Genomic DNA, 57,671 nt, shown 5'->3' with positions numbered 1-57,671 from the left:
TGAAGGGCTTGCTCGCCTTGCTCGAAGATTCAAGGACTGCTGTTCCCAGGGGTTGAATGTCGATGCTGGGAGCAGCGCTCGCGTACCCCCATCGTCGGATACAACTGTTCAGCGAGCGCTCAGCGACGCGGCGCGATCGAGGGCAGCACCAAGGCCTTTCAATGAGACGGGAAAGCTCAGTTTGGTGTCCGCCGCGGTCGTGACGTTGAGCTTCAATGCCGTGCCCGCCTTCAGTTTCTGCATCAGGGCCCGATCGATCGGAAACAACGCAACGCATCCATTCGGCAGACAGGTCCGGAACGGCAGTCGAGCCACTGGCGGCGCGTCGTCTATCTGCGCTGACACGCCGGGTTCGAACAGGATGCCGAAGGGCAGCAACAGGGTTCCGCTCAGGCCACCACTGGCACGCGTGCGCAACTCGACGGCCAGAAGCCTTTGGCCGTTTTGCTGCGCCTGATCCTGTGAGACCGCGCAGACCCGGGCGTTCTCTTCAATGGTGCAGGCCAGCCGCCAGTCCTGATAGGTCTCCTGGAGCGACGATGCGCCGTTCGGAAGCGTGGCCGCCTGCTGCTGCGCCGCGGCAGCCGACACCCACCAAACCATGACAGCCGCGCAAACGGCCTCCGAAGAAATGCGTCTAAGGTCGAGCAATGATTGCGGCTTTCTCGGGTTTGGCGCGTCGTCGAACGGGCACTGTGAACTGCCTGGTGACGAAGGCTGTTATGTGCACACCCACTCGCGGATCTTGCATTTGCCCCCTGCCGTCTCGCAGGCCTGCAAAGCGAGGTCTTCCGCTTCCCGGCGGGTCTCGGCAGACTTTGCACCCCAGGGTGTCAGCCGGTCGGTGGCCTTCTCGGCCACGGCCAGGGCACCACAGTGCTTGTAGGGAAAGCCGGTGCCGTCATCGTCGTCCCAATGGCGATGATTGCGGAACACCGCCACGACCGTGCAGTCTTGTCCGCCCGCGTTCTCGCAATGCTTGAGGGCGATATCCGACGCCTCTTGCCGCTTGTCGGCGCCCCAGAAGAAGCCGTACTTGGTATCGGCACCGGAATAGGCGATCGCCGCCCAGATGCCTTTTTCCTCCTGGGGCGGCGGAGCGGGCGGCTCCGGCGGTCCTTCCGGCAGGTCGGCCGAGATGACTTGCCCGGCCCAGAGCAAGGCTATGCCAAGAACAGCAGCCAAAGGTCCCGATCTCATAGTCAGCAATCCTCTGCAGGAGTCGTCGCCATCAGTTCCGCGCCCTCACTTCGCCGCCGATGCGACGGAGATCACCACACAGCTGTTGCCGGTCGGCAGGAGAAGGGCCTCACCCGCGTTCCCGCCGAGCTCGTATACCTCGACCTGCCCAAGATGGTCGGTGATCTTGCTGCCCTGCGGAAGAACGGACGGGATGTCGGCACACGGGCTGGCGAATGGCGCCACCCGCACCATCGCCCCCTCGCAACCCGAAGCGGTGGGCGATGCGAAAACGACGCCGGCGGCCGGCCCGCTATAGCGCTCCGTCGCATAGTCCATGCCGACAAAGGCCTGGACGGCATGTTTGTCGGCGGCCTGGTCGTTCCACAACGATTTGACGCTGTATTTGGTGCCGGTCGTCAAGATCTGTCCGAGCACCGGAAAGACAGTCGAACAGGCCTGCACACCGGCTTGCTTGACGTGCTGGAGGAAAGGGGTGTCCGGAAGCGCGGGAGCGGCTGTCTCGGCCTGCGCAGCCGTCACGCTACCGACCAGATTGGCGATCGCGGCATAGTTCCCGGCGGCGAAGCCAAGGCCTGCCACCACTAGCCCCAACAGCGAAAATCCGATGACGCGCGGCCACCGCCGCCGCACGGGTTCGACGAGCCTGTGCCGATCCGCCTCGACGGTCGGGCCGCTGCGTTTTGAGGAGATGAACTGGTCCTGCTGGCTCATGGTGCTGCCCCGGTTATTTGACTGGCGAAAGGGCCTCTGACAGCCCCTTGAGCGTTGCGGTCACGGTGACCGTCTGACCGTCGACGGTCGAGTAGGAGATCGCCGGCGTCGCATTCTGCGAAATCTGCTGGCGCATGACGGGCCCCACCGGCAGCATGCCGACGCAGACCATTTCGTTGCAGCCGTTCAGGCGAACGTCGACCGACTGGTTGCGCCCATCGAACTTCAGCGACACCAGGCCGTCGCTCCTGGCGTTTGGCGCGGTGCGCAGGATCATGTACGGCTTGCCGTCCTGAGTGGCGGCAAGCGACCAGCTGAAGGCCATCTTGCCGGACGCGTCCTCGATCACCTGCGAGACATTGCACACCTTCTTGCGGGCCTTGAGGTTCTCGTCACAGATCAGTGTCCAGTTTTCGAAGGGACGGATGGTGCGCTGGTACTCTCCCAGTTTCACCTCGGGAGGTACCGCCACATCCGACGGCTTGATCCTGTACGGCGAGGCAACCTGCCCGACAGCCGGCACGAGACCGCCGCAGAGCGCCAGGCAAGTCAGTGCGGCAAGGCCGGCATATCTGGTTTGCCTGCTCATTCCCGCCTCAGTTCAACGTGAAGCTGAGGCCGGCGCCGACACCGATGTTTCCACCCGCCGCCGTGCCCGACACATTGCCGCGGATACGACCGTCTTCGCTGGTGTAGCCCGCACCGAAGGCGAACGCACTCGCGTCCCGCCAGAAGCCGCCACCCGCCGCGACGCTCAACTTTCCGGGACGGTCATCGTAGCGGAGCGAGGCTGCGGCGAGCCCGATTGCCGCAGCCTGCCGTGCTTCGTCGCGTATGCCGCTGATGTCCGTATTGAGCTGGCTGAGCTTCTGGTCTGTGTAATCGTTGGCTTGTTGCAAGGTCGTGACGGCCACTTTGTCGGTATAGGTGTTGGCCGTATCGATGGCGTAAGCTACACGGTTGTCCGTATAGCTCTTGGTCTCGGTTATGCCCTGGTTCAACTGGTTGACGTTGACCGCATCGGTGCCGGCAACGCCGGGTCCGACATTCGAGATGACCACCGGCGCGTTGACGTCTCCGCCCTGCAGCGTGATGCTGTTCTTCTTGCTGCCATCTGGATTGGTGTCATACACCACCGCATTCTGGGTGAGGTTTCCGACGCCGGCTTTCAGATCCTCGATCGCCGTGTTCGTGGCGAAGAGCTGGGAACCATTTATCGCGTCGGTGCTGTCGGCGGAAACGCGTCCGGCAGCGACATTGGTGATCGTCCTCTCGGCACCGGCATCGCCGACGCTGACGGTTCCGACCGGGGTGGTCCCGGCATAGGCGTAGGTCTTGCCGTTGATGACGGTGCTCGACGTGCCGACGGCGGTCTGCGTCACCGAGCCGGAACCGAGCGCCACATCATTGGCATTGCTGGCCTTGGCCCCCTGGCCGAGCGCCACGGCACCTTGTGCACTTGCCGTGGCGCCATTGCCGGCGGCGAGACTGTCCGTGCCGCTCGCCACGCTCGCTGGTCCGATCGCGACGCTGTCGGTGCCGCTGGCGGTGGAATCGGCCAGTGTCGAATTGGCGTGGAAATACTTGATGCCGCCGCCATTGGTGATGCTGGTCAGCGCATTGTCGACGGCCGTGAAGCCGTCATAGACGGTCGAATAATTGTTGCCCTGGATGGTGTATGTCGGCCCGGTGACCGACCCGTCGGGATTGACCGTGGTGCTGCCGCCGAACAGGTTGGCAACGTTTTGCGACACGCCGCGAAGCTGGGAGACGTTGACGGCGTCGGTATCGGCCGAGCCCGCCGCGACATTGGTGAGCTTGCGTTCGGCCCCCGCGGAGCCGATCGACACTTCGCCGACCGAGGTCTGCGGGGCGGTCAGGGCAAAGGCCGTGTAGCCGGTCTGAGCGCCGACCGTGGTGATGGACTGCGCGCCCAGCGCGACGCTGTTGATGAAGGTGCTTTGGGCGCCGGCGCCCAGCGCCACCGACTGGATGCCGGAGGCGAGCGAATTGGTGCCGAGCGCCAGGCCGTCGGCCAGCATGACATGGGCGTTCTGGCCTATGGCCGTGCCGCCAGGCGCGGTCTGGTCGACGATGGCGCCATTGCCGATGCCCACGCCATTGTCGCCGTTGACGACAGTCGTCGGGCCGATCGCGACCGATTCCGCCCCCACCGCGAGCGAGTCGCCCGCCGCCGAATTGGCATGGAAATACTTGGTCGACGTCACCGAGACGGAGGCGATCGCCCCCTGCAGCTGGCGGAGCGTGACCGCATCCTGGGCTTGCGTGCCGTCGGCGACATTGGTGATCTGCCGGTAGGACGTATCCGTGCCCACCGAAACCGCGCCGAGCAGCGTCTTGTCGGTCGTGTTGTACTGGATGAAGTTGGACGGACCGGCCGCGATCTGACCGGTGGCCGGAGCCAGGGCGCGGTCGGAAACCGACCCCGAACCGAGCGCCACGCCGCCATCGATGCTGGCCGCGCTGTCGCGTCCGAGCGCCAGCGCGCTGTCGCCGGTCGCGGTCGCCTGGTAGCCGACGGCGGTGGAGCCTACCCCTTGAGCGAAGGAATCGGTCTGCGCCAGTCCCGTCTCATTGGTGCGGGCATAGCGGATGCCCACGCCATTGGCATCGGTATAGGCGGTCGAGGTATCGCCGGCGATGTTGTTGATGGTGTCGCCGAGACCGGTCACATTGCCGCCGATGGCGGCTATGTCGGTGGTATTCTGCGTCACCTGCTGGTTGGTGGCGAAGAGCTGCGAACCGTTGACCGCGTCGGTCGAGCCTCCGTTCAGCTGCCCGGCCGCGACATTCTGGATCTGACGCTCGGCGCCTGCCGACCCGACAGAGAAGGCACCGGCCGGCGTGGCGCCGGCGAAGGTGTAGTTCACGCCGCCGATCGTCGCCCCGCCAACCGCGGTGGTTGCGCCCGACGTAGAATTCAGGCCGATCGCCACGTCACCTGCGTTGTTGGCCACGGCATTCGGCCCAACCGCGACGGAATCCGTTCCGAGAGCCTGGGAGTCCGGCAGAGTCGAATTGGCGTGGAAATACTTGATGCCGCCGCCATCAGTGATGTTGGTCAATGAAGCGCCTATGGCGTCGACCGCCTGGTTGGTGGCGAAGAGCTGCGAACCGTTGACCGCATCCGTCGACGTCAAGCTGATCCGCCCCGCCGCCAGATTGGTGAGCGTGCGTTCCGCACCGGGCGCACCGATGCTGACCGTCGAGGTAGGCGAGGTGCCCTGGAAAGCATACGTGGTGCCGTTGATCACGGCACTGGCCGTGCCGACCGCCGCCGTGGTCACCGAGCCGGAGCCCAGCGCCACGTCGCCGGAACTCGCCGCCGCCGTCGCGCCGTCGCCCAGCGCGACATTGCCCGCAAGACCGGAAGCGCCCGCTGTGGAGCCGTTGCCCAGCGCCACGGAACCTTGCCCGATGGCCTTGTTGTTGTTGCCGATGGCGACAGCGCCCGCGGCCTGGTTGGCGGCGGTGGCGGTTGCCGTACCGTCGCTGTTGGCGATGTTGTTGGCGCCGCCGGTGAAGGCGCCAGTGCCGCTGGCATAGCTGGGATCGCCAATGGAGACCGCCCCGTCGCCATAGGCGGTGTTGCCGGAGCCGATCGAAACCGCCTTTCCGCCGGTCGCCACCGCATTCGTGCCTATCGCGACCGCCTCGGCGGAATCAGCCTTGGCGCTCGTGCCGAAGGCAATGGCGTCCTGCGCGCTCGCGTTGGCCGACTTGCCGATCGCGCTGGCGTTTACACCGCTCGCCGTAGCGCCCAGTCCCAGCGCGGTTGCGCTCGCGGCGGTCGCGGTGGCGTTGTTGCCCAGCGCGGTGGCGGAGACGTCCGTGGCCTGGGCTCCCGAGCCCGCCGCGACCGAGCCTACCCCGCTCGACACCGCCGAATTGCCCAAGGCCAGGGCGAAATTACCCGAGGCGGTGGCGACGTTGCCGAACGCTGCCGAATTTGACGCCGATGCATTTGCCTGGGGACCAACAGCGACGGCATTTGTGCCGGCGGCTTGGGCCTGGAAGCCGACTGCAGCCGAACTGGCGCCGCCAGCCGAGGTGCCGATGCCGAGTGCGGTACTGCCGACTCCGCCGGCGCTGGCGCTAACGCCGGCAGCAAGAGAATTGTCTCCTACCGCACTCGAACCAGTCCCGAAGGAGGAGGCGTTTATGCCGCTGGCGGTGGCCTGACGTCCTACGGCAGTGGAATTGGCGCCGCTGGCTAGGGAGGCCCAGCCTGCGGCTGTCGCATAATTGTTGCTGGCCAAGGAGCTGGTGCCAAGGGCGGTGGAGTTCCCTCCCGAAGCAACGGAGAAAGTGCCCAAAGCGTTGGCGCCGGCTCCTGTGGCACTGGCTTGGACGCCGAGCGCAACCGAATTGACACCACTCGAGATTGTGCCTTGACCCAGCGCCATCGCGCCGCCAGTGCCTGTAGCTTTCGCGTTCAGGCCGAGAGCCACCGAGTATTGTGCTGACGCAACGGATGCACGTCCTATCCCGATGGCGTCGGCCTGGGATGCCGTGACATCCGTGCCGATGCCGATGGCGCTCTGGGCCGTTGCACCTGTCCCGGCGGCGGTGCGCGAGCCAAGATAGATGGAGTTGATCTGGGATGCGATCGACTGGAAACCGATTGCGACGGCATTCTGGTTGCCCGCATTGGCATTGGTGCCCTGGGCGATGGAATCGGCTCCGTTTTGCACCGCTCCAGATCCAATCGCGATACCACGCACACCGTTTGCCGTGCCGCCGCCGGCAGCATATTGCGCCAGTGCCGGCGTGGCGGTGCACCCGAGTGCGATCGCACCGAGCGCCGCTGCCAGAACCCTGCCGATGCCGAGCATGCCGAGCCCAGATTCCTTGCGGCGCATGCCGAGCACCCGATGTGCCATGCGCAGGACCGCCATCAGGCGTCGGCGCAACGAGCGGGAGCCGTGATCGCCCCCCGCGATCCAGTGTCCGGCGAAATGCACTGCCCGACGCTGAACAAACGAGCCGCTCGAAATGCGATTGTCGGTCATGGTCCCTCTCCGCTGGCCGGCACGAAAATGTCTGACAATTCCAACTCACGGCAAAAAGACATGATTCCGGCTTGCGGTATTTCAGGAAATTGCTGTCTCGTGAGAAAAGATTGGCACAGACCAGTGGAGGTTAATGGACCGTTACTTTAGTCGGACCTTCAATAATATTCCGTCCACGCTTAGTTAAGCAATCGCGCAATTTAGCTTCAGTTTAATCTTCGCGCTTAAACTTGCTAGACCGAACTTGTAATGGCGTTAAATGCCGGTATCTTTTCATTACCGTGGTAAAGTGACTCTGGCTCGAAAACCCGCTTAAATGAGCGATGTCCGCGATCGTCAGACGCTTGTCGAGAAGCAGTCTTTCGGCAAAGTCCAGCCGCAGATCGAGAACATATTGATGTGGCGGCGCCCCGAACGTCTTGGAGAAAGCCCGTACAAAATGGTAGGGTGAAAGCTCGCAAACCGCTGCCATCTCGGCAAGCGCCAGCTTGCGCGAAAAGTTCTCGTTCAGGAACGCCAGTACTCTGCGTGCACTGCGCACTGAAAGCCCACCTTTTACGTTCAGCGCCGGCTGTCGCGCCACATCGGTTCCGGAAATCCGTTCCCGGGAATCATCATCGCGCCGCATTTCTCGGCCTCCCGATACTTCCCAGATGCCGCACCCTCCGTTCCCTCAAAAAACAATCTGTGATTGGTCGAACTGAACTTAGCCCGGCCCTCGCTCCCCGTATGCCGAAGAGGTCAGCGCAAGCGCAAAGCGGGCATCGATGATCGGCCTCCGCACCGATGATCCGGCTGGGGCGCGGTAGCCCGGCAGAAGCCGTTTCAGCCTTCGGAGCGACAAAGGATTGCTCGAAAGCTTCTCTGCGCTTTGAACTATTTCTCACTGCGAGCATGGGCATGTTCGTGACGGACGTATTTTGGGAAATTCCGGAATCTTTGTAGGAAATTCCGGCCCGCGATCGCTCAGCGACAAGTGCAGCCGCTTTGCCACAGGCCGGAGCTTTCAGTTCTTTGCGGAAGCACGTCCGGTCTTGGTCGGCGTTCTTCCCCTGTACTTCTTCATGGTGGCAGCCAAGTGACTTTGGTCCGAAAATCCGGCGAGGTAGGCGACTTCGGCGATCGCGAGCTCGCCATCGACAAGCAGCTTTTCAGCGAAGTCCAGGCGCAGATTGATCAGGTAGCGATGCGGCGGCATCCCGAACGTCGTGGCGAACCTTGTTATGAAATGATTCGGTGAAACCCCTGCGACCGACGCGAGTTCGGCGACCAGTATTTTCCGCACAAAATTCTCATTGAGGTATTCGCGCACGCGTCGAGCGCCAACGGAAGAGAGCCCGCCCCTGGGAGACACAGCCTGCTTGCTGCGGTTGGTGTAGGTGCGCAGCAGATGAATGCCGAACACAGTTAGCAATGAGTCCAGATAAAGCTCATTCGCAGGCGCATTCCCAATCAGCTCGGCGGTGATCCTCTGGGCTATGCTGAGAGCCCAGAGGTCGACCGTTCCGAACGCAGGCGGCTTAAGCTCTGGATCGGCGAGGTCGAACTCATGAGCAGCCAATTCCGACAGCGCTTCGGGAGTTATGGAGACGACGGCATTTTCCCTGGTCGCCGACCAGGCGAGGCTACTGTCCACGCCAGCGGGATTGATGACGAGACACCCGACCGGCGCATCGAACTCTGTGATCCTGTCGCTGCCGAGCGAAGCTCTCAACTTGCGCATGGGCGCCAGCACAATCCCCACGGAATGCTCCTTGGCGAGGAACTTCTGCGATCCAGGGGCGCGGACAGAGTATATGGCGCTCCCCCGCGGGGTGGCCCTTCTCGGGCCCGCATTTTCAGGAATTATGTCAAACACATCTCGGGCTATCACCGCCCGATCGGCGCCCCGGGAATCGCCGCTTTCCCGAGCCTCGCCCACATTGCTCATCCGCCTCGCCTCAGCTGCTCTGCTTGAAATCCCCATTAACCCGACCCGAACCCAGCGTAACGCACACACTGTGGATATGGAAGAAATTCCGTGCGCAAAGAAAAAATTTTGTTCGGGATAAAAGATCAACTGTGATCAGCCAAGCAAGTTACCGGGCAACTTTTTTCCGCTTGGACCTCAAAGGCCTTCTCCATCTACGCATTTTGTCACCGACTCTGTCATGAATCGGTCACACGCTCTCCAATTATTACAAAACTCTAATATAAAAGCTCGTCTGGCCGCCACCGGTCTGCAATTTGGCTTTTATCCGTCGAGATCGGTGGCCTGGCGCAGCATGGAGCTATCTGGTTCACGGCTAGCTGTTACAGATCATCGCGACGTTTCTCGTACAGATCCCAGGCGAGTTCCACAAAAGCTAGAAGAACATCGTCCCGGCTCCATCCGGCCGCAACCGCCGCCTGGACGATTTCACGGACGAGAGGCAGCAGCTGGCTCTGGCATTCGGCCGACATGTCGATTGCGGCGTCGTCCGCAGGCGGCGCATTGAAGTTGATCTCCATAATTCGGCGCTCCCCTCGCCATCAGTCAAAGTGTTTACATCGCTAATTTTATTCTTGCTGATATACAATAGATCCAGGACCAAGCATAGGAAGCCTTGAAGGACTGACGGTGGCGCGGAACAATGCCAGATCACATTACCTCTATGCTTCTCCGAGGATCAGGGTGGGCTACGACGTACCATTTCTGTCGGTGCTTGGTCGGCTCGACCTCTGCCCCCAAAAAATAGAATTCTTCAGCTAAAGCCGCGTACCATCAATTGTTGCGGGCGCTCATCGCCCAGCGGGAGGCGCCTGCCAGAAACATGCGAACTGCCGTGCGGACCTGCTGCGCCCGTCCCACCAGAAGATGTCCGCCAGTGTCGTAGACGACCAGCTTGGCACCAGGGATCTTGCCTGCTGCGAACTCAGCCGCCGGCAGCGTGTTGAACAGGTCGTCACGCGCGGAGATGATCATTGTCGGCGCGGTAATTTGACCCAACGGCATTTCATGGAGTTCGGGGGCGCTGTCGATATTGATTCCAGGGAAGCGCAGCGACAAGGGCTCAACGCTCCGGACGAAGCTCATGACGCGGTCCCGCTCGGCCTGAGGCGCAGCCGCTACCAGCGCCGGTGGAACGCCGAGGAAGCGAATGAGTACTGACGGCGCGACACTCTCGGCGGCCCACCAGGCGAAATCGCCGCCAGCGTTGACGGCCCAGAATGCGAACCTGTTGCCGCGGCCCACTTCGATCGAGATCGGACTGGTGGGCGAATAAAGGGCTGGGACGATCAGGATGAGAGCGGCGACCTTGTCCGGGTGCCGGAGTGTCAGCTCAACAGCGGAACGCGCGCCTGCCGAAATGCCGACGACCACCGCTTTGGGGACGTTCAGTTTGGAAAGCAACGCCGCGTGCGCATCGGCCTGCGCGGCTGGAGAGGAGTCCGGCGGAACGGGAGTGCGCAGATAGCCGAAGCGCGATGGCGCGATGACCCGAAAGCCCTCACCCACAAGATCGGCTGCAATGGCAAGGCCTTGGTCAAAGCCGCCGCCGGCGCCGTGGATCGACAGAAGCGGAATGCCCGCACCGCTGTCGGCGTATTCGATCGGGCCTGTGTCGAGGTTGGCGACCAGACTGCCTCGGCTGGCGGTGTCGCGCATGCGACCAAGCTCGTTCTTGTAAAACAGGAAGGCCACACCGGCCGCAGCCGCTATGGCGACGAACATGGCCAGCAGGAAACGTCTAGTCTGGCTCATTGCCAAACTCCACCAAATGAGCCGCCATTCTGCCGCCAAGCGCCTGAACCAAGGCAAGCCGCGCAGGGTACCGGCCAGTCATTTGCCCGACTGATCCCCCGTTCAGTGCGAGACGAACACCGGCAGCGAGAATTGCTCAAGCAGGGACTTGGTCATTCCGCCGAACAAGGCCTCACGGATTCGCGAATGGCTATAGGCGCCGGCCACGATCAAGTCGGCGTCCTCCACGGCGCGCGAAGCGAACAGCGCCTCGATTGCCGACAGGTCGCCGGTGTCCGTCCAGCGGTCGGTCTCGGCCTTGACGCCATGGGCAAGCAGATGGTCGCGCAGCAATCCGATATCCGTATCCTTTACGTCGGCCGGCGGATCGAACGCGAACACCGTTACTTTCCGCGCCCGGGTTAGAAAGGGCATCGCATCATGCACGGCACGGGCGGCTTGTCCGCTCGGTGACCAGGCAATCGCGATCTCTTCTCCAACGGGTCTCGGTCGCCAGTCCCGCGGCAGCAGGATCATCGGAACGCCTGCCGACGTCAACAAATCCCCCGGCACCTCGGGCAGGATCTTGTCGGAAACCTCACGGTAGGGCTGTGTGGCGACGACCAGATCCGCATAGGGCGTATAGTAGTGCTTCCATCCCGCCGAGTTACGATCCGCGACCTTGAAGCGAACGTCGACGCCAAAACGGTTGGCACTGGCGAAAAATGTGTCTTCAAGCGATTTCGCGCGTTCAGCCCACTCGCCGGCAAAAGCGGCTGGGGAATCGACGTCGACGCCTGTCAGCCTCGCGCCGTGTGTTTTTGCCAGCGAAAGGGCGAAATCCACCCGCGCTGCGTTTTCGACGGAACCGTCGAGGAACACCAAGATATCCCTGTAGCTCATGTGACGCTCCTTCTCCCGTTTGCCGGCATTTTTTCGAGCCAATTCTTATTTAAGCGCGATGAACGCAGCCGCGCTTTGCGGCGGATCAAACCGGCCGAGCGGCACCGATTTCGATCCAGCCTGTTCGATGCACGGCCGGACTGTCCTTCCCGGACCGAATGAGCAGGCAAGACCGACAGCCCATGGACCATGGCGGTCCGTGAGCACCATGCACGGCCGGCAACACGCAGGCCGCTGCTTGCGGACTGTTGGAGAACCGGCCCCCAAATCATTTGATAAACTTCGTCGTCGAGGTCGAGATTTCGGGCGATCAGCCCGAACCTCGACAAGTCCTCGCTCTACGACAGGTTGATTGCGACGTTGCGCAGCAGCGCAACGGATTTTCGCATGCCTTCCATTGGGGAGAGCATCATGTCCTCGTGCTCGATCGACAAGACATCGTCGTAGCCAACCTGCTTGAGGGCGGTACAGAATTGCCGCCACCAGGTCTCACCGTGACCGTATCCGAGCGTGATGTAATTCCAGGCGCGTTCGGCATAGAGGTTCGGCGGGCGAGCATCGAGCGTGCCGTCGATGGCCGCGGGAATTGGCTCGATCCGGGTATCCTTGGCGTGGACATAGTAGATCGCCGAGCCGAGCTTGCGGATGGCGGCAATCGGGTCCGCCCCCATCCACAGGGGATGACTGGGGTCATAGTTGGCGCCGACCGTTTCGCCGACGGCGTCACGCAGCTTGAACAGCGTCTGGACGTTGTACACAGCCTGATGACCGTGCAGTTCCAGGCACAGTTTGTGGATGCCGAGATTGTTCGAAAACGCGACGAGGTCGCGCCAGTAGGGAATGATCCGCTCTTCCCACTGGTAACGCTGGATCTCCAGGCATTCCGGCGGCCAATCGGTGATGATCCAGTTCGGATTGGCGTCACCCGGTCCGCCCGGCAGGCCCGACATCATGACCACGCGATCGATCTCCATCAGGCTGGCCAGCCTTATGGTGTCCTCCGTGACGTTGTGGTGGATTTTGCCCTGTGGCCCGGGATGCAGCGGATTGCCCGAGCAATTGAGCGCTGCGATCGTCAGTCCGTGGTCCCTGATCTTGGCAACGAATTCCTTGCGCGTGGCCGGGCTCGCCAGCATCGCCTGCAGATCGATATGCGGCGCCGACGACCAGTTGCCGCAGGCAAACTCCAACGTCTCGAGTCCAAGCTCTGCCGAGGCGCGCAACATCTCGTCGAAGGCGAGGTTGCCGAGGCTGTCGGTAATCATGCCGATCTTCATTTGGAAACTCCTCGTTCAATCGCGCTAGAACCGGACGGTCTCGAACCTGCCGGACTTGGCGGAGGCAAGCGCTGCCTCGCACAGGATCATCGCCTTGCGGCCGTCGCTTGCCGTGACGTCGGGCCGTTGGCCTGTTTCGACACAGGTAATGAAATGATCGATCTCGGCGGCGTAGGACTCGGCATAGCGCTCGACGAAGAAGTAATAGGGCTTGTCGCGCGATATCGCCTTCGCGCCTGAAACTTCGACCGATGTCGGCACCCTGTTGCCGGCCCGCAGCATCCCATCCGCGCCATGCACCTCGATGCGCTGGTCGTAGCCGTAGGCGGCCCTGACGCTGTTGTTGATATGACATTGCCGGCCGGACGCCGTGCGCAGCACGAACATCGCGGTGTCGTAGTCGCCCAGCTTGGCATATTGCGGCGCGACGAGGGACGACCCGGTCGCGAAGAGTTCCACCGGCTCTTCGCCCAACAGGTTTCGTGCCATGTCGAAGTCGTGGATGGTCATCTCCCTGAAGACGCCCCCTCCTCCGGCCAGCGCTTCCTCGGTTTCCGGTTCCGGATCCCGGCTCGTGATGATGACCTGTTCGACGGCGCCGATCTCGCCTTGCCCAAGGCGCGCCTTGAGCGCCCGAAAACTCGGGTCGAACCGACGGTTGAACCCGATCTGAAAGGGCACGCCTGCCTTCTCGACAGCCGCCAGACATTGGTCCGTGCGCTTGAGATCAAGATCGATCGGCTTTTCACAGAAGATCGCCTTGCCTTTGGCGGCGGCGGCCATGGCCAGGTCCGCGTGGGTTCTTGTCGCCGAAGCGACGAACACCATGCGGATCGACGGGTCATCCATCACGGTCTGGGTGTCGGCGATCTCGGCTCCGGTAAGGGCCGAGACCTTCGAGGCGGCCTCGATGTTCGGATCGACGATGTAGCGCAGGCGCACGCGGGGATGGCGCGCCAAATTGCCTGCATGCACCTGGCCGATGAGGCCCGCTCCAAATAGACACACATCGATCATGCGTTTGATTTCCCTGAAAGGCCGCGTGGCGTCGGCCGGCCTTGTGCGTGGCCGGGGCGGCGACTTGATTGAGGTGGGTGGCTGCAGAGCCGGGTCGTCATTTCACGGCTCCCATGGTCAGCCCGCGAACCAGATGGCGCTGCACCAGGAGCGCGAAGAAGACGATCGGCAACGCGCCGATGACGCCGGCCGCCGACATCGAGGCCCAGTCGGTGTCGATGCGGCCGATCAGCGTGGCGGTGCCACGCGGCATCGTCATCGCCCGCGGCGTGGCCGTCAGCGCCAGCGCGAACAGGAATTCGTTGAAGGTGACAAGCACGGCAAAGATGGCGGTCGCCGCGAGGCCGGGGGCTGCCAGCGGCAGGGTGATGCGCCGGAACGCACCGAAGCGGGAATCGCCGTCGACCATGGCGGCTTCCTCGAGATCCACGGGGATTTCGCGAAAGAAGCTCTCCATCATCCAGACGCAGAAGGTGATGTTGAACGCGGTGTAGGTGGCGATCAAACCCAGCCAGCTGTCGAGCAGGCCGAGCTTGAGCATCAGCAGGTAGACCGGGATGAGGATGACGACCGGCGGAACGATGCGCAACGTCAGCAGGAACAAGCCGACCTTGCGCTCCATCGCGAAAGGCAGGCGAAAGCGGGCGATCGCATAGGCGCCCATGGCGCCGGCGACCAGGGCGATCGCCACGGAGAAGAACGTCACCACCAGCGAGTTGGTCAGATAGGCGCCGAACTGCTTCTCCGTGAACAGCCTTATGTAATTGTCCAGTGTCGGAAGATGCGGATAGAGCGTGCCTTCCTGGGTGATCTCGCGATTGGACTTCAGCGAGGTCGAGACGAGCCAGTAGATGGGCAACAGCACGATGGCCAGCACCGCGCTCATCACCCCGATGCGGGCCAGACGACTGTTCATGATGCGTCCACCCTGCGCAAAAGCCGCACGGCGCTAAAGGCCAGCGCAAGCACGACCAGTCCGATCGTGACGAAAAGTGCTGCCGCATAGCCCGTCTGCTGGAACTTGAAGGCGGTGTCGTAGCCATAGATCGAGACCAGCCGCGTCGCCTCGCCCGGTCCGCCCCGGGTGAGCACGAACACCTGGTCGAACGTGCCGAAGGCGTCGATCGTTCGAAGCACGATGGCGATCGCCAGCACCGGCCGCATCATCGGAAAGGTGAGATCGGCAAACACCCGCCAGTTGCCGGCGCCGTCGACGCGGGCGGCCTCGAAGGGTTCGTGCGGCAGCGACTGCAAGCCGGCCAGCAGGATCAGGAACATCAGCGGCGTCCATTCCCAGACATCGAGAACGACAAGGCCGATGAAGGCCTTGACGGGGCTGCCGAGGATCTGCACCTGGCCGCCGCCCATCCACTCGGAGATCGCCGTCAGCATGCCGGCGTCGCTGGCATAGATCAGCCGGAAGACGATGGCGACGACGACCGGCGTGATCACCATCGGGATGATCAGGATCGTCCTCAGCAAGCGGATGCCGCGAAATTCCCGCAGGCAGAACAATGCCAGGGCAAAGCCCAGGATTGCCTCGAAGGTGACCGACAGGGCGACGAATTCGACCGTCACCCAGAGCGAGTTCAAAAACTGCGGGTCGCTCCACAGCTTGATGTAGTTCTGCATGCCGACATCGGCGACGACCGAGCCGTAGCGATAGACCTTGGTGCTGGCGCGCAGGCCATCCCAGAGCGGATAGACAAGCACGCCAAGCACGATCAGTAGGCCCGGCGCCAGCATGAGATAAGGGAGGGCGAGGTCGAGCCCCGCCCCCTGCAGACGGTATTTGCGGCTCTGCGTCCCGCTGTTTGCCATCAGTAATAGCCGACCGAAGACAGGTAGTCCTTGACCTGCTTGGCGGCATTGTCCAACGCGGCGCCACCGCCCGAGCCGGCCTGCAGCGCCTTGTTGAGTTCGATGCCGAGCAGTTCCTCGACCTTGGCCCAGTCGGGCGTGCGCGGCCGCGGCAGCGCGCCGGCATCGAGCTGCTGCAAGGCGACCGGGATCAGCCGGTTGCCGGGCTTGGCGACGCCGAAGGCGCTGCGCTTGACCGGAATGGAGCCTGCTTCCGACAGCTTGGCCTGGATGTCGGCGCTGACATACCATTTCAGGAATTCGACCGAGTTGGCCTTGTTAGGCGCCGATTTCGGAATGCCGGCGATGAAGATGCCCATCTGGGCGATCGCCGATGTCTGCTTCGGAACGACGCCGAAATCCAGCTTGCCCGCCACCTTGGTCTGTGCCGGATCGTCGGCCTTCAGCGCATTGCCGGAATACTGGATGATCGCGCCAGCTTCGCCGCCCAGGATCGCCGCACCCTCCTGATCCGAGTCGAACTCGACGACGCCGCTCGGCGCGTTCTGCTTCATGGCGCCGACGAAGAATTCGGCCGAAGCCTTGCCTTCGGCGGAATTGAAGATCGGGTTCCATTTGTCGTCGAAGAAGGAACCGCCAAACGACAGGAAGACCGGATACCAGCTGGTCACGATCGGATTTCCGGAAACACCGCGGAACACGACCGGATATTTGATCTTGCCGGCCGCCACGCCTTCCTTGCCCTTGGCGATGACCTCGTCCCAGGTCTTCGGCGCTCCGCTCGTGTAGACATCGTTGCGGTAGGTCAGAGTCTGCAGATCGCCGACGAACGGCACACAGATCAGCGTCGGCGTCGCGGTTTCGAAGCCTTTCACGCGTGCGCCCTTCTGCGGCGGCCAGTAGCCCATGTCGATCATGGAGCCGATCCAGTCCTTGTCGCCGCCATCGATACCGGCCGCGCCGAGATCCTCGAGCACATTGGCCGCGCCGAACTGCGGCACCCATGGATCGTCGAGAAGGTAGAGGTCGTACTGGCCGGCGCTGTTCTTGGCGTCGGCGAACCACTTCTCCAGCGTCACGCCGTATTCGTCCTCGAGGAATTCGATGTCGAAGCCGGCATCCTTGGCGAGCGGGATGATCTTCTGCTTGAACGGCGTCAGGCCGCCATCGGCGAAAGCGCCGATGATCACCTTCTTGCCGGCCGCCCTGGCCGGGACAGGCAGGCCGAGTGCGGTAAGGGCGGTGGTGGCAAGCGCCAGGCCAAGTCCTCCCTTGAGTACGGAGCGGCGAGTAAGTCTGCTTCTGCTGGACTGCGTCATTTCACTCTCCATCACTGTTGACCCTATGGACGGCCGTCAGGCCGGCCGAATTGAAGAAGCATGCGTTCGACACATCAAAAGTGACCGCGATGTTGGCGCCGACCGCGCCCCTGAAGTCGCGGCCCGCGCGGACCGAAACATTGCCGCCGCCAAGGCGCACGTTGACGAGCGTCTCATTGCCCATCGGTTCGACGACATAGATCTCGCCAGGCAGCGCGTTGGGCGCGCCCGGCACTGACACGCTCATGTCTTCCGGCCGCAGGCCGATCTCGACCACTTGCGCCGCGCGGCACGCCGCCAGCCGTGCGGCGGGAATCGCAACCGGCGTTCCACCGATCGCGATGCCTTGTTCGGCCAGTGTGACCGGAAGGATGTTCATCGGTGGGTTGCCGACGAAGGTGGCGACGAAACGGTTGGCCGGGCGGTCGTAGATGTCGGCCGGCGGCGCCATCTGCTGCAGCTCGCCGCCGTGCATCACCGCGACGAAGTCCGCCATGGTCAAGGCCTCGACCTGGTCGTGGGTGACATAGAGGGTGGTTGCGCCGAGCCGCTGGCAAAGCCGCTTGATCTCGCCGCGCATGGTCAGGCGCAGCCTTGCGTCCAGGTTCGACAGCGGCTCGTCCATGAGGAAGGCCGCCGGATCGCGAACGATGGCGCGCGCAAGCGCCACGCGCTGCCTCTGGCCGCCGGACAGCTGGCGCGGCCGGCGATCGAGCAGGTGGCCGATCTCGAGAACCGCGGCGACCTCGTCGATCTTGGCGCGACGCTCGGCATCCGGCATGCCGCGAATCCACAAGGGATAGCCGATGTTCTCGCCAACCGTCATCTGCGGATAGAGCGCGTAACTCTGGAAGACCATGGCGATGTCGCGGTCGCGCGGCTGCAGCCGGGTGACGTCGCGCTCGCCGATGAAGAGCTTGCCGGCGCTCGGCATGTCGAGGCCCGCCAGGATGCGCAGCGCCGTCGTCTTGCCGCAGCCCGAAGGACCGAGCAGGGCCAGGAACATGTGGTCGGGAACGGCAAGGTCAAGCGACCGCAAGACGTTCAGCGCGCCGTAGTTCTTGACCACACTTTGGTACAGGACAGAACTCATTGCCGCTCCCCAGCGCCCCCCGAAGGTATCAGCTCTTCCGTTCCTTGACCTCGAAACCGGCCTTGAGGGCCAGGTCACGCAGGTTGCGATAGCCCATCGTCGCATAGGTGAGCGGGTGGGCCTTGGCCGGATCCTGTTCGGCCTCGACCACCAGCCAGCCGGCATAGCCATTGTCGGCCAGCACCCGCAAAAGCGTCAAATAGTCGATGGACCCATCTCCGGGCACAGTGAAGATGCCTTCCATCACGGCCCCCATGAAGCTCATATCCAGGGCGCGAGCGCGCTTCAGCACATCCGGTCGCACATCCTTGCAGTGCACGTGGACGACGCGGCCGACATGCCGCCGCAGCAGCGCCTCGGGATCGCCGCCGGAAAACAGGCAATGGCCAGTGTCATAGAGGAGGCCCACGGCTTCGCCCGAACCGGCCATCAGCCTGCCGATCTCGTCATCCGTCTCGACGATGGTTCCCATGTGATGGTGAAAGGCCATGCCGACGCCGAAATCCGCGAACCGTTCGGCCAGTCGCGTTATCTTGTTGCCGTAGGATTTCCACTCGCCGTCGGCAAGTCTGGGACGCTGCGAGATCGGATCGTGAATGGCGCCATGGCGGCCGCGCGACGTATCGGCGTAAACGACGTGCTTGGCGCCGAGGTCGCGCAGAAGTGTCAGATGCGGCAGGATGGCGTCGAATTCCTCCTCGACCTCCTTTTCGCAGATCCGGCCATCGTACCAGCCGGAGACCAGTTCAAGGCCGTGGGTCGCGAGAACCGCGGCCAGATCCTTGCTGGCGCGCGGGAACTTGCCGCCGAGTTCGGTGCCCGCGTAGCCGGCCTCGGCCGTTTCGGAAAGACAGACCTCGAGTGGCGTATCTCCGCCGAGTTCCGGCACGTCGTCATTGGTCCACGTGATCGGATTTATGCCTATCCGGACTGCCATCATCGCTCCTCACCGAACCAGACCATTGGTCGCGACGCTTCATCCCAACCATTCCGGTCGGTGAAGGCGTTTCGCTTGCGCTCTGTTCTGGCCCGTCGTTCCCTTTTCTTTTTATCTAAGCGCCAATCTGTCTCCATCGCGAGAGCCAGTTTGCATGGAAGTGAAGGTGCCAGTTTCAATCGACGCGGTGCTCGTCTAAGCTCTGCTTGTTCTCACGCGGCCGAGGATTTTCGATGCGGATGTCAAGGCGAAGGCGCCAGGCCTTTCCGATGGAAGCGCTGGTCATCGACCGGGCCATCGACGAACCGATCCATCGCCAGCTCTATCGGCAGATTGCCGCGATGATCCGTGACCGCCGCCTGGCGCCGGGGTCGGAACTGCCGTCGACGCGGGCGCTCGCGGAAGATCTGAACCTCGCGCGCAACACGATCGTCGGTGCGTATGACCAGCTGGCGACGGAAGGGTATCTTGCAAGCCGGCAGGGCGCGCGCCCGGTGGTCGTTGACCTGCCCGTGAACTCGACCGATCGAGGCAACAAACCCGCGGCCACGGCACTTCGACGCCCGCTTTCCAGGCGCGGGGAGAGCCTGATGCAGCAGCCCTTCCATCATGGGTCTCCCGGTCGCTTTGCCTTTCATCCGGGCATGCCGGACTCCCAGAATTTCCCCTTTGGGGTCTGGGGCAGGCTTCTCGCGCGCCGGGCGACCTTTGGCGCCGACATGTTGTTCGGCACCTATCATGTAACCGGTCTGCCGGCGCTCAAGGAGGCGATAGCCGGCTACCTGATCTCGGCCAGGGGCGTGCGATGTTCTCCCGAACAGATCGTCGTGACGACGGGAGCGCAGGCGGCGTTCGACCTGCTTGCGCGCCTGCTGCTCGATCCGGGCGACACGGTCTGGCTGGAGGAACCGGGCTACTACGCGGCCAAGGCGACCTTCACGGTCGCGGGCGCCAACATCCTGCCGCTTGTCGTCGACCGCGACGGCTGGCAGATGAACCAGCCGGAGGTCTCGCCGCGCCTGATCTATGTGACGCCCGCCTGCCAGCATCCCTTGGGGATCACGATGCGCATGGACCAGCGGCTGCGCCTGTTTGAAATCGCCGAACGCAACAATTCGTGGGTCATCGAGGATGATTTCGACGGCGAATACAGGTTTCAGGGAAGGCCGGTCCCCGCCATACAGAGCATGGATTACTCCGACCGGGTCATCTATGTCGGCACCTTCGCGAAATTGCTTTTTCCGGCGCTCAGGCTGGGGTTCATGGTCTTGCCCGCCGCTCTGTGCGAGGGCATCCCGCATGCGCTGAGCACCACCGGGCAGTTCGCACCCCTGGTGCTTCAGGCAGCACTGGCCGATTTCATCGACGAAGGCCACATGAGCCGCCACCTCAAGCGCATGCGCCGCATCTACGCCGAGCGACGCAAGTTTTTCTACGAATTGTGCGAGACCGAACTGGCCGACCACATGACCCTCTCGCCGGCGGAAGCCGGAATCCAGGTCGTTGCCGCGCTTCACGAAAGCTGCGACGACCGGGCGGTCGTGCATTGCGCCGACAAACTCGGTGTCAACGCGTCGCCGCTGTCGAAATATTACTGGTCATCCTCCGGCAATGGCCTGGTGCTTGGCTATGCCGCCTGCAACAAGGCCGAGAGCGAAGCGGGAATCCGACGTCTGCGCCAGGCCATCGAGCAGGTACGGACACCGCCATGAGCCTCGCCTGCTGGCGATGGACTGGTTGGTGGGCCCGGAGGGAGATGGTCTCTCCAACAAAACAGTAGGTGGTTCGCCAGGCCATATCCCTCGTATTCGGTGGCGAACCAGGGAAGAGCTTCAAATGAGCACCTCCCATCCAGCGGGGCGCCGAGCCTGAGGCTGGACATGGAACTTCCGACCGCGGCCACGGTTTAGCACCTAGATGTTCGAAGGTTTCAACTTCGGGCAATCCAGCGCCCGAGGCGACGCTTCGGGCAAAGGCAAGGAGTATCCCAGCGGTGGCCTACACGGTGATTTGGTACGGGAAAGAGGGCATCGTTGAAAAGACGCCCTTCGATGCCGAGAAAGCAGCACGCGATCATGCGCTGGCGACATTTCTTGTTCGAAAGCAGAACGACGGGATCGTCGCGGTGGAAGTCCGCAAGGACGACGGCACGGTCGTATTCAGTCAGGCGGGAGGTAGCTAGGTCGTCTGGATCGCTCGTCGCAATGCTTGGTGGGCAGCCTGGCTACAGGTCGAAAGACGGTCCTTCATCCGGCCGGACTTCGACTGACGCGCGTCCAGGCAAACGAGCAAAAGAGACCCTTGCGGGACCTAGTACCAGCGGCCGCGACCGTAAAAACCGCCGCCGCCCAGCAGAATAACAATAATACGATGATCAGAATTGTGGTGATATCCATATGCGCCTCCTGAGCGCACCCGCCGGTTCGCCGTTCGCCGCTCTTGCCCCATGGGGCATCAATTGTTCCTGTCCACTTTGACATCCACCAACGTTCCGCACGGCATTCTTGTTCCAATGGACCTATCGGGCATGAACAGCCCAAGAGCCGCTGGCCTCACCTCGGCTGGAAAGGTTTCAGAAACCATGTCCAGGTTTCCCAGGGAACCATCTGGCCTGACGCTTTCTTTAGCGGCATGAAAAAACCTGACACGCTCGCCACGGAAGATCGCCACCACACAGGTTCGGTCGGTACGCCGCCCGAATTGCCATCCCAACATCAGGATGCTGAAGGAGATTTCGGCGGCCGGTTTGGATATGGGCATCCCGCTCACAAGCCGGATCCCTTTGCCACATACACATTTTCGGCCGGCGCTGTTCGCCCTCTGCCGATCGATAACAAGAAAAGATGGCGCTAACCGGCTGTGCGAAAACCCTACGAAACGGCCTATTTCGCCAGGAAGCATGGGATCACACAGGCCCAGGCACGACGGATCACCAAGGACTTCGGCCCTTCACGTGTCAGATGCGACACAGCCGCCCAGGATCTGAACTTGGCCCTGGCGGGCTCATCGCGCTTGCATGAGCGTCGGCCGGCATCAGTGTCTTCGATACCAAAGCGATAGCTGATTTCTGGCCCGGGCGGCCAAAGCCGATCTCCTTGGCGCAATCAGCGAAGCCACTTCTTGAACCTAGCGGCTTTGTTCCGCACGAATGCCGCGGCTGCCGCATCGCACGCCTTTCGCGATGGTCCATTCGCGGCGATGATGAACTTGGCGTCTCTCAGCGTGAGATCGTGCTTCTTTGCAAAGTGGATTGCTCCATAAGGCTCGTCTTGGGGTATGCCTCCGATCGTATGGGCCATTTGTGCCTCGCATGACGGATAACGGCTCGGTTTCGTACATCAACCTTCGACGACAGGCGATGGTTCCGATCAGATATGAACCTCCAGCTACCAAGGGTAGCACCTTGATGTTCGAAGATTTTTGACTTGAGACAATCCAGCTGCCCGAGGCGACGCTTCGGGCAAAGGCAAGGGAGCGTCCCAGCGGTGGCCTACACGGTGATTTGGTACGGGAAAACGGGCATCGTTGAAAAGACGCCGTTCGATGCCGAGAAAGCAGCACGAGATCACGCATTGGCGACATTTCTTGTTCGAAAGCAGAACGACGTCCGCAAGGACGACGGCACGGTCGTATTCAGTCAAGCAGGAGGCAGCTAGGTTCCGGCGCGGCTCCTGAGCTGACATTCGGGCGTCCACTACCAGAGCCTCTGGCCCACAATGCATGGATGCAAGAGTTCGCCGACAGTCGGTGGCTCCTGGCTGGCTTCAATCGATTGTGCTCATTGGGTATCGGAGGCATACCGGCCGTTGTTCCCACCCTCTCAGGTACCAGTTGGATTTATGGGCTTAACACGATCGTATTGGACAACGATGATCCTTTCCCGGAAGGTTTCACCGTAGTTGACATCTGGGCCTGAACTTCGGGACTCGCCGCTCGTTTCACCGCGAAGGCATTGCAATCGACAAGGAACAACAATGCGTACGAAAGCCTCCATTCGTGTCGTCGGCTGCCATGCCGAAGGTGAAATCGGCGACGTCATCGTCGGTGGCGTCCTGCCGCCGGCGGGCCGCACGATGATGGACAAGATGATCACGATGGAACGTGATCACGACCATATAAGGCGGATGCTGATCTGCGAACCACGCGGCAGCGTTGCTCGCCACGTCAATCTGCTTGTTCCATCGACCCGCGAGGATTGCGTCGCCGGTGCCATCATCATGGAGCCGACGGAATATCCTCCGATGTCCGGTTCGAACACGATCTGCGTTGCCACCGTGCTGCTCGAGACCGGCATGGTGCCGATGCAGGAGCCCGAGACACGTTTCAAGCTCGATATGCCGGGTGGCGTCATCGAGGTGCGCGCCAAATGCCGCGACGGCAAATGCCTGTCGATCACCTTCCGTAACGCGCCCGCCTTTGTCGATCGCCTGGACGCCAACATCGAGGTCGAAGGGCTCGGCACGCTTACGGTCGATATCGCCTATGGCGGCATGTTCTATGCGATCGTCGATGCCAAGGCACTCGGCTTTTCGATCGCCCCCGACGAGGCTCGCGAACTGGCGGTGGCCGGCGAGAAGGTCCGCCGGGCCGCGCGCGAACAGCTCGATGTCGTCCATCCCGAATTCGACCATGTGCGCGGCGTGTCGATCGTGCAGTTCGCCATGCCGTTCCAGGGCCCGGGCAATGTCACCCGCAACACCTGCATCGTCTCGCCGGGCCGCTCCGACCGTAGCCCTACCGGAACCGGCACGTCGGCCCGCATGGCCGTGCTGCAGGCACGAGGCTTGATGGGCGTTGGCGACGTCTTGATCCACGAATCGATCATCGGCTCCCGCTTCACCGGCAGGATCGTGGAGCTGACGCAGATCGGCGACCGCAAGGCGATCGTTCCGGAGATCACCGGCCGGGCCTGGATCACAGGCGAGCACAGCTACTATCTCGATCCGACGGATCCATACCCGCAGGGCTACGTGCTGTCCGATACCTGGGGCACCTCCACCTCGGTGAAGCAGTAGGGCATCGACGGCAGGGCTGTGCGACGATGGCAAAGGGTGAGGTGTTTGTGGATTGCCGGCGGACGACGATCGATTGTATCGGCGAACTGATGCAGCAGATCGCCGCGGGTGCGATCACTCGTTCCATATTGCTTACGGGCACCGCGACATCGTCAGGTGCTGTCGGTAAGATAAGCACAGAGGCAGGCGGCGATGAAATCAGCCAATGACGTTCCGGAGATCGATCGATTGAAGATCGGCTTTATCCTCGCTCGTTCCTTCACCCTTTCCGCATTCGCCCTGTTCGTCGACACGCTCAGATTGGCGAGCGACGAGACCGACAAATCCGGCAGGGTTTTCGCTGACTGGCAGCTCCTGGCAAGCACCCGGAACCTGATCACCTCCAGTTGCGGGGTCCAGGTTGCGCCGACATCCGATTTCGTGGACCCGGGCGAGTTCAACTATATCGTCGTCGTGGGTGGGCTGCTGAACAGTGAATTCCCGGTCGACGGCGAGACCGTCAGCTATCTCAAACGGGCGGCCGCTGCGAAGGTCCCCTTGATTGGGGTCTGTACGGGAACGTTCATCCTGGCCGAAGCTGGCCTGATGAAGCACCATCAGACTTGCGTCAGCTGGCTCCACTTTCAGGCTTTCCGCGAGCGCTTCCCGGATCACGCGGTCAGGGCGGACCGTCTGTTCAATCTTGATCGTTTCAGGGGATCATGTGCCGGCGGCAGCAGCGCGGCGGACATGGCGGCGTCGATCGTCAGACGCCATATCAGCAGGGAGGCCGAGACAAACGCACTCGAAGTGCTGCAGATCGAGAAGGCGCGCTCGGCGTCGGACATCCAGCCGCGCAGGCCGCTTTCCATCGAGAGCCACGATCCCAGGCTCAAGGCGGCGCTCATCATCATGGAGAACCACATTGAGCATACAATCTCCATTCCCAGGCTGGCGGCGCTGGTTGGAATATCCCGAAGGCAACTCGAGCGCCTCTTCATGGAGAAAACAAACAGTTCTCCGGCACTTGTCTACACGAGGGTGCGTCTGGAGCGGGCAAAGCACCTGCTGATGCAGACCCGGGCTCCGATGATCGAGATCGCCATCGAGGTCGGGTTTGAAAACGCCTCGCATTTTTCGAGGCTCTTCCGCCAGACCTATGGCCAACCGCCCAGCAAGTTCAGATCGGCGGTTTCGAACTGACTTGCCTGCATTTTCCAGAATCAGATGCTTCTTTGATCATTGCCTTATGAACGCACCCGTGTAGGTCTGGCCGGCAAGCGAATAGGTTCCGGCCAGGGTTCCGTCGGGCATCATCATGAAACTGACGTCCGCGCCGTTCGGGAGGCGCCCAAGCTTCAACACAGTCCCCACAATTCTCCCAGCACCGGCGGCTTCCCCAGGATTGTTGTCGCCCAGATTTCCCCACGCATAGGTGACCGTCACATTCCCGCGCGAAGAAACTGATTGAACAGCCAGCTCGGCCTCATAGGTACCTTCCAATCGTCCGGCCCACAGGCCCGAAAAAGCAGCGTACTTTTTTGGAACATCCTTCGCGGGAGGAGTGATTGTCGCGGATTGATCCAAGATTGCCGAGCCGGGGGATACAGCGGCAGCATCCAACCCAGTTTGGGAAGGAATGGTGGCAGGGTTCATCGCGGGTTCGAGAGCGGGATGCGGCGCTTCCGGGGCCGATTGACATGCGGCGAGCGTGAGTGTCGCGAGAACAAGCATCGTGTTGCGCATCAAATACCCACTTCGTTCCCCCAAGGCAGGAACGAACATTTGAGGCCCCAGCGTCCGCCCTCAGCTTCGAACCCGCATTGCCGACCGCTTCATCAGGGTCGGCAACAGTCTATCTCCAATCATGACCTGTCGAAAGCCCGCCATTCCGCAGGGAGGACGCCTTTGGCCAATACATCGTAGCTGGAACAGCTCCGTGCGTCGCGCTCATCCGAGGCCGAAAAAGCTCAATATCGCTATCACGATGACCATCGCTCCAACGAGGCAGCGGTTGCGCTTGCCTGCCCCGGTGCGCCGTCCCAGGCTGACGACGAGCGGTCATGCAAAATAGTGGCGGTGGCAGCGCAGCTCTCCGGGAAGGACCGACTGCGAGAAGGCGATATCGCCATAAGGCCCGGCGCCGCCAAGCCGCAGGAAGGCGCTGGAAGAGAAGTGGAATTTCGAAGGCAGTTGCGCAGCTAGTGGATGCGTTCGTCTCTGCCTGTTCCAGACCGCATGTATTACGCGACTTGGGACGTCGGCTAGCCGACGAATGAAATGGCCGTCGGGGCTTGCGCTGACGGTAGGTAGTGCGGCTAGTATGCGCAGCCCGATCACCGGATTTCGAAAGGCCAGAAATGTCGCCGAACGAAACGACACTCCGCGCGCCGAGTCAGCAAATAGTTCTCTCGGTTCAAAATCTGACCGTCTGCCTGCCAAAGAACATGGAGCGTGAGAACGCGGTCGAAAACATATCCTTCGACATGCGGAAGGGTGAGATGCTCTGCATCGTCGGCGAATCCGGCTCCGGCAAGTCGGTCACCGCGAATGCGATCATGGGCCTGCTTCCGTCTTCGGTGCGGATTGCGCAGGGAAGCATCCGGTTCAAGGGCCACGATCTCGCCAGCGCCGGGGAAGACGTGATGCGCAGCCTGCGTGGCCGTTCGGTCTCGATCATCTTCCAGGATCCGCTGTCGGCGCTCAATCCGCTGATGACTGTCGGCCAGCAGGTGGCGGAGGTCATGGAAGCACACCGGTCCGGCACCTCGGCGACCCGCGCCAAGGCGGTTGTCGACCTGCTCGGCGAAGTCGGCCTGCCGGAGCCGGAGGTTCTGCGCCACCAGTATCCGTTCCAGCTCTCCGGCGGGCAACGCCAGCGCGTCATGATCGCCATGGCGCTCGCGCTCGAGCCCGATCTTTTGATCGCCGACGAGCCGACGACAGCTCTCGATGTCACCACCCAGGCGCAGATCCTTGCCCTGATCCGGCGGCTGCAACGCGAAAAGAACATGAGCGTCATGTTCATCACGCACGATTTTGGCGTCGTCGCGGAAATCGCCGATCGCGTCATCGTCATGGAGAAAGGCGCGATGGTCGAACAAGGCGCCGTCGCCGACGTGCTGGGCAATCCAAGCCACCCCTACACCAAGCGGCTGATCGCCGCCGTCCCGCATATGATCGAGAGCGAAACGAAGGCGCGTGAGGATACTCCGATCGTGCTGGAGGTGCAGAAACTCGACAAGACATATCGGCCGGGCATCGGCTTCTTCTCGCGGTCCCGCATCGTGCATGCCGTCAAGCAGGTCAGCTTCGAGGTTCGCCAGGGCAGAACACTCGGCATCGTCGGCGAGTCCGGCTCGGGGAAATCGTCGCTGGGCCGCGTCCTGCTGAAACTCCTGGACAGCGACGGAGGCAGCATCCTGTTCGACGGCAAGGATATCGCCGCGCTTTCTGACTCCGAGTTCCGGCCGATGCGGCCGCACATCCAGATGATCTTCCAGGATCCGTTCGCTTCGCTCAATCCGCGCCAGACGATCGCCAAGATCCTCACCGTCGGCCCGATGGCGCATGGTCTGTCCGCCTCCGCCAAGGAAGCGCGCGCGAAGGCGCTGCAACTGCTGCGTCTGGTCGGCCTCGACGAGGGTGCCTACGACCGCTTTCCGCACGAATTCTCTGGCGGCCAGCGTCAGCGGATCGGCATTGCACGGGCTCTGATGATGGATCCCAAGGTCCTGGTCGCCGACGAAGCGGTCTCAGCCCTCGATGTCTCCATCCAGGCGCAGATCCTCGATCTGCTGGCCAGCATCCAGAAGGAAATGAAGATCGCCATGATCTTCATCACGCACGACCTGAGGGTGGCAAGCCGCATCTGCGACGAGATCCTGGTGATGAACCGCGGCGAAGTCGTGGAGTGCGGGTCGCCTTCGCAGATATTCCGGTCGCCACGTCACCCCTATACGAGGCAACTGATCTCCGCCATTCCCGGCAAGGCATGGGTGCCGGCCGCTTGAGCCGCCGGCGACGCTGAAGACCCCTTCCCTGAACGATGAATGATCGTGCCCAAGGGCGCGGCCGCACGCCTGTTCCTAGATCAGGACGCCGATGCGCGCCGCGCCGGGCTTGCCGCCGAGCAGAATAGTTGCGTTTGTCCACTAAAAGTAGTTGCATTTATCCACTATCCGCTCAATCATGCCCTGGAAAGACCCTCGACAACCCCAGATGGGGTTGCGGCGATCTCGATGAAGGCCGTCCACGACAGCCTCTGGAGAGTGTTCGATGCCGGTGAAGAAAAAAGGTCCGCCTTATCCCGTCGAGACAGTCGGGCTGGATGTTCTTGAAGACACGTTGAGCTTCTACATCCGCAGCATCAACATAGCGCTTTCGCGCGATCTCGATGACCGCCTGGAAGGTCTCGATGTTGCCCGGGGGACGGGCAAGATCACCACCCTGCTCCTTGTCGACAGCCATCCAGGAATACGGCCCTCGGTCATCGCGCAGCTCATCATGCGCGATCGCTCCGCCATGGGCAGGCTGGTCGACCAGATGATCGATCACGAACTGATCACGCGTCAGGCCGCGCCGGATGACGGACGCGCACAGGAACTCCACATCACCCCGAAGGGCGCAGACCTCGCCCGCAAGGTGCGCAAGATCGCCACCAAGCAATCCAGTGATTTCTTCGCTGATGTGCCCGAGAAAGACCAGAAGCGTCTGCTGGACATATTGCGGCGCGTCTACCGCCGCACCGCGGGACTCGACCAATGACGAAACCCACGGGACGCCCGGCCGGCCGGCGTGTGGCACTCGTGTCTGGTGCCAGCCGCGGCATCGGTGCGGCTTGCGCCCGGCACCTGTTCGAAACGGGCTGGACATTGTCGCTGGGCATGCGCGACCCGGTGCGGCCCGACTGGGCCGATAGCGAGCGCGTCCGCGTGTTCCCCTACGATGCCACGGAGGCCGGCAGCGAACAGACGTGGGTCGACGGCACCATCGAGGCCTTCAAGCGTATCGACGCTGTTATCGCCAGCGCCGGCATCATGATTCCAAAGTCGGTCATCGACATCGACGACACTGATCTCGATCGCATGTTCGAGATCAACGTCAAGGCTCCGCGCCGTCTGGTCCGTGCCTCGTGGGCATCCCTTGCGGCCAGCCGCGCCGGCCGGGTGATCATTCTCGCCTCGTTGTCGGGCAAGCGGGTCAAGTCCGTGACAGCAGGTTCCTACTCGATCTCCAAGTTTGCCGCCGTCGCGCTCTCCCACGGCATCCGGCAAGCGGGGTGGGACCTCGGAATTCGGGCGACGGCAGTCTGTCCCGGTTTCGTCGCCACCGACATGGCCCGCGGCATCACCGATCGCGCCGATGCGCTGATGACCGATCCGGACGACCTCGCGCGCATCATCGGCTTGCTTCTCGATCTGCCCAACCATGCGAGCGTCGCGGAATTTTCCATCAATTGCCAGCTTGAGGAGTCGTACTGAGCATGCCCGGACCGTTCGTCGTCCCCGTTCATGGAGATACCGAGCTGCCAAAGGAGGTGGACTGCGTCGTCATCGGCGGCGGCATCATCGGCACCTCGACGGCATTGGAACTGGCCGAGCGAGGCTTGCGGGTCGCCCTGTGCGAAAAGGGTGGGATCGGACAGGAACAGTCCAGCCGCAACTGGGGCTGGGTTCGCATTTCCCGGCGGGATCCACGCGAGGTTCCGTTGATGGCGGAAGCCTTGCGGATATGGGCGAGGCTCTCCGAACGGACGGGACGAGACACCGGATATGCCCGGGCCGGAATCGTGTTCACCTGCGCGGACGACAAGGAATACGAACAGCACGAGCGCTGGGGACGCCATCTCGAAGGCTATCAGCTCGAGTCGCGAATGATCAGCCCGGGCGAATTGCGTGACCTCCTCCCCGGCTCCAATCTCGATGTCAAAGGAGCGCTCTACACGCCCGCCGACGGTCGCGCCGAGCCGCAGAAGGCGGCGCCCGCGATTGCCGAAGCCGCACGCGACCGCGGCGCCGCCATACTCACGGAATGTGCCGTGCGCGGCGTGGAGACGACCAACGGCGCCGTCTCGGGCGTGGTGACCGAACGTGGCTTCATTGCCTGCAAGGCGGTCGTCCTCGCCGGAGGGGCCTGGTCGAACCTGTTTTGCGGTACGCTTGGCCTCGACCTGCCGCAGTTGAAGGTCATGAACACGGTTCTTCGCACGACCCCTGTCGAGAACGGGCCGGACCAAGCCGTGTGGGCAAACAACTTCGCCATCCGCAAGCGCCAGGACGGTGGCTACACCGTCGCCTCCAGCATGAGCAATCTCGTCGACATCGTACCCAACTCCTTTCGCTATGCGCGCGATTTTCTTCCGGCCTGGAAGACAGAGTGGCGATCGCTTCAATTCCGCCTGGGGGGTCGTTTTCTTGACGAGGCAAAGATGCCGACCCGCTGGGCGATGGATGAGGCGAGCCCCTTCGAATACTGCCGCGTGCTCGATCCCAAGCCTTCCAGGAAAAGCTTGGAACGCGTCCTTGCAAATGCCCGCAAGGCATTTCCGGTTCTGGAAAAGGCACAGGTGGCGCAGCGTTGGGCCGGCTACATCGATGTCACGCCCGACGCCGTTCCCGTCATTTCCGCCGTCGACGGCGTGCCCGGCTTTCATGTGGCGACGGGTTTCTCCGGCCATGGTTTCGGTATCGGCCCCGCGGCAGGCAGGCTGATGGCGGATATCGTCACCGGGCGGCCGCCGATCGTCGATCCCATGGATTTTCGATGGTCGCGGTTTTCGGACGGATCGAAGGTCGCGCCGATCACTGGATTATAAGCGCTCCGACAAGAGAGCGTGACGCAGCGAAAGTGGAACACTATCAAGAGGAGCCTCCAATGTCAGACAAAAGCAGCAGCACTATCTTTCGACCGACGCGTCGTCAGGCGCTTGGAATGGCAATCGCCGGTGCCGCCGGCCTCACCATGCCCAACCTGGCGGGAGCAGGCAGGGCCCACGCGGCAACCCCGCCGAGCGAACCCAAGGGACAGGTGATCGTTGGCTTTTCCCAGGAACCCACCGTCTTCAACCCGCATTTGCCCCACATCGAGGTCGACGAAGGCATTCATTTCAGCGTCTTCGATCCTCTGTTTGGTGTCGATCCCAAGGGCAATTTCTTCCCCGGGCTGGCCAAGGAAGTGCCGACCGTCGAAAACGGCGGCATCTCGGCCGACGGGCTCGAGTGGCACGTCAAGCTGCGCGACGACGTGAAGTGGCATGACGGACAGCCGTTCACCGCCGAGGACGTCAAGTTCACGCTCGAACTGCTGGTCGACCCGAAGTTTCGCAGCTGGCGGCGCGCCGGCCACGAACTTGTCCAAGACCTGACTGTCGTCTCGCCAACCGAGATCAAGTGGAAGATGAAGGAGCCTTACGCGCCCTACCCGTCGATCCTGGCCGCGACCTTCATCGTTCCCAAGCATGTGCTCGGCGCCGCCGAGGACAAGAACACCGCGCCGTTCAACAACGCCCCGATCGGGACCGGCCCGTTCAAATGGGTGGAACGCATGGCGGGCGATCATATCGAACTGGCCGCCAATACCGACTACTTCGGCGACGGTCCCTACCTGAAGAGCCTGATCTATAAATACATTCCGGATCTGACGGTACTCTACACCCAGTTCAAGACCGGTGACATCGACGTCATCGGACTGCAGTGGATCACTGCCGACCACTATGAGGAAGCCAAGGCATTGAGCGGAACGTCGGTCGCCGTCATACCCGCCGCCACGGTCGAATCGCTCAGCTTCAACATGGAGCGCCCCCAGTTCAAGGAACTCGCCGTCCGCCAGGCGCTGTACCATGCGCTGGACAAGAAGACGATCATCGACGCCCTCTACTATGGGCTGCCGGCCCCGACTGAAACCTACATGCCGCAGCAGTCCTTCTACTACAATCCCGATTTGCCGAAGCAGGAATACGACCTGGACAAGGCAAAGAAACTGCTCGACGACGCGGGGTGGCTCCCCGGCGCGGACGGCATCCGCGTCAAGGACGGTGTCCGCCTCTCCTTCAAGAACTCGACCACTGCGGGCAATCACATCCGCGAACAGGCGCAGCAGTTCATCCAGCAATCGTATCGCGACATCGGCGTCGAGGTGGTGATCTCCAACCTGCCGCCGGCCGTGATGTGGGGCGACTACTGGATGAAGTCGGAATTCGATTCCGTCGTCGTCGGCATCAACTTCCTGACGGGCTCCGATCCCGACACTTCGGACTACCTCAGCTCGAAGTCGGTTCCCGCCAAGGGTGGCGCCGGCCAGAATACCTGGCAGTATGCCAGCCCCGAGGTGGACAAGCTGCTCGAGGCCGGCGGTGTCGAATTCGTGCCGGAGAAACGCAAGCAGGCCTACCTGAAAATCCAGGAGACCGTCCGCAACGACCTGCCGTTCCTGCCGATGTTCCAATACGCGACGGTCCGCGGACACAAGTCCGGTGTCGAAGGCGTCGAGCCTAACATCAATGTGCGCATCGACTCCTGGGACGTGGCCGCCTGGTACTGGGCGTAGCCGCGCAAACGAGGCCGGGCCGGCAATGACCGGCTCGGCCCGCATGGCCGACAAGGCGCCTTTGGCGCGACTGTATCCGACGGACATCCAAAACGGAGACAACCGGCATGCTTCGCTATCTGCTGGGACGCTTCTGGCAAAGTCTTGTCCTGCTCCTGCTGGTTTCGGTGATTGGCTTTGCCGTCCTGAACCTGGCACCGGGCGGACCGCTCTCGCAGTTCAGCTTGACGCCCGGGATGACGCAGGCCGATCTCGACCGCATCGCCTCGCAAATGGGGCTCGATCGACCTCTTCCCGTCCAGTACCTCGACTGGCTGGCACATCTGCTTCGCGGCGACTGGGGGCGCTCCTACCGGGACGGCAGGCCCGTGCTCGACATAATCTGGGAGCACCTTGTCGCGACATTGCTGCTGATGGGTGTATCGACCGCGATCGCCATCCTTGTCGGCACCTGGATCGGTGTCCTGGGCGCGCTCAGGCGATACTCGATCTTCGACTACGCGGCGACGGTCGGCGCGATGATTGCGCTGTCGATCCCAACCTTCTGGTTCGGGTTGATCGCGATCTACATCTTCTCGCTGCGGCTCAGGTGGCTGCCGGCCGGCAACATGTACACCATCGGCAATGGCTCGTTCGGCGACTACGCGATCCATCTCATCATGCCGAGCATCGTTCTTGCGCTGGTCAATGTCGCCGTGTGGAGCCGCTACATGCGCACCGCGACGCTCGACGTCATCAGTCAGGATTTCGTGCGAACGGCCCGGGCCAAGGGGCTGAGTTCCCGACGCGTGTTGATCCGCCACATCCTCGGAAACGCCCTGCTGCCGATGATCACCCTGCTGGGGCTGCAACTGCCGACAATACTGGGTGGCGCGCTGGTGACGGAAACGGTCTTTACCTGGCCCGGCATGGGACGGCTGTTCCTCGATAGTCTCGGCTACAGCGACTACCCCGTTGTTATGGGTCTGCTGATGATGTCAGCGGTCCTCGTCCTGGCCGGCAATCTGGCCGCCGACCTCACTGTGGCATTCGTCGATCCGCGCATTCGATTGAGCTGAGGAACGAAGCAATGACCCAGTCGGATTTCCTTATCTCCACCCACGCCAGGCAACGCTGGTGGCATAGCCGCGCCGTACGCCGATTTGCCCGTCATCGACTGGCGATGTTCGGCCTGGTGATGATCATCGTGCTGGTGCTGACCTGCGTCTTCGGGCCCTTGCTGCTGCCCTTTGACGATCTCTACATCGACCTGCGTGGCCGGTTCTCGCCACCGTTCACGGGTTATCATTTCTTCGGCACCGATCCGCTTGGCCGTGACATCGCGGCGCGCCTCTTCATGGCCGGCCGCATTTCGCTCCTGGTCGGCTTCGCCGCGATGGTTATCAGCACGGTCTTCGGCACCGTACTCGGGATCGCCGCCGGCTTCTTCGGCGGCCGCATCGGCACGGTGCTGATGCGTTTCGTCGACGCGACGCTGTCCTTCCCCAACATCTTCCTGCTGCTGGCGATGGCGGCCTTCATCAAACCCAGCCCGATCATGATCACGCTGATCATCGCGGCAACGAGCTGGATGGAAATCGCTCGCATCGTCGAGGCGGAAGTGCGTTCGCTGCGCGAACGCGACTTCATCGTCGCCGCCCGCATGCTCGGGCTCAGCAACAGCCACATCATGTTTCGCGAGCTGTTGCCCAATGCGATCGGCCCGATCATCGTCGCGGCCACGCTTACCGTTGCCCGCGCCATCCTTCTGGAAGCCTATGTCAGCTTCCTCGGCTACGGCATCCAGCCTCCGCTGCCGAGCTGGGGCAACATGCTGAACGGTGCCCAGCAATATCTCGACAGCGCGCCGTGGCTGGCAATCGTTCCTGGTGCCGCCATCACCCTGGCGGTCACCAGTTTCAACTTTATCGGCGACGGGTTGCGCGATGCGCTCGACGCACGAAGCGACATGCTGTGAGGCCGCCCGGAATGGCAAGGTTTTCACCGTTTGAAGTCTCGCTCTGGTATGCGACCGCGCCGCCGCCGCCAGAGACCAGCCCGCTGCAAGGACGCAGGCGGGCGGACGTCTGCATCGTCGGCGGCGGCTACACCGGGTTGACCACCGCGCTCGATCTCGCCCGTGACGGCATAGATGTGGTTCTGCTCGAAGCCCAGGAGATCGGCTTCGGCGGCTCGGGCCGCAATGCAGGCCACTGCACGCCAACCTTCACCCACTATAGCCTGCCCGAACTGCGTGCCATGCTGGGCGAACCGTGGGCCGAAAGGCTGATCGCCCGGCAGACAGGGGCAAACAGACAAGTCGCGGGGATGATAGAGCGCTACGGCATCGATTGCGAATGGCAACAGAACGGCTACGTCATGGGCGCGCTGACGCCAGGCGCGGTCGCCAAGCTGGAGGCAAAGGCGCAGCAGTACAATGCGGTCGGCGCCAAGACGCGGGTGCTCGACAAACAGGCGACCGAGGAAATGACCGGCAGCCCGCGATACCATGGCGGCTGGTTTCATTCCGAGGCCGGTCACCTCAATCCACTGGGATACGCAAGAGGCCTGGCCCGCGCCGTTATGCAGGAAGGTGGCACAATCCACACGGGGTCTCCGGTCCGCGACGTCGTGCGGCAGGATGGTGCCTGGGCAGTGCACGCCGGCGAAGGAACCGTTGTCGCCGACAAGGTCATCTTTGCGACCGGCGCCTACACCGTCGACGGATGGCCCGGCCTCGACCGGACCTACAAGATCCAGAAGGTGTTCGTTGCCGCCACTCAGCCGCTGACCGCCAGCGAGCGCCAAACCATCCTGCCACGCAACACCACGATGCATGACGGCCGCGGCGACATCTTCGTCTACAAGTACAATGCAGAGGGACGCATCGTCGCCTCGATGTTCCCGATGGGCCGCCGCGGACGGGACATGGCCTTCACACACCGCCTCATGTCCGATCGCCTGCGCTGGCTTCATCCGCAGCTCGGCAGCGACTTGAAATGGGAGTATTTCTGGTTCGGCGAGTTGGACATGCAGAAGCGTACCATCCCGCGATTCTATCAACTCGCGCCGGGCGTCGTCGCGCTGACGGGGTTATCCGGTCGCGGCGTGCCGACCGGAAGCATGCTCGGCGGCATAATCGGCGAATGGGCGAAGGGGGTCCCGGAAAAAGACCTGTCGCTGAAGCTCGAGCCACTTCGGCGGGCACCCTTCTTCATGTCCTTCGCTCCCGCCGCCATGTTGCGATACTATCGCGTCTCGGACTGGTTGCGGGCAAAGGCTAGCGGGTCTCAACTTCCACCTCACGCCTAGCCATGATCGAATGGAGGATTTCGCAACACCTTCAGACCTGAGTCTCGCGCTGCACCAATGGTGAGCGGCAGAGCAACCCAGAATGTTGCAAGAGCGGCGGGGTTTGGCAGGCCGCCGTTTCCATGATGATCGGCTGTGGTGGTCATGACGTTGCCCAAACACCGCTGCCCTGTTCGGAAGTGGCGTGCTAGACCGCGCTTGCCTGCACCGACCTGCCTATCCATTCGTAACCAGGGGTTGATATCCACGCGACATTTTGACGGTCATCGCCTGTCTCTTCCAAATGATTGATTGCCGCAAGGGTAGACCCTTGCCGTCCTATTCAAATTGCCGCCTCAAGCAATTTGGAAGGCTGCGACACTCCAGTTTGGCCTGCTGCGTTTGATCCGGGATAGCTGCAGAAAACCGCCCTACCCAATGTCGGTTCTCCCAGTCAGCGCCCCAGGGTGCCTGCGAAGGCGTGGACAGTTGCGGCCTGCCTCGTCCTGGACTGAACTAGCCGAGAGTTTGACTGGCGAGGGCATAGGTCATCGGTCCAGTTGCACCGCCGACGGCAAAATCGGAGAGGCGTTTGCCCATCGACATGGTGAGCACCGTGTCGAAAATAGGCATTCCGCTGTGCGACAGAAAGGTGGCGAACTCGCCATGGTCCATGTGGGTGTCGATCCGCAGGAAAGACCCCGAATGGTCGGCCACGTGCCGACGGACGACCGCTACAGCGTCGGCGTCGCTTTCCGCCACGACCGGCCCCACGACGTGGCCCCGCCCGAACGGCCGGCAGAGCGCGAATGCGTTCAGCCTGCCATCCTTGAAAAGACCGTAGCCGACCGAGTGTTCGAAAAGCCTTTCGATGAGTGCCGCCCGCCTCACGCCAAATCCTGCAGCGTCGAGCGCGATCACTGCGGGAATATCCCTTGGATCCAAGGTCCTGACATCGCGCATGTCCGCCTGGCTACCCGTCGCCTCCAGGCGGGCGATGCCCTGGCATTGATAAACGGTCTTCTCCGGCTGGAAGTCGAGCGAGAGATAGAGCCGCCTTGCCGCCCTGGTCGCATTGAGGCGCAAGTCGCGGCCGGCAACCCTGTCGAAGACCCGCTTCATCAGCCATTGCCCCGCGCCCAGCGTCTGGAGTCGCGGCGAGGTGATGACCATGCCCACGGTCGCGAAGCTGGCGCCATGAGCGAACCACATGGCCGAACCGAGAACCCGGCCGATCTCATCGAGCGCCACGAACCCCTGTCCCGATTGGCGCAGGAACTGCCAATCCTCGGCGCGATGCGGCCATCCCACGGAGAGCGAGAGTGCGTGCAACCGATCCAGATCGACGCCTTCTATGTCACCGATGCGCATCGAGAAGGTATCGATTTTCAAGCTTTCGGAAGGCTTCAAGTCCATGCCCCTGAAAGATTACCACGAGGGAGGGCGACCTACCGGCGACCGCCCACTGTCCCACCAACGCTAAACAAGCAGCCCGGTACGATTTGCTCGAAAGCCGCGCACCAACGCAAGATTCAACTGAAACACTTCCGCTTTCGGCACGCAATCGCGAAAGAACGCGCACACTCTCTCTGGAAATCTAGCAGCATATGGTCGACGGCACCGATCCCGGCGAACCCGAAATGTTTTGAGGGCTGGAATGGACGTCTTCGACATCCTCGACCGTCTCGTCGCCTTTCCATCGGTCGCCGGCAGGCCGAACGCTGATATCGCCGGCTGGATCGCAGCCTATCTCGCGGAACACGGAACTCAGGTCACCGTGCTTCCAGGGCCAGAAGGCGACCGTTCCAATCTTTTCGCGACGATCGGCCCCGCCGACATTCCGGGCTACATCCTGTCCGGTCACATGGACGTCGTCCCCGCAGGCGAACTGCAATGGAGTTCGGCCCCATTCGCGCTGCGCCGGGAGGACGAACGGCTCTACGGACGTGGCACCACGGACATGAAGGGGTTTCTTGCCGCGGTGCTCGCGGCCGTGCCCACGTTGGCGGGACTGCCCCTCGCCAGACCGATCCATCTCGCCTTCTCCTATGATGAGGAGGTGGGATGCCGCGGCGTGCCGCACTTGATCGCCCGCCTTCCCGAACTTTGCGCGAAGCCGCTCGGCGTCATCGTCGGCGAGCCGACCGGTATGCGCGCCGTGCGCGGCCACAAGGGCAAGGCGGCCGCCCGCGTGACCATCAAAGGGCGCTCCGGCCATTCCTCGCGGCCCGATCTCGGCCTCAACGCCATCCATGCGATGTCCGAAGCGCTGAGCGCGGCCGTGGCCGAAGCCGAGCGGCTGACGCACGGTCCGTTCAACTCCGCCTTCGAGCCGCCCTACTCCTCGCTGCAGGCGGGCGTGGTCGCGGGCGGACAATCAGTCAACATCATTCCCGACACCTGCACGCTGGACCTGGAGGCACGAGCCATACCTGGCGTCGACCCGGTGAGCCTGCTCGCACCTGTCAAGGCGCGGGCAGAGGCGCTTGCGGCCGATGGCTTTCTGGTCGAGTGGACACCGATAAGCGCCTATCCTGCGATGTCGCTGCCGCCAGACGCGGCGCTGGCGGCACTGCTGAGCGCACTGACCGGCGAAGCGCCGCTAGCCGCCGTCAGCTACGGCACCGAAGCCGGGCTCTACCAGGCCGCCGGCTTCGATTCGATCATCTGCGGCCCAGGCGACATCGGTCGTGCTCACAAGCCGGACGAATATATTCTTGCCAGCGAACTCACTGCTTGCCAGCGGATGATCGAAGCGCTGGGCGCCCGTTGCGCGGCTTGAAGGAGAACCGGGATGACATTCCTGTTCAATTCCGATGCGCGCCGCGGCGCGGTCTTCGCCGATGCCTTTGCCAAAGAACTGCCGGACCTCCCCTTCGCCATGGACGCCGCGACGGTCGATCCCAACGCGGTGCGCTATCTCATCACCTGGACCGTGCCGGATAACCTCGCCCGCTACAGGAACCTGGAGATCCTGTTTTCCATCGGCGCAGGCGTTGACCAATTTCGCTTCGATGCGGTGCCGGCTAAGGTGAAGATCGTGCGCATGATCGAGGAAGGCATCGTGCGCATGATGCAGGAGTACGTGACGCTGGCCGTGCTCGCCCTGCACCGCAACCTGCCGGCCTATCTGGCGCAGCAGCGCGCCGGCGAATGGGCGGATATCGCGCAGCTCCAGGCTGGGTCGCGCCGGATCGGCGTGCTCGGCCTTGGGCAACTTGGCGAGGCCGTTCTCGACCGGCTGAAGCCGTTCGGTTTCCCGCTTGCTGGCTGGAGCCGCTCGCCGCGGCGGATGGAAGGCGTGACCTGCCATCATGGCAAGCTCGGGCTGGAGGAGATGATCGCGGCCAGCGACATATTGATTTGCCTGCTGCCGCTGACCGAGGAGACGCGCGGCTTCCTGAATGCCAACCTGTTCGCGAAACTGCCTGAGGGGACAGCCATCGTCCACACGGGCCGGGGGCCGCAGCTCGATCATGAAGCGCTTGTCGCCGCGCTCGACAGCGGTCACCTTTCAGCGGCGATGATCGACGTGACCGATCCTGAACCACTGCCCCCGGACCATCCGTTCTGGTCGCATCCGAAGATCATTCTGACGCCGCATGTCGCCAGCGTCACCCAGCCGGCGAGCGCTGCACGCGCCGTCATCGACAACATCAGGCGCCACCGCGCGGGTCTCGATCCCATCGGGCTCGTCGATCGGTCGCGCGGTTATTGAAATCCAACCCGAAAGGCCATCCTTTGTCCCTGCTCAAAAGCGTCGATACCAATCCAGCCTTCCCGCCGCGCGAATCCAAGGCACTGCCCGAACGGCTGATTGCCGGCGACCCCGCCTTCAAGACCTGGGCGCAGGACGCCGCCAAGGGCGAGCTTGTCCATACCGGCGTCTGGGAGGCGACGCCGGGGGAGACGCGCTCGATCAAGGGCGATACGTTCGAGTTCTGCCACATTCTCTCGGGCGTGATCGAGATCACGCCCGACGCTGGCGAGACCGTGACCTACCGCGCCGGCGACAGCTTCGTGATGAAACCCGGCTTCACCGGGATTTGGAAGACCATCGAGACGGTGCGCAAGATCTACGTGACGGTCGGCTGAAAGCGTCCGCGCGAGGTGCCGGCCTGCGCGGAAGATTTTGCCGTCTCTCACGCCTGGTACGCAACATTCGTCGGTGGCGGATCGCCGAACAGCGCATGCTGCGTGCGGGCGCGCGCTAGGCTCCAGCCCACGCCGCAGAGTGGTTGTCGATGAGCCTGAGCTTCGATCCCGATACAATCCCCTTCCCTGTCGGCCACTTCATCGGCGGGGAACTAATCTCGGCCGAGGGCGAGATTGAGATGCGCCGCCCGTCGGACGGCAAGTCATATACGGCCTGCCCAGTGGCCGGAATAGACATCGTCGGCCGTGCGGTGGAAAGTGCCCAGGTGGCGCTGAAGACCAGCAACTGGGGCGGCGTCCGGCCACGCGAGCGCACCAGGGCGCTCCAGGCCTGGGCCGGCCTGATCGAGGCGGAAGCCGAAACGCTGGCCAAGATCGAGGCGCTGTGCTCGACGCGGCCCGTAGGCCAGCTCGTCGCCGGCGACATCGCTATCACCGCCGAGCAGATACGCTTCTTTGCCGAGTTCGCCGACAAGGAAGGCAGCGAGCTTGTGCCGACCGACGACGTCAGTCTCGGGATGATCATCAGCGAGCCCTATGGCGTGGTCGGCGCGATCACGCCCTGGAACTTCCCTGTCTCGATGGCCGGATGGAAGTTCGGCCCGGCACTTGCGGCAGGCAACGCGGTTGTCCTGAAACCTTCCGAGATGACACCGTTCTCGACCGTCTACATCGCACAACTCGCCATTAGGGCTGGCCTGCCGGCCGGGCTCGTCAACGTAGTGCTCGGTGACGGTCCGACGACCGGCACGGCGCTGACAGGCCATCCCGAGATCGCCAAGATCAGCTTCACGGGCTCGACCCGCGCCGGCTCGGCCATCATGGAGAACATCGCCCGCACCGGCGTCAAGCCGATGACGCTGGAACTCGGCGGCAAGAGTCCTCAGATCGTCTTTGCCGATGCCGATCTGGACAGGGCCGCAACGGCAATCGCCGGCAGCGTCACCTTCAATGCCGGCCAGGCCTGCGTGGCTGGCACACGGCTGATCGTCGAGAAGAGCGTGGCCGACAGGCTGACGACCGCTATCCTGGAGCGAATGAAGGCGGTACGGCCCGGCCCGACCTGGGACGAGACAACGCAGTATTCGCCTGTCATCTCGGAACGGCAGCGGGCGCGTATCGACAGCATCGTGCGAGCCGCGGTCGAGGCCGGCGGCGAATGCCTGACCGGCGGCGGCGCCATGGACAGCCCCGGCTATTTCTACCAGCCGACGCTGATTGCCAATGTCGACCAGGCCAATCCGGCAATCGTCGAGGAAATCTTCGGCCCGGTCCTGACCGTCCAGACCTTCGAGACCGAGGAAGAGGCTCTAGCGCTGTCCACCCATCCGACCTATGGACTGGCTTCCGGCCTGTTCACCCCCGACCTGTCCCGCACGATCCGCTTCGCGCGCAAGCTCGAAGCGGGCACCGTCTGGGTCAACCGCTACGGCCGCTCGCGCGACCATATCCTGCCGACCGGCGGCTACAAGCGCTCCGGCATCGGCAAGGATCTCGGCCGCGAGGCCTATCTCGCCAACCGCAGGACCAAGAGCGTCCTGATCAGCCTTTGAAGGGATGCCGATGAAGTCCTACTCGATCGCCCTGATCCCCGGTGACGGCATCGGACGCGATGTGACCGCCGCCGCCTGGACGGTGCTGGAAAAGGCGGCCGGAAACTTCGGCTTTGCGCTGGTGGGAACCGAGTTCCCCTGGTCCTGCAGCTTCTTCAAGGACACTGGCCGTATGATGCCCGAGGACGGCATCGAGACCTTGCGCGGCTTCGACGCTATCCTTCTCGGCGCCGTCGGCTGGCCGGCGGCGGTGCCGGATTCCGTTTCGCTCCACGGTCTCCTGCTGCCGATCCGCAAGGCATTCGTGCAATATGCCAACATCCGGCCGCACCGCCTGCTGCCGGGTGTGACGGGTCCGCTGCGGGCCGAGCGCTTCGACATCCTGTGCATCCGCGAGAATACCGAAGGCGAGTATTCGGGCGCCGGCGGGCGCGTGCATCAGGGCACATTGGACGAGGTCGCCGTCGAGACCTCGATCTTCACCCGCGCCGGCGTCGAGCGTATCCTGCGTTTCGGCTTCGAGCAGGCGCGGTCGCGTCGGGGCAAGCTGGCCTCCGTCACGAAGTCCAATGCGCAGAAATACTCGATGGTCTTCTGGGACGAGATGACGCGAAAGCTGGCGGCGGACTATCCTGATGTCACAGTGACCAGCTATCATGTCGACGCGCTCGCCGCGCGTATGATCATGGCGCCCGAGAGCCTCGACGTGGTCGTCGCCTCCAACCTCTTCGGCGACATCCTGACCGACATCGGCGCGGCGATCCAGGGCGGGCTCGGCTACGCCGCCTCCGCCAACATCAACCCCGACCGTTCAGCGCCGTCCATGTTCGAGCCGGTGCACGGCTCCGCCCCCGACATCGCCCATCTCGGCATCGCCAATCCGATTGCCGCCATCTGGTCCGGCGCCATGATGCTCGATCATCTCCGTGAAAAGGTTGCGGCCGAGCGGGTCATGAAGGCGGTCGAGGCCACAACCGCCAAAGGCATAGGCACCATTCCCGGCAAGGACAGTACCGAAGCCATCACGGCCGCCATCGTCGCGGCCCTCACCTGATTGCAAGGTCGTTTTCGATGAAAAATCTGAAAGACAACAGTCTCTTCCGCGAAGCCGGCTTGATTGGCGGCAGATGGGTCGCTTCCGGTTCCGGCAGGACGGTCGATGTCGTCGATCCGGCCACCCAGGCAGCGATCGGCACAGTGCCTGATATGGCCGGCCCGGAGACCCGCGCGGCCATAGAGGCCGCGGCTTCCGCCTATCGGGATTGGCGGAAGAGAACCAATGCCGAACGCGCTTCGCTCCTGGAAGCATGGTATGGCCTGATGCTGACGCATCTGGACGATCTGGCGCTGATCCTGACCACCGAACAGGGCAAGCCGCTGGACGAGGCCAAAGGCGAGATCCGCTACGGCGCGTCCTTCGTCAAATGGTTCGCGGAGGAAGCCCGCCGGATCAACGGCCACACCATCCCCTCGCCGACGCCCGACCGCCGCATCATCGTCCTGAAGGAGCCGGTCGGCGTCTGCGGCATCATCACGCCGTGGAACTTTCCCAATGCGATGATCACCCGCAAGGTCGCGCCGGCGCTGGCGGCGGGCTGCACCGTCGTCATCAAGCCATCCGAATTCACGCCCTATTCGGCGCTGGCGCTTGGTGTGCTCGCCGAACGGGCGGGCATTCCCGCCGGCGTCATCAACATCGTCACCGGCATGCCCGCCGGGATCGGCAACGAGATCATGGCGAACGAGACCGTTCGCAAGATCTCCTTCACCGGCTCAACGCGGGTCGGTTCGCTGCTGATGCGCGGGGCGGCCGACAGCGTGAAGCGGCTGAGCCTCGAACTCGGCGGCAACGCCCCCTTCATCGTCTTCGACGACGCCGATCTCGATCTTGCCGTCGAAGGCGCGCTCGTCTCGAAATTCCGCAATGGCGGCCAGACCTGCGTCTGCGCCAATCGCATCCTCGTCCAGGCCGGTGTCTACGAAACCTTTGCCGCGAAGCTCACCGCCCGCGTCAACACCATGAAGGTCGGGCCCGGCACACAGCCCGGCGTCGCCATCGGGCCGATGATCAACATGGCGGCGGTCGAGAAAATAAACCGCCACGTCGAGGATGCGCTCGCCAAAGGTGCCGCGATCATCACCGAGAAGTCGACGCTGCCGGAGGGTCCTCAGTATGTCGCGCCGCTGGTGCTGACCGGCGCCACAAAGGACATGCAACTTGCCGGCGAGGAAACGTTCGGCCCGGTCGCACCGCTTTTCCGCTTCGAGACGGAAGAGGAAGCGATCGCCCTTGCCAACGGCACACCCTACGGGCTTGCTTCCTACTTCTACACCGAAAACCTGAAACGCGCCTGGCGCGTCGGCGAGGCGCTGGAGTTTGGCATGGTGGGTCTCAACACGGGCTCGGTCTCGATCGAGGTCGCCCCTTTCGGCGGCGTCAAGCTGTCCGGCCTCGGCCGAGAGGGCGCGCAGGCCGGCATCGAGGAATATCTCGAGATGAAGAGTTTCCACATCGGCGGGCTGGGCTGAAACCCAGCCGCCGGACGTCACTGAATCCGATCGAGCGCCTTGTAGTAGAGGCCGACCATTGGCAGGAACCACGGCTTGCCGGAATAGCCGGGAATGGCAGGCCACTCGAGCCCCTTCATTGGATTGCGGTCCTCGCGGCCGAGCATGGCATCGGCCATGATCATGCCGAGATGGGTGGAAAGTTGCGCACCGTGGCCGGAATAGCCCATCGCGTACCAGACCCCATCATGAAAGCCGGCTCGCGGGAAGCGGTCCTTGGTCATGTCGACCAGCCCTCCCCAGCAGTAATCGACCTCGACCTTGGCGAGCTGCGGGAAGATCGCCGCAAGGCCTGCCTGCAAGATCTGTCCGCTCCGGGCATCGGAGCGCTGATCCGACGTCGCAGAGAAGCGTGCGCGGCCGCCGAAGATCAGGCGCCCGTCGGGCGAAAGCCGGAAGTAATTGCCGATGTTCATCGAGGTCACGCATGTCCGGTTGCCGGGCATGGTCGCGGCGATTTCTGCGTCGCTCAACGGCCGCGTGGCGATGATGAAGCTGCCGACGGAGATGATCCTGCGGCGGAAATAGCCGAGATTCGGCGTGGTGTAGGCGCCAGTCGCCACCAGCACATTGTCGGCGCTGATCTGGCCGCGCGAGGTGGTCAGCTCATGCTTGCCGCCGGCCCGCTTGTGGCTGGTAACCGCCGCGTTCTCGTGGATCACGGCGCCGTGGCGGGCGGCTGAAGTGGCGAGACCCGCCACATAGCGGCCCATGTGCATCATGGCGCTCTTCTTCGACAGCATCGCGCCGTGGAAGGGCGAGCCTATCTCGGACTTGAGATCCGCCGCCGACAGCAGCGCCGTATCCGGATCCACCTCGGCGTGAAGGGCTTCGAAATTGCGGGCGATTGATTCAAAATGCTGTGGCTTGGAGGCGAGCTTCAGCTTGCCGGCGCGGCGGAAATTGCAATCGATGCCTTCCTCCGCGACCAGCGCCTCGATGGTGTCGACGGAGTCGTCCAGCGCACGGTAGAGCGCGATTGCGCGGTCCTTGCCGAGCTCCGCCTTGGCCGAAAGATAGCTATGGGCGAGGCCGTTGTTCAGGTGCCCGCCATTGCGGCCGGATGCGCCCCAGCCCACCCGCTCCGCCTCCAGCACGGCCACCTTGGCGCCAGCCTTCGCCAGTTGGCGCGCCGCGGCGAGACCGGTGAAGCCGCCGCCGATGATGGCGGCATCGTAGTGCCCCTCGACCGGGCCTTGCGCCCCGCTGGAAAAGACGGGAGCTGTGTCGTGCCAGTAGGAGACGAACTTCATCGGCAATCCGCCTGTTTCAAAGACCGACCACGCCCGGAAGGCCCGAAATGTCTTTTATCTCGACATAGCCGTAATACGGGTTGGCCGGTTCATGGCCGCGGTTGACCCAGACCTTGTTCTTGATGCCGAGGTCGTGGGCCGACATCAGGTCGTAGCGGAACGACGACGAACAGTGAAGAATGTCCTCTGGGCCGCAGCCCAGCATGTCGAACATGTATTCGAAGGCCTTGAAGCGAGGCTTGTAAGCCTGCGCCTGCTCGGCCGTGTAGACGGCATGGAACGGTGCGCCGAGCTTCTCGACATTGGACATGATCTGCGCGTTCATGGCGTTGGAGAGGATCACCAGCGGGATTTCCTTGGCGACCTTGGCGAGACCCGCCGGAACGTCGGCATGAGGGCCCCAGGTCGGTACGCGCTCATAGATCATGTTGGCGTCGTCGGCGCTGAAGACGACGCCGTTACGCTTGCAGGCGCGCTCAAGCGCATTGTGGATCACGTCGGCATATGGCTTCCAGTCGCCCAGGATCTCGTCCAGCCGATAGGCGGCGAAGTTCTTGATGAACTCCTGCATGCGTGGCTCGTCGAGCCGGCGGCCATAGAGATCGCGCGCCGCTTCCGCCATCTGGAAAAAAGTCAACGTGCCGTAGCAGTCGAAGGTGATGTATTTGGGCCTGAAGGAAGCCATGTCCGTCGATCTCCGGTGGAAGCACATCCGCGTTGGATGTATTTCATCATAGGCCGGCCGGAAGCGAGCCACCTGACCGAAATGGGGCTCCTGAAAGCAGAAAGTTCCGTATCCACCATCCGGTTTGGCACGCTGTAGCATCTGGTGTGCCGAACGCGGCGCCGCGCGCGACGTGAAGCGCGCGTCCGCCGTGGAGGGTGCCAGCACAAGATGCGGCGCACGCCCCATGCAACGGCGAATGATACTGCCGAAGCCGAAACCTTCAGACGATCTGCGGCGTGCCGATGGCAGAGACTTGGCCTCAGACGGAAAGGTGCCTCATGCAGCAGGGCGAAATCGCAATCCAGGACTTCGGGCCGGACCATATCGAGGGCGCAGTGGCGCTTTCTCGCCAGGAGAATTGGCCGCATCGCCCGCAGGATTGGCAGATGGCGCTGCAGCTCTCCAGCGGCGCGGTCGCGCTCGACGACCAGGGCCGTGTCGCCGGAACCATCCTGGTAACGCCCTACGGCGCGGATTGCGCCATGATCAACATGGTGATCGTCGACAGGAACGTGCGGGGCAAAGGGCTCGGGCGCCGCCTCATGGAACAGGCCCTCGCCCTTGCCGGCGACCTTCCATTGCGGCTCGTTGCGACAGCGGACGGCATGCCTCTCTATGAGAAACTGGGCTTTGTGCCCTCCGGCACGATCCTGCAGCATCAGGGCAAGGTTGCAGAGCTTGGTGCGCTCGACGGCGGGGAAGCAGCGGTTGCCAACGATCTGCCGGACATCAAGGCGCTGGACCGCGACGCCTATGGCGCCGACCGCCAAGCTCTGATCGATGCGCTGGCGGAGCGCGGCCAATTCGCGGTCATCCGCCGCAACGGCGCCATCGAGGCCTATGCCGCGATCCGCCCGTTCGGGCGCGGCGAGGTGATCGGGCCGGTCATTGCGGGAAGCTATGACGAGGCGAAGGCCCTGATCGCCTTCTTTGCCTCAACCCGTCCCGGCGCCTTCCTGCGCGTGGATACCGACAGCAGGACCGGCATTGCCGGCTGGCTCGAGGAAATCGGTCTCGCCCATGCCGGCGGAGGCGTTGCCATGGACCGTCCGCCCAAGAACGGCACGGAACAGATCAGACCGAAAATTTACGCCCTCGCCAACCAGGCGCTCGGCTAGTGCGGAGGACAACAATGCTCGCCAATTCCCTGATCGAACTCGACCGTGCCCATCTCATCCATCCGGTCTCGTCATATCGCGGCCACGAGGCGCTTGGCGTGCGCGTGCTGAAATCGGCGAAAGGCGCGACGGTAACCGATGCCTCCGGCCGGCAACTAATCGACGGTTTCGCCGGGCTGTGGTGCGTCAATGCCGGTTACGGCCACGACAGCATCGTCGAGGCGGCGGCCCGGCAGATGCGCGAGCTTCCCTACGCCACCGCCTATTTCGACCTCGGCTCGGAGCCGGCCATCCGGCTCGCCTCGGAGCTGGCCGAGCGCGCGCCGGGAGATCTCAATCACGTCTTTTTCACGCTTGGCGGGTCGGACGCGGTCGACAGCACGATCCGTTTCGTTCGCTACTACTGGAATGCCAGGGGCGAGCCGAAGCGCGACCAGTTCATTTCCATCGAACAGGGCTATCACGGGTCGTCGGTGGTCGGCGCGGGCCTGACCGCGCTTCCCGCCTTTCACGCCGGTTTCGGCATTCCCTTTGAATGGCAGCACAAGATCCCCTCCCCCTATCCCTATCGCAACCCGGTCGGCGAGGACGGCAAAGCCATCATCGCCGCATCGCGCGCCGCGCTGAAGACCAGGATCGAGGAGATCGGACCGGAGCGGGTCGCCGCCTTCTATGCCGAGCCGATCCAGGGCTCGGGCGGCGTCATTGTTCCGCCGAAAGGCTGGATCAAGGCCATGCGCGAGCTCTGCCGGGAGTACGGCATCCTGTTCATCGCCGACGAGGTGATCACCGGCTTCGGACGCACGGGGCCTTTGTTCGCCTGCACGGACGAGGACATCGTTCCCGACTTCATGACGACGGCGAAGGGGCTGACCTCGGGCTATGTTCCAATGGGCGCCGTGTTCATGGCCGATCATGTCTACGATGTCATCGCCGATGGCGCGGGCGCCTCGGCGGTCGGCCACGGCTACACCTATTCAGCCCATCCCGTCAGCGCCGCCGTCGCACTCGAGGTGTTGAAGCTCTACGAAGACGGCCTGTTGGAGAATGGGATCAAGGCCGGCGCCCGCCTGATGGCGGGACTGGCAATCCTGAGCGACCACCCTCTCGTCGGCGACGTGCGCGGCCGCGGCATGCTTGCCGCGATCGAACTGGTGGTCGACAAGCAGAAGAAGACACCGCTTCCCGCCTCGGCGATGCCGGCGCGGCGGGTCTTCGACAGGGCCTGGGACAACAACCTCATCATCCGTGCCTTCGCAAACGGGGTTATCGGCTATGCCCCCCCGCTCTGCTGCACCGACGGCGACATCGACGCGATCATCGAGCGCACGCGCCGGACGCTCGACCAGACGCTGGACGATCCCGACGTCCGCCAGGCCCTGGCATGACGGCGGTGAAATATGTCGTGTCTCGAAATATCGCCGGGACAGATGATTTCGCAATTTTGTGCCGCTCCCTCACGCCTTTTCGGCGAATCCAGCGCGGGGGAAGTGCCAGACTGCTTTTAAGACAAGGCCAGAAGGCCCGAATTTCCGGACTTTTGAAAAGGCCGACGCCCCGGACAGCACGGAATTTTGTTCTGTTCACCACCATGCAATTCGGCCGCGCGCAGAGGAGAGCCAGTCTTGGCCAGGGGCTTTAGCGAATTCAAATACATGACCTTCGATGTCGTCGGCACACTGATCGACTTCGAAGGCGGCATCACGACCTGCCTGGCCGGGATTGCCGTCGACGCCGGCGTTTCCATCGATGGCGAGGTCGCGCTGGCCCTGTACCGGCAAGCCCGCTATATGCCCGATTCGGGCCTGTTTCCCGACGATCTCTCACGTGTCTACATGGTCATCGCGCCGCGGCTCGGCCTGCCGGCCGAAGAGAAATACGGCGCCCGCCTGCGGGACTCCGCCAGCGCCTGGCAAGGTTTCCCCGACAGCGCGGCGGCATTGGCCGAGCTTGCGAAATCCCACAAGCTGATTGCCATGACCAATGCCCGGCGCTGGGCGCTCGACCATTTCGAGAAGCAACTGGGATCGCCCTTCTTCGCCACCTTCACGGCCGACGATACCGGCACGGAAAAACCAGACCCGGCCTTTTTTCAGAAGGTCTTCGATTTCGTAGCCTCCCGGGGCGACAGCAAGAATGACATCCTGCACGTCGCGCAAAGCCAGTATCACGACATCGGCATATCCCGGGCACTTGGAATGACCAATTGCTGGATCGAGCGCCGGCATGCCCAGAAGGGCTATGGCGGCACGATCGAACCCGAGCGCTTCACCGCGCCGGACTACCATTTCACCTCAATGGCCGCATTGGCGGCGGCCGTGCGGGAAAGCCTGAAGGAACGAACCTGAGCCCAAGCCCGGAAAGCCGCAGCAAGACGAGCAACCCGGAAAAACAACCAGAAAGGGGAATGACATGACCGACAAGATCACGAACTGGACCAGCGCAGACGATGCCATGGTCGAAAATGCCATCCGACGGGGCGCGAGTCGCCGCGAACTCCTCAAGATGCTGCTGGCCGGCGGCGCCGCGGTTGCGGCGGGCAGCATGGTGCTTGGCCGTGCCACCAATGCCGTCGCCGCCACGCCGGTTTCCGGCGGGAGCTTCAAGGCGGCCGGCTGGTCGTCCTCGACCGCCGACACACTCGATCCGGCAAAGGCGTCGCTCTCGACCGACTATGTCCGCTGCTGCTCGCTCTACAACCGCCTGACTTTCCTCGACAAGGATGGCGTCACGCAGATGGAGCTGGCTGAAAGCTTCGACAGCAAGGACGCCAAGACCTGGACCGTGAAGCTGCGCAAAGGCGTCACCTTCCACGACGGCAAGGACCTCACCGCCGACGACGTCGTCTTCTCGCTGAAGCGTCATCTTGATCCGGCAGTCGGCTCCAAGGTCGCCAAGATCGCCGCGCAGATGTCCGGCTTCAAGGCGGTCGACAAGTCGACCGTCGAAATCACGCTGGCCGACCCGAATGCCGACCTCCCGACCATCCTGGCGCTGCATCACTTCATGATCGTGGCGGACGGCACGACCGACTTCGCCAAGGGCAATGGCACCGGCGCCTTCGTGCTGCAAACATTCGAACCGGGTGTGCGGTCGGTCGTCACCAAGAACAAGAATTACTGGAAGTCGGGCAAGCCCTACCTCGACTCTTTCGAATTCATCGCCATCAGCGACGACAGCGCCCGCGTGAACGCCCTGCTTTCCGGTGACATCAATTTCGCCGCCTCGATCAATCCGCGCGCGATGAAGCTCATCGGCGGCCAGCAAGGCTTCGAATTGTCGAAGACGACCTCGGGCAACTACACGGACCTAAACATCCGGCTCGACATGGATCCGGGCAACAAGGCCGACTTCGTGGCCGGCATGAAATATCTCGTCAACCGCGAGCAGATCGTCAAATCGGCATTGCGCGGCCTCGGCGAAATCGGCAACGACCAGCCCGTCTCGCCGGCGAATATCTTCCATAATGCCGACCTCAAGCCAAAGGCTTTCGACCCGGACAAGGCGAAGTTCCACTTCAAGAAGGCAGGCCTGCTCGGCCAGACCATTCCGGTGATCGCTTCCGACGCCGCGACCTCGTCGATCGACATGGCGGTGATCATCCAGGCCGCCGGCGCGGATATCGGCATGAAGCTGGACGTCCAGCGCGTCCCGTCCGATGGTTATTGGGACAATTACTGGCTCAAGGCGCCGATTCATTTCGGCAACATCAATCCACGCCCGACGCCGGACATCCTGTTCTCGCTGCTCTATGCCTCGAACGCGCCCTGGAACGAAAGCCAGTACAAGTCCGGGAAGTTCGACAAACTGCTCGTCGAGGCACGCGGCTCGCTCGATCAAGCCAAGCGCAAGGAAATCTACAACCAGATGCAGGTCATGGTCTCCGAGGAGGCCGGCACCATCATCCCGGCTTACATTTCCAACGTGGACGCCCTCTCCAGCAAGGTGAAGGGTTTGGAGGCGAACCCGCTTGGTGGCATGATGGGCTACGCAATGGCGGAATATCTCTGGCTCGAAGCCTGAGAGGTGCTTGCCAGGGACCGGACAGCCGGTCCCTGGCACTCCATCGCGCAACATGGCTTGGGCCGAACGCAACCGCAGGAGCGCTTCCATGACGTCTGGGGTTCTCAACCTCGTGCTGAAGCGGCTGGCGATCGCGGTCGTCACGCTTTTGATCGTCCTGTTCGCCGTGTTTTTCGCCACCAGCATGCTGCCCGGCGACACCGCTTCGATCCTGCTCGGCCAGGCGGCGACTCCGGAAGCCGTCGCCGGCCTGCGCGATGCCATGCATCTCAACGATCCGGCAATCCTGCGCTTCCTGCGCTGGCTTCTCGGCCTGCTCCACGGCGATCTCGGCACCTCCTATGCCAATGAGATGCCGGTCGCGGCACTGATCGGCGGGCGCTTCGTCAACACCATGAAGCTGGCCGGCATCACCACGCTGCTCTCGGTGCCGCTGGCGCTGACGCTCGGCATCACCGCCGCCATGTTGCGCGGTTCCCTCTACGACCGCACCGTCACCATTGTTTCGATCGGCGTCATCTCCGTGCCGGAATTCATGGTCGCGACGCTCGCGGTGCTGCTTTTCGCCGTTTATCTCAAATGGCTGCCGGCGCTGTCTTCGGTCAACGAGGCACATTCGCTGACCGACCTCGTGCGCATCTATGCAATGCCCGTGATCACGCTCACCTTCGTCATCTCCGCCCAGATGATCCGCATGACCCGTGCGGCGGTGATCGAAACGCTCTCCACGCCTTATGTGGAGATGGCGCTGCTCAAGGGTGCCTCGCGCAGCCGCATGGTGCTGAGGCACGCGCTCCCCAACGCGCTCGGCCCGATCGTCAACGCGGTCGCGCTCTCTCTGTCCTACCTGGTCGGCGGCGTCATCATCGTGGAGACGATCTTCAACTATCCCGGCATCGCCAAGCTGATGGTCGATGCGGTCGCGACCCGCGACCTGCCGCTGATCCAGAGCTGCGCGATGATCTTCTGCCTCGGCTACCTCTTCCTCATCACGGTGGCCGACATTATCGCCATCATGTCCAACCCGAGGCTCAGATGACGATAGCGCGCGCGGCATCCTCCCGACGGTCCTTCCTGGGCCACAGCTACAGCCTCGTGGGCGTCGTGGCCGCGCTGGTCATACTGGCGTGGACGCTGATCGCCATCTTCGCGCCTTACATCATTCCCCATTCGATCGGCGACATCGTCGACGACGATTATTTCGGCCCGATGCGTCAGGGGCTGTGGCTTGGCTCGGACTATCTGGGGCGCGATATGCTCTCGCGGGTTCTGATGGGCGCACGCTATACTGTCGGCATATCGCTCGCCGCCGTCTCCATCGCTTGCTTTTCGGGCGTCATGCTGGGGATGATCGCTGCCGTCACCGGCGGCTGGCTCGACACCTGCCTCAGCCGTTTCCTGGACGCCATGAACTCCATCCCCAGCAAGCTGTTCGGCCTTGTCGTCGTCGCCGCCGTCGGCTCGTCGATCCCGGCTCTGATCCTGACGCTCGCCGTCATCTATATCCCCGGCGCCTACCGCTTCGCGCGGGCGCTCGCCGTCAACATCAACACCATGGACTTCATGACCGTTGCCCGCGTCCGCGGCGAAAGCATTGCCTACCTCATCGGATCCGAGATCCTGCCCAACATCATCCGCCCGGTGCTGGCCGACTTCGGTCTGCGCTTCGTCTTTATCGTGCTGTTGCTCTCCGGCCTGTCCTTCTTGGGGCTCGGCCTCCAGCCGCCGCTCGCCGACTGGGGTGCGCTGGTGCGCGAGAACATCGGCGCCCTGCCCTTCGCGGCCCCTGCCGTCATCGTGCCCTCGCTGGCGATCGCCAGCCTCACCATCAGCGTCAACCTGCTGATCGACAACCTGCCGCAGAAGATCAGGGACCGGGACGCATGAGCAATCTCGTCGAGGTCAGGAATCTGAAGATCGAGGCCAAGACCGACGCGGGGCGGCTTGTCGAAATCATCAAGGACGTCAGCCTCGACATCGCCGACGGCGAGATCGTCGCCCTGATCGGCGAGAGCGGTTCCGGCAAGACGACCGTGGCGCTCTCGCTCATGGGCTATGCGCGGCCCGGCTGCCGGATCACCGGCGGCGAGATCAACGTGAGCGGCAGGAACATGGCAGCACTTTCCGAAAAGGAACGTGCCAAGTCGCGCGGCACCGACATTGCCTATGTCCCGCAAAGTGCCGCCGCCGCCTTCAACCCCTCGTCCACGATCATGGAGCAGGTGATCGAGGTCACGCGAATCCACAAGCTGATGCCGCCCGAGCAGGCGCGAAAGCGCGCGGTCGAGCTGTTCAAGGCCTTGTCGCTACCGGACCCGGAAGGGATCGGTGCCCGTTATCCGCATCAGGTTTCGGGTGGGCAATTGCAGCGGCTGGCCGCGGCCATGGCGCTCATCAGCGATCCCAAGCTGGTCATCTTCGACGAGCCGACGACGGCGCTCGACGTGACGACGCAGATCGACGTGCTGAAGGCGTTCAAGTCGGTCATGCGGGCGGGCGGGGTTGCGGGTGTCTATGTTTCCCATGACCTCGCGGTCGTCGCCCAGATCGCCGACCGCATCGTGGTGTTGAAGGGCGGCGAAGTGCAGGAGACCGGCACCACGGCTCAGATTCTTTCGGCTGCGCGGCACCCCTATACGCGCGAACTGCTGGCCGCCTTCGAACCGAAGCCGCGGCAAGCACATGCGGACGCGGATGCCGGGACGAAGCCGCTGCTGCGTATCGACAATGTGACCGCCGGCTATGGCGCGGTGCGGGCTGACGGACTGCCGGTTATTCGCGCTGTCAATTCCGTCAGCCTGGTCGTCGAGAAGGGGCGCAATCTCGGCGTCATTGGCGAATCCGGCTGCGGAAAATCGACGCTGGCGCGAGTCATCGCCGGCATTCATCCGGCGGCGGCCGGCGACATCGTCTTCGACGGCAGGGAGCTGGAGCGCACCGCCAGGAAACGCAGCCAGGAACAGTTGCGCGAGATGCAGATCGTGTTCCAGTATGCCGATACAGCGCTCAATCCGGCCAAGCCGGTGGAAGACATTATCTCCCGCCCGCTGGCCTTCTATCACCGGCTCGACCGGCAGGCGCGCTCGAAGCGCGTCGACGAACTGCTCGACATGGTGCGCCTGCCGAGGACTCTGCGCTACCGTCATCCGTCAGAGCTCTCCGGCGGCCAGAAGCAGCGCGTGAACTTCGCGCGCGCGCTGGCGGCCCACCCCAAGCTCATCATCTGCGACGAAATCACCTCGGCGCTCGACACGGTGGTGGCGTCCGCCGTGATCGAGCTTCTCAAGGAGCTGCAGCGTGAGTTGGGCCTCTCCTACATCTTCATCAGCCATGACCTTTCCGTCGTCGAAGCCATCTGCGACGAGATCATGGTCATGTACAACGGGGAGCGGGTGGAGCTGATCACGCCCGACAAGGTGAAGGCGTCCACCCACCCCTATTCCAAGCTTCTGTTCTCTTCCGTGCCGAAGCTTGACCCGACCTGGCTGGACGGCCTCGTCCGCGATCCCGAGCTTGTCAGCCGGTACGGCCACCGCTGACTACCTCGGAAACAGGCTGGGAAGCGGCATGTGCGCCTTGACGATCGGGGACTTCAGCACCACGAAGCTGAAATACTTGTCGATGCCGATATCCATGTCAGTCAGCCGCTCCATGATGGTCTGGTACTCGGCTATGCCGGCGGTCACGAATTTCATCAGGTAGTCGTAGCCGCCCGACACGAGGTGGCATTCGATGACCTGGTCGATCTTCTCCACCACGGCGAGAAAGCGGGCGAAATCCACCTGGCGATGGTTCTTCAAGGTGATTTCAGTGAATACGGTCAGCGTCTGGCCGAGCTTGCCGATATTGATCTGCGCGGAATAGCCCTCGATGTAGCCTTCCGACTGCAATTTCTTCACCCGCATCAGGCACGGGCTCGGCGACAGATGCACAAGCTCGGCCAGCTCCACGTTGGTGATGCGGCCGTTCTTCTGCAATTCGTGAAGAATCTTGATGTCGATCCGATCCAGTTTCATGGCCGTCTCCGCGGAACGCATGCCACAGCACAAAATGCTGCCGTACGAACATCCATTGACACTACCACAGCCCGCCGGCCTGTCCATCCAAGCCGACACCGCTTTGAAACGCAGCGGCTCCCGATTTTAACCGAGCTGCCGGAATAAAATTCTGCTTCAGCCGCAACTGCGGCAGCGCCTGCCTGCGCAACGCGTTAAATTGGCGCTTCGAGGTAGAGAGACAATGCGCGCGCCGCTGCAGCAAATCGAGACATCTGGCGAACTGCCACAGACCGCGGACGCGGTGGTGATCGGCGGCGGCATCGTCGGTGTCTTCGCGGCCTACTATCTGGCCAGGCGCGGCATGAAGGTCGCGCTTGTCGAAAAGGGACGCATCGGCGCCGAGCAGTCGAGCAGGAACTGGGGATGGTGCCGCCAGCAAAACCGCGACGCCCGCGAGCTGCCGATGGCAACCCGAAGCCTCGACCTGTGGGACAGCTTTGCGGCTGAAACCGGCGAAGACACCGGCTTTCGCCGCTGCGGCCTGCTCTACCTCAGCGATGACGAGGCGGAACTGGCCGGCTGGGCGCGCTGGCGTGACTTCGCCAGAACGGCCGGCGTTACCACGCATATGCTCGACGGCGCAGAGGCCAGCGAGCGAGGCCGCGCCACAGGCCGAACCTGGAAGGGCGGCGTCTTCTCGCCGACCGACGGCACCGCCGATCCGTCGCGGGCCGCGCCCGCGGTCGCCCGCGCCATCCTCGAGCTCGGTGGCTCCGTGCACCAGAATTGCGCCGCGCGAGGTATCGAGACGGAAGGAGGGCGCCTGAGCGGCGTGGTCACGGAAAGCGGCACGATCCGGACGAAGGTGGCAGTCCTGGCCGGAGGCGCCTGGGCCTCCTCCTTTTGCCACCAGTTCGGGTATCGCTTTCCGCAGGCGTCGATCCGCTCCTCCATCCTGTCCGTATCGCCCGGCGCGGAGGGCCTGCCGGACGCGCTGCACACGGCAAGGATCTCCGCCACGCGTCGCGGCGATGGCGGCTACACGCTGGCCATAAGCGGACGCGGCCGCGTGGACATGACGCCGCAACAGCTACGCTTCTCCTCGCAGTTCCTGCCCATGTTCCTGAAGCGGTGGCGCAGCCTCGCGCCCGGCGGCCTGCAGGGCGTGCGCTCCGGACACGAAACGCTCCGACGCTGGCGGCTCGACCGGCCAACGCCGATGGAGCGGATGCGCATCCTCGATCCGGTTCCGGATCGTGCGACCATTCGCCTGACCCATGCCCGCGCGCTCGAGCTGCTGCCGGCACTGCGCCAGACCAGGATCAGCGCGGCCTGGGCCGGCTATATCGACAGCACGCCGGACGGTGTGCCCGCCATCGGCGAGATTGATACCATTCCGGGATTCTTCCTGGCCGCAGGATTTTCGGGGCACGGCTTTGGCATCGGGCCGGGCGCCGGGCACCTCGTCGCCGATCTGATGAGTGGCTCCGAACCGATCGTCGATCCGCAATCCTATGATCCTCGGCGCTTCGACGCTTCGGCCTGGGGCAAGGTCGCCGACTTCTGAGACGTGATCAATGCCGACATCCAGGCGTGGCTTTCGCAACCGCATCAGCCCTCCCGAAGAAAGGCGCCAACAGGAGCCGGCCGGACAGGAGCCTGTCCGCGAAACCGGCCGACAGCATCGGGCGCGCAGCCGATCTGCGACGCGACGAGTTCGACGGCGGCCAACTGGCAATAGCGCCCCTGGCAGCGCCCCATGCCGACGCGAGACAGCGACTTCACGCGGTTGGCCTCGCCGCTGCCGAGTTCCGCGCCCTCGCGCACGGCTGCGGCACTCACATTCTCGCAGCGACAGACGACCGCGGCGTCGGGGAGTGCCCGTACCATCGCCGCCGGCCAGGGAAAGGCGCGAGCCAGACCACCGGCAAAGCGTTCGACCCGCGCGAGCTTGCGCAGATCGGCGCTGGTGGAGGGCGCCTGATATCCGAGATCGGCAAGGCACGCCGCGGCGGCAAGGCGTCCCGCGATCTCCGCGCCGTCCGCTCCCAGAAGACGAACCCCATCGCCCGCAAGATAGACTCCGTTGCCGGCGCGACCCATCCGATCGGTCTTCGGCAGCCATTGCCGCCACCGCTCGTCATAGGTGAAGGCACATCCTGCCAGGTCGGCCAGATGCGTCTCGGCCCGCAGGTGCCAGCCCATACCGATCATGTCGCATGCGGTGAGGCGCTGCCTTCCGCCGGCGTCGCGCCAGCGCATCGCCGTGACACCCTTACCGTCGGCCTCGATCCGTTCGAGCGTCACACCCGCATGGTAGCGGCCGCCAAGCCTCGCCCGCATGGCCAGACCGCGCAGCGCGACCAACGGCCGGGCGGCAAGTCCCCAAAGCCCTCGCATCTGCTGTCGCCAGGAGGAGGTATCCAGCACCGCCGCCACGTCCGCCCC

53 protein-coding genes (2 of these 53 only partly in view) are annotated in these 57,671 nt (G+C 63.1%); 30 read left to right on the top strand and 23 right to left on the bottom strand.

Annotated features, from left to right (window positions below; all coding sequences use genetic code 11):
- Positions 1-56: the 3' end of an NADH-quinone oxidoreductase subunit B family protein gene (locus tag BLS48_RS21820; RefSeq protein ID WP_091581931.1), read on the top strand. 478 nt of this gene lie to the left of the window's left edge; 56 of the gene's 534 nt are visible here — the last part of the coding sequence; its start codon lies beyond the left edge, outside the window; the stop codon is at positions 54-56.
- A 52-nt stretch (positions 57-108) separates the two neighbouring features.
- Here BLS48_RS21820 and BLS48_RS21815 read toward each other — a convergent pair whose 3' ends face one another.
- The 17 genes from BLS48_RS21815 to iolE form a co-directional block, all read right to left on the bottom strand.
- Positions 109-603, bottom strand: coding sequence for an invasion associated locus B family protein (locus tag BLS48_RS21815; protein WP_091581928.1), 495 nt, complete (start codon positions 601-603; stop codon positions 109-111).
- A gap of 117 nt (positions 604-720) precedes the next feature.
- Positions 721-1,200, bottom strand: coding sequence for a DUF4189 domain-containing protein (locus BLS48_RS21810; RefSeq protein WP_091581926.1), 480 nt, complete (start codon positions 1,198-1,200; stop codon positions 721-723).
- 45 nt (positions 1,201-1,245) lie between these two features.
- A complete protein-coding gene (locus tag BLS48_RS21805) occupies positions 1,246-1,914 on the bottom strand; it encodes a hypothetical protein (protein ID WP_091581923.1) in 669 nt (222 codons plus the stop codon).
- 13 nt (positions 1,915-1,927) lie between these two features.
- The gene (locus tag BLS48_RS21800) at positions 1,928-2,503 is read right to left on the bottom strand and encodes an invasion associated locus B family protein (RefSeq protein WP_091581921.1); all 576 of its coding nucleotides are present in this window, start codon (positions 2,501-2,503) and stop codon (positions 1,928-1,930) included.
- 7 nt (positions 2,504-2,510) lie between these two features.
- Entirely contained in the window at positions 2,511-6,947 is a 4,437-nt protein-coding gene (locus BLS48_RS21795; protein ID WP_091581919.1) for a YadA-like family protein, read from the bottom strand.
- A gap of 211 nt (positions 6,948-7,158) precedes the next feature.
- Entirely contained in the window at positions 7,159-7,575 is a 417-nt protein-coding gene (locus BLS48_RS21790) for a helix-turn-helix domain-containing protein (protein WP_091581915.1), read from the bottom strand.
- A gap of 378 nt (positions 7,576-7,953) precedes the next feature.
- Positions 7,954-8,691, bottom strand: a complete 738-nt coding sequence (locus BLS48_RS21785; RefSeq protein WP_244529751.1) for a helix-turn-helix transcriptional regulator — start codon at positions 8,689-8,691, stop codon at positions 7,954-7,956.
- Between the two features lie 548 nt (positions 8,692-9,239).
- A complete protein-coding gene (locus tag BLS48_RS21780; RefSeq protein WP_167365190.1) occupies positions 9,240-9,440 on the bottom strand; it encodes a hypothetical protein in 201 nt (66 codons plus the stop codon).
- Positions 9,441-9,690: 250 nt separating this feature from the next.
- Complete coding sequence (locus tag BLS48_RS21775; protein WP_091581908.1) at positions 9,691-10,671, bottom strand: alpha/beta fold hydrolase; 981 nt, start codon at positions 10,669-10,671, stop codon at positions 9,691-9,693.
- Between the two features lie 102 nt (positions 10,672-10,773).
- The gene (locus BLS48_RS21770; protein WP_091581905.1) at positions 10,774-11,553 is read right to left on the bottom strand and encodes a universal stress protein; all 780 of its coding nucleotides are present in this window, start codon (positions 11,551-11,553) and stop codon (positions 10,774-10,776) included.
- Positions 11,554-11,891: 338 nt separating this feature from the next.
- Positions 11,892-12,830 (bottom strand): sugar phosphate isomerase/epimerase family protein, encoded by a 939-nt coding sequence (locus BLS48_RS21765; RefSeq protein WP_091581902.1) that lies wholly within the window; start codon positions 12,828-12,830, stop codon positions 11,892-11,894.
- Between the two features lie 24 nt (positions 12,831-12,854).
- Positions 12,855-13,847, bottom strand: a complete 993-nt coding sequence (iolG, locus tag BLS48_RS21760; RefSeq protein ID WP_091581900.1) for an inositol 2-dehydrogenase — start codon at positions 13,845-13,847, stop codon at positions 12,855-12,857.
- A gap of 97 nt (positions 13,848-13,944) precedes the next feature.
- Positions 13,945-14,763, bottom strand: coding sequence for a carbohydrate ABC transporter permease (locus BLS48_RS21755; RefSeq protein ID WP_091581897.1), 819 nt, complete (start codon positions 14,761-14,763; stop codon positions 13,945-13,947).
- Positions 14,760-15,668 carry a carbohydrate ABC transporter permease gene (locus tag BLS48_RS21750; protein WP_167365183.1) on the bottom strand — a complete coding sequence of 303 codons (909 nt, stop codon included), beginning with the start codon at positions 15,666-15,668 and terminating at the stop codon, positions 14,760-14,762. Before BLS48_RS21750 ends, BLS48_RS21755 begins: the two co-directional genes overlap by 4 nt.
- On the bottom strand, positions 15,668-16,987 hold the full coding sequence (locus BLS48_RS21745) for an extracellular solute-binding protein (RefSeq protein ID WP_167365182.1): 1,320 nt from the start codon (positions 16,985-16,987) through the stop codon (positions 15,668-15,670). The genes BLS48_RS21750 and BLS48_RS21745 overlap by 1 nt, the downstream gene beginning before the upstream one ends.
- A gap of 1 nt (position 16,988) precedes the next feature.
- Positions 16,989-18,080, bottom strand: coding sequence for an ABC transporter ATP-binding protein (locus tag BLS48_RS21740; protein ID WP_091581888.1), 1,092 nt, complete (start codon positions 18,078-18,080; stop codon positions 16,989-16,991).
- 28 nt (positions 18,081-18,108) lie between these two features.
- Positions 18,109-19,017, bottom strand: coding sequence for a myo-inosose-2 dehydratase (iolE, locus tag BLS48_RS21735; RefSeq protein ID WP_091582102.1), 909 nt, complete (start codon positions 19,015-19,017; stop codon positions 18,109-18,111).
- A gap of 239 nt (positions 19,018-19,256) precedes the next feature.
- Between iolE and mocR the strand changes: the two genes are divergently transcribed.
- The 7 genes from mocR to BLS48_RS21695 all read left to right on the top strand — a co-directional run bounded on the left by mocR (position 19,257) and on the right by BLS48_RS21695 (position 25,214).
- The gene (mocR, locus tag BLS48_RS21730; protein WP_244529749.1) at positions 19,257-20,729 is read left to right on the top strand and encodes a rhizopine catabolism transcriptional regulator MocR; all 1,473 of its coding nucleotides are present in this window, start codon (positions 19,257-19,259) and stop codon (positions 20,727-20,729) included.
- A 281-nt stretch (positions 20,730-21,010) separates the two neighbouring features.
- The gene (locus tag BLS48_RS21725) at positions 21,011-21,199 is read left to right on the top strand and encodes a hypothetical protein (protein WP_091581883.1); all 189 of its coding nucleotides are present in this window, start codon (positions 21,011-21,013) and stop codon (positions 21,197-21,199) included.
- Positions 21,200-22,502: 1,303 nt separating this feature from the next.
- Entirely contained in the window at positions 22,503-22,673 is a 171-nt protein-coding gene (locus BLS48_RS35725; protein WP_167365181.1) for a hypothetical protein, read from the top strand.
- 68 nt (positions 22,674-22,741) lie between these two features.
- Positions 22,742-22,933 carry a proline racemase family protein gene (locus tag BLS48_RS36270; protein WP_244529746.1) on the top strand — a complete coding sequence of 64 codons (192 nt, stop codon included), beginning with the start codon at positions 22,742-22,744 and terminating at the stop codon, positions 22,931-22,933.
- A 58-nt stretch (positions 22,934-22,991) separates the two neighbouring features.
- Positions 22,992-24,032, top strand: a complete 1,041-nt coding sequence (locus tag BLS48_RS21705) for a proline racemase family protein (protein ID WP_091581875.1) — start codon at positions 22,992-22,994, stop codon at positions 24,030-24,032.
- A 26-nt stretch (positions 24,033-24,058) separates the two neighbouring features.
- A complete protein-coding gene (locus BLS48_RS21700) occupies positions 24,059-24,241 on the top strand; it encodes a hypothetical protein (RefSeq protein WP_091581873.1) in 183 nt (60 codons plus the stop codon).
- Positions 24,225-25,214, top strand: a complete 990-nt coding sequence (locus BLS48_RS21695) for a GlxA family transcriptional regulator (RefSeq protein ID WP_091581870.1) — start codon at positions 24,225-24,227, stop codon at positions 25,212-25,214. Before BLS48_RS21700 ends, BLS48_RS21695 begins: the two co-directional genes overlap by 17 nt.
- Before the next feature lie 36 nt (positions 25,215-25,250).
- On the opposite strand, the gene BLS48_RS36265 is transcribed toward BLS48_RS21695, so the two are convergent.
- The gene (locus tag BLS48_RS36265; protein WP_091582100.1) at positions 25,251-25,757 is read right to left on the bottom strand and encodes a hypothetical protein; all 507 of its coding nucleotides are present in this window, start codon (positions 25,755-25,757) and stop codon (positions 25,251-25,253) included.
- Positions 25,758-26,371: 614 nt separating this feature from the next.
- Here BLS48_RS36265 and BLS48_RS21685 point away from each other — a divergent pair.
- The 8 genes from BLS48_RS21685 to BLS48_RS21650 all read left to right on the top strand — a co-directional run bounded on the left by BLS48_RS21685 (position 26,372) and on the right by BLS48_RS21650 (position 35,849).
- The gene (locus BLS48_RS21685) at positions 26,372-28,024 is read left to right on the top strand and encodes an ABC transporter ATP-binding protein (protein WP_091581867.1); all 1,653 of its coding nucleotides are present in this window, start codon (positions 26,372-26,374) and stop codon (positions 28,022-28,024) included.
- Positions 28,025-28,289: 265 nt separating this feature from the next.
- On the top strand, positions 28,290-28,778 hold the full coding sequence (locus BLS48_RS21680) for a MarR family winged helix-turn-helix transcriptional regulator (protein ID WP_091581864.1): 489 nt from the start codon (positions 28,290-28,292) through the stop codon (positions 28,776-28,778).
- Positions 28,775-29,494 carry an SDR family NAD(P)-dependent oxidoreductase gene (locus BLS48_RS21675; RefSeq protein WP_167365180.1) on the top strand — a complete coding sequence of 240 codons (720 nt, stop codon included), beginning with the start codon at positions 28,775-28,777 and terminating at the stop codon, positions 29,492-29,494. The genes BLS48_RS21680 and BLS48_RS21675 overlap by 4 nt, the downstream gene beginning before the upstream one ends.
- A gap of 2 nt (positions 29,495-29,496) precedes the next feature.
- Positions 29,497-30,828 carry an NAD(P)/FAD-dependent oxidoreductase gene (locus tag BLS48_RS21670; protein WP_091581859.1) on the top strand — a complete coding sequence of 444 codons (1,332 nt, stop codon included), beginning with the start codon at positions 29,497-29,499 and terminating at the stop codon, positions 30,826-30,828.
- A gap of 59 nt (positions 30,829-30,887) precedes the next feature.
- Complete coding sequence (locus BLS48_RS21665) at positions 30,888-32,558, top strand: peptide ABC transporter substrate-binding protein (RefSeq protein WP_091581856.1); 1,671 nt, start codon at positions 30,888-30,890, stop codon at positions 32,556-32,558.
- 107 nt (positions 32,559-32,665) lie between these two features.
- Complete coding sequence (locus BLS48_RS21660) at positions 32,666-33,616, top strand: ABC transporter permease (RefSeq protein ID WP_091581854.1); 951 nt, start codon at positions 32,666-32,668, stop codon at positions 33,614-33,616.
- An 11-nt stretch (positions 33,617-33,627) separates the two neighbouring features.
- Positions 33,628-34,515 (top strand): ABC transporter permease, encoded by an 888-nt coding sequence (locus BLS48_RS21655; RefSeq protein WP_091581851.1) that lies wholly within the window; start codon positions 33,628-33,630, stop codon positions 34,513-34,515.
- Positions 34,516-34,526: 11 nt separating this feature from the next.
- The gene (locus tag BLS48_RS21650) at positions 34,527-35,849 is read left to right on the top strand and encodes an NAD(P)/FAD-dependent oxidoreductase (RefSeq protein ID WP_091581848.1); all 1,323 of its coding nucleotides are present in this window, start codon (positions 34,527-34,529) and stop codon (positions 35,847-35,849) included.
- A gap of 495 nt (positions 35,850-36,344) precedes the next feature.
- On the opposite strand, the gene BLS48_RS21645 is transcribed toward BLS48_RS21650, so the two are convergent.
- Positions 36,345-37,244: a GNAT family N-acetyltransferase gene (locus tag BLS48_RS21645; protein WP_091581845.1), complete on the bottom strand. Its 900-nt coding sequence runs from the start codon at positions 37,242-37,244 to the stop codon at positions 36,345-36,347.
- A gap of 241 nt (positions 37,245-37,485) precedes the next feature.
- Between BLS48_RS21645 and argE the strand changes: the two genes are divergently transcribed.
- From argE to BLS48_RS21615, 6 genes are all read left to right on the top strand, one after another.
- Complete coding sequence (argE, locus tag BLS48_RS21640; protein ID WP_091581843.1) at positions 37,486-38,610, top strand: acetylornithine deacetylase; 1,125 nt, start codon at positions 37,486-37,488, stop codon at positions 38,608-38,610.
- Between the two features lie 12 nt (positions 38,611-38,622).
- The gene (locus BLS48_RS21635; protein WP_091581840.1) at positions 38,623-39,546 is read left to right on the top strand and encodes a 2-hydroxyacid dehydrogenase; all 924 of its coding nucleotides are present in this window, start codon (positions 38,623-38,625) and stop codon (positions 39,544-39,546) included.
- A 23-nt stretch (positions 39,547-39,569) separates the two neighbouring features.
- Positions 39,570-39,923, top strand: coding sequence for a cupin domain-containing protein (locus BLS48_RS21630; RefSeq protein WP_091581838.1), 354 nt, complete (start codon positions 39,570-39,572; stop codon positions 39,921-39,923).
- A 149-nt stretch (positions 39,924-40,072) separates the two neighbouring features.
- Positions 40,073-41,536 (top strand): aldehyde dehydrogenase family protein, encoded by a 1,464-nt coding sequence (locus tag BLS48_RS21625; protein ID WP_091581835.1) that lies wholly within the window; start codon positions 40,073-40,075, stop codon positions 41,534-41,536.
- A 10-nt stretch (positions 41,537-41,546) separates the two neighbouring features.
- The gene (locus tag BLS48_RS21620) at positions 41,547-42,590 is read left to right on the top strand and encodes a tartrate dehydrogenase (RefSeq protein ID WP_091582097.1); all 1,044 of its coding nucleotides are present in this window, start codon (positions 41,547-41,549) and stop codon (positions 42,588-42,590) included.
- 17 nt (positions 42,591-42,607) lie between these two features.
- Positions 42,608-44,065 (top strand): NAD-dependent succinate-semialdehyde dehydrogenase, encoded by a 1,458-nt coding sequence (locus BLS48_RS21615; RefSeq protein ID WP_091581833.1) that lies wholly within the window; start codon positions 42,608-42,610, stop codon positions 44,063-44,065.
- A gap of 17 nt (positions 44,066-44,082) precedes the next feature.
- On the opposite strand, the gene BLS48_RS21610 is transcribed toward BLS48_RS21615, so the two are convergent.
- Entirely contained in the window at positions 44,083-45,357 is a 1,275-nt protein-coding gene (locus tag BLS48_RS21610; RefSeq protein ID WP_091581830.1) for an NAD(P)/FAD-dependent oxidoreductase, read from the bottom strand.
- Positions 45,358-45,373: 16 nt separating this feature from the next.
- Positions 45,374-46,042 carry a haloacid dehalogenase type II gene (locus BLS48_RS21605; protein ID WP_091581828.1) on the bottom strand — a complete coding sequence of 223 codons (669 nt, stop codon included), beginning with the start codon at positions 46,040-46,042 and terminating at the stop codon, positions 45,374-45,376.
- 320 nt (positions 46,043-46,362) lie between these two features.
- Between BLS48_RS21605 and BLS48_RS21600 the strand changes: the two genes are divergently transcribed.
- From BLS48_RS21600 to BLS48_RS21570, 7 genes are all read left to right on the top strand, one after another.
- Positions 46,363-47,202 carry a GNAT family N-acetyltransferase gene (locus BLS48_RS21600; protein WP_091581825.1) on the top strand — a complete coding sequence of 280 codons (840 nt, stop codon included), beginning with the start codon at positions 46,363-46,365 and terminating at the stop codon, positions 47,200-47,202.
- Between the two features lie 14 nt (positions 47,203-47,216).
- A complete protein-coding gene (locus BLS48_RS21595) occupies positions 47,217-48,590 on the top strand; it encodes an aspartate aminotransferase family protein (protein WP_091581822.1) in 1,374 nt (457 codons plus the stop codon).
- Between the two features lie 267 nt (positions 48,591-48,857).
- Positions 48,858-49,550 (top strand): HAD-IA family hydrolase, encoded by a 693-nt coding sequence (locus tag BLS48_RS21590; RefSeq protein ID WP_425284729.1) that lies wholly within the window; start codon positions 48,858-48,860, stop codon positions 49,548-49,550.
- A 64-nt stretch (positions 49,551-49,614) separates the two neighbouring features.
- On the top strand, positions 49,615-51,225 hold the full coding sequence (locus BLS48_RS21585) for an ABC transporter substrate-binding protein (protein ID WP_091581817.1): 1,611 nt from the start codon (positions 49,615-49,617) through the stop codon (positions 51,223-51,225).
- An 88-nt stretch (positions 51,226-51,313) separates the two neighbouring features.
- Complete coding sequence (locus BLS48_RS21580; protein WP_091582095.1) at positions 51,314-52,264, top strand: ABC transporter permease; 951 nt, start codon at positions 51,314-51,316, stop codon at positions 52,262-52,264.
- Positions 52,261-53,112 (top strand): ABC transporter permease, encoded by an 852-nt coding sequence (locus BLS48_RS21575; protein ID WP_091581815.1) that lies wholly within the window; start codon positions 52,261-52,263, stop codon positions 53,110-53,112. The genes BLS48_RS21580 and BLS48_RS21575 overlap by 4 nt, the downstream gene beginning before the upstream one ends.
- The gene (locus tag BLS48_RS21570) at positions 53,109-54,764 is read left to right on the top strand and encodes an ABC transporter ATP-binding protein (RefSeq protein ID WP_091581812.1); all 1,656 of its coding nucleotides are present in this window, start codon (positions 53,109-53,111) and stop codon (positions 54,762-54,764) included. The genes BLS48_RS21575 and BLS48_RS21570 overlap by 4 nt, the downstream gene beginning before the upstream one ends.
- Here the strand turns inward: BLS48_RS21570 and BLS48_RS21565 are convergent, their stop codons facing one another.
- Positions 54,765-55,241 carry an Lrp/AsnC family transcriptional regulator gene (locus BLS48_RS21565; RefSeq protein ID WP_091582092.1) on the bottom strand — a complete coding sequence of 159 codons (477 nt, stop codon included), beginning with the start codon at positions 55,239-55,241 and terminating at the stop codon, positions 54,765-54,767.
- A 223-nt stretch (positions 55,242-55,464) separates the two neighbouring features.
- Here BLS48_RS21565 and BLS48_RS21560 point away from each other — a divergent pair, with 223 nt between their 5' ends.
- On the top strand, positions 55,465-56,790 hold the full coding sequence (locus tag BLS48_RS21560) for an NAD(P)/FAD-dependent oxidoreductase (protein WP_091581809.1): 1,326 nt from the start codon (positions 55,465-55,467) through the stop codon (positions 56,788-56,790).
- Positions 56,791-56,834: 44 nt separating this feature from the next.
- On the opposite strand, the gene BLS48_RS21555 is transcribed toward BLS48_RS21560, so the two are convergent.
- Positions 56,835-57,671: the 3' portion of an FAD/NAD(P)-dependent oxidoreductase gene (locus BLS48_RS21555; RefSeq protein ID WP_091581807.1), read on the bottom strand. 531 nt of this gene lie beyond the right edge of the window; only the last 837 of its 1,368 coding nucleotides appear in the window; its start codon lies off the right edge, out of view; its stop codon occupies positions 56,835-56,837.

Source organism: Mesorhizobium qingshengii, from assembly GCF_900103325.1.
In the GTDB taxonomy this organism is placed as follows: domain Bacteria; phylum Pseudomonadota; class Alphaproteobacteria; order Rhizobiales; family Rhizobiaceae; genus Mesorhizobium; species Mesorhizobium qingshengii.
This window is presented reverse-complemented; position numbering and strand designations above follow the sequence as displayed.

Bases quoted from the DNA above. Each gene is read 5' to 3' on its own strand.
- BLS48_RS21590 (WP_425284729.1), top strand. From the start codon at position 48,858: ATGACCTTCGATGTCGTCGGCACACTGATCGACTTCGAAGGCGGCATC.
- BLS48_RS21770 (WP_091581905.1), bottom strand. From the start codon at position 11,553: ATGAGCTACAGGGATATCTTGGTGTTCCTCGACGGTTCCGTCGAAAAC.
- BLS48_RS21580 (WP_091582095.1), top strand. From the start codon at position 51,314: ATGACGTCTGGGGTTCTCAACCTCGTGCTGAAGCGGCTGGCGATCGCG.
- BLS48_RS36265 (WP_091582100.1), bottom strand. From the start codon at position 25,757: ATGCGCAACACGATGCTTGTTCTCGCGACACTCACGCTCGCCGCATGT.
- BLS48_RS21665 (WP_091581856.1), top strand. From the start codon at position 30,888: ATGTCAGACAAAAGCAGCAGCACTATCTTTCGACCGACGCGTCGTCAG.
- BLS48_RS21635 (WP_091581840.1), top strand. From the start codon at position 38,623: ATGACATTCCTGTTCAATTCCGATGCGCGCCGCGGCGCGGTCTTCGCC.
- BLS48_RS21575 (WP_091581815.1), top strand. From the start codon at position 52,261: ATGACGATAGCGCGCGCGGCATCCTCCCGACGGTCCTTCCTGGGCCAC.
- BLS48_RS21705 (WP_091581875.1), top strand. From the start codon at position 22,992: ATGCGTACGAAAGCCTCCATTCGTGTCGTCGGCTGCCATGCCGAAGGT.
- iolG (WP_091581900.1), bottom strand. From the start codon at position 13,847: ATGATCGATGTGTGTCTATTTGGAGCGGGCCTCATCGGCCAGGTGCAT.
- BLS48_RS21570 (WP_091581812.1), top strand. From the start codon at position 53,109: ATGAGCAATCTCGTCGAGGTCAGGAATCTGAAGATCGAGGCCAAGACC.
- BLS48_RS21695 (WP_091581870.1), top strand. From the start codon at position 24,225: ATGAAATCAGCCAATGACGTTCCGGAGATCGATCGATTGAAGATCGGC.
- BLS48_RS21775 (WP_091581908.1), bottom strand. From the start codon at position 10,671: ATGAGCCAGACTAGACGTTTCCTGCTGGCCATGTTCGTCGCCATAGCG.
- BLS48_RS21805 (WP_091581923.1), bottom strand. From the start codon at position 1,914: ATGAGCCAGCAGGACCAGTTCATCTCCTCAAAACGCAGCGGCCCGACC.
- BLS48_RS21560 (WP_091581809.1), top strand. From the start codon at position 55,465: ATGCGCGCGCCGCTGCAGCAAATCGAGACATCTGGCGAACTGCCACAG.
- argE (WP_091581843.1), top strand. From the start codon at position 37,486: ATGGACGTCTTCGACATCCTCGACCGTCTCGTCGCCTTTCCATCGGTC.
- BLS48_RS21790 (WP_091581915.1), bottom strand. From the start codon at position 7,575: ATGCGGCGCGATGATGATTCCCGGGAACGGATTTCCGGAACCGATGTG.
- BLS48_RS21645 (WP_091581845.1), bottom strand. From the start codon at position 37,244: ATGGACTTGAAGCCTTCCGAAAGCTTGAAAATCGATACCTTCTCGATG.
- BLS48_RS21795 (WP_091581919.1), bottom strand. From the start codon at position 6,947: ATGACCGACAATCGCATTTCGAGCGGCTCGTTTGTTCAGCGTCGGGCA.
- BLS48_RS21700 (WP_091581873.1), top strand. From the start codon at position 24,059: ATGGCAAAGGGTGAGGTGTTTGTGGATTGCCGGCGGACGACGATCGAT.
- BLS48_RS21605 (WP_091581828.1), bottom strand. From the start codon at position 46,042: ATGGCTTCCTTCAGGCCCAAATACATCACCTTCGACTGCTACGGCACG.
- BLS48_RS21655 (WP_091581851.1), top strand. From the start codon at position 33,628: ATGACCCAGTCGGATTTCCTTATCTCCACCCACGCCAGGCAACGCTGG.
- BLS48_RS21685 (WP_091581867.1), top strand. From the start codon at position 26,372: ATGTCGCCGAACGAAACGACACTCCGCGCGCCGAGTCAGCAAATAGTT.
- BLS48_RS21585 (WP_091581817.1), top strand. From the start codon at position 49,615: ATGACCGACAAGATCACGAACTGGACCAGCGCAGACGATGCCATGGTC.
- BLS48_RS21650 (WP_091581848.1), top strand. From the start codon at position 34,527: ATGGCAAGGTTTTCACCGTTTGAAGTCTCGCTCTGGTATGCGACCGCG.
- BLS48_RS21750 (WP_167365183.1), bottom strand. From the start codon at position 15,668: ATGGCAAACAGCGGGACGCAGAGCCGCAAATACCGTCTGCAGGGGGCG.
- mocR (WP_244529749.1), top strand. From the start codon at position 19,257: ATGTCAAGGCGAAGGCGCCAGGCCTTTCCGATGGAAGCGCTGGTCATC.
- BLS48_RS21680 (WP_091581864.1), top strand. From the start codon at position 28,290: ATGCCGGTGAAGAAAAAAGGTCCGCCTTATCCCGTCGAGACAGTCGGG.
- BLS48_RS21660 (WP_091581854.1), top strand. From the start codon at position 32,666: ATGCTTCGCTATCTGCTGGGACGCTTCTGGCAAAGTCTTGTCCTGCTC.
- BLS48_RS36270 (WP_244529746.1), top strand. From the start codon at position 22,742: ATGCAAGAGTTCGCCGACAGTCGGTGGCTCCTGGCTGGCTTCAATCGA.
- BLS48_RS21615 (WP_091581833.1), top strand. From the start codon at position 42,608: ATGAAAAATCTGAAAGACAACAGTCTCTTCCGCGAAGCCGGCTTGATT.
- BLS48_RS21755 (WP_091581897.1), bottom strand. From the start codon at position 14,763: ATGAACAGTCGTCTGGCCCGCATCGGGGTGATGAGCGCGGTGCTGGCC.
- BLS48_RS21565 (WP_091582092.1), bottom strand. From the start codon at position 55,241: ATGAAACTGGATCGGATCGACATCAAGATTCTTCACGAATTGCAGAAG.
- BLS48_RS21595 (WP_091581822.1), top strand. From the start codon at position 47,217: ATGCTCGCCAATTCCCTGATCGAACTCGACCGTGCCCATCTCATCCAT.
- BLS48_RS21815 (WP_091581928.1), bottom strand. From the start codon at position 603: ATGGTTTGGTGGGTGTCGGCTGCCGCGGCGCAGCAGCAGGCGGCCACG.
- BLS48_RS21740 (WP_091581888.1), bottom strand. From the start codon at position 18,080: ATGAGTTCTGTCCTGTACCAAAGTGTGGTCAAGAACTACGGCGCGCTG.
- BLS48_RS21745 (WP_167365182.1), bottom strand. From the start codon at position 16,987: ATGACGCAGTCCAGCAGAAGCAGACTTACTCGCCGCTCCGTACTCAAG.
- BLS48_RS21765 (WP_091581902.1), bottom strand. From the start codon at position 12,830: ATGAAGATCGGCATGATTACCGACAGCCTCGGCAACCTCGCCTTCGAC.
- BLS48_RS21610 (WP_091581830.1), bottom strand. From the start codon at position 45,357: ATGAAGTTCGTCTCCTACTGGCACGACACAGCTCCCGTCTTTTCCAGC.
- BLS48_RS21670 (WP_091581859.1), top strand. From the start codon at position 29,497: ATGCCCGGACCGTTCGTCGTCCCCGTTCATGGAGATACCGAGCTGCCA.
- BLS48_RS21800 (WP_091581921.1), bottom strand. From the start codon at position 2,503: ATGAGCAGGCAAACCAGATATGCCGGCCTTGCCGCACTGACTTGCCTG.
- BLS48_RS21620 (WP_091582097.1), top strand. From the start codon at position 41,547: ATGAAGTCCTACTCGATCGCCCTGATCCCCGGTGACGGCATCGGACGC.
- BLS48_RS21625 (WP_091581835.1), top strand. From the start codon at position 40,073: ATGAGCCTGAGCTTCGATCCCGATACAATCCCCTTCCCTGTCGGCCAC.
- BLS48_RS21810 (WP_091581926.1), bottom strand. From the start codon at position 1,200: ATGAGATCGGGACCTTTGGCTGCTGTTCTTGGCATAGCCTTGCTCTGG.
- BLS48_RS21675 (WP_167365180.1), top strand. From the start codon at position 28,775: ATGACGAAACCCACGGGACGCCCGGCCGGCCGGCGTGTGGCACTCGTG.
- iolE (WP_091582102.1), bottom strand. From the start codon at position 19,017: ATGGCAGTCCGGATAGGCATAAATCCGATCACGTGGACCAATGACGAC.
- BLS48_RS21600 (WP_091581825.1), top strand. From the start codon at position 46,363: ATGCAGCAGGGCGAAATCGCAATCCAGGACTTCGGGCCGGACCATATC.